47 protein-coding genes, 1 other RNA gene and 1 riboswitch (1 of these 49 running past the window's edge) are annotated in these 57671 nt (G+C 44.2%); of the genes, 29 read left to right on the forward strand and 19 right to left on the reverse strand.

Features of this window, described 5'->3' with window-relative positions; translation table 11 throughout:
• Nucleotides 1-228: hypothetical protein (locus ACED28_RS04145; RefSeq protein ID WP_371709357.1), on the forward strand; the 228-nt coding region annotated here is incomplete at its 5' end.
• An 872-nt stretch (nucleotides 229-1100) separates the two neighbouring features.
• On the forward strand, nucleotides 1101-1682 hold the full coding sequence (locus tag ACED28_RS04150) for a recombinase family protein (RefSeq protein WP_371703308.1): 582 nt from the start codon (nucleotides 1101-1103) through the stop codon (nucleotides 1680-1682).
• Between the two features lie 179 nt (nucleotides 1683-1861).
• Here ACED28_RS04150 and ACED28_RS04155 read toward each other — a convergent pair whose 3' ends face one another.
• Nucleotides 1862-2200, reverse strand: coding sequence for a hypothetical protein (locus ACED28_RS04155; RefSeq protein WP_371709358.1), 339 nt, complete (start codon nucleotides 2198-2200; stop codon nucleotides 1862-1864).
• A 13-nt stretch (nucleotides 2201-2213) separates the two neighbouring features.
• Nucleotides 2214-2972 (reverse strand): PD-(D/E)XK nuclease superfamily protein, encoded by a 759-nt coding sequence (locus tag ACED28_RS04160; protein WP_371709359.1) that lies wholly within the window; start codon nucleotides 2970-2972, stop codon nucleotides 2214-2216.
• Nucleotides 2973-3125: 153 nt separating this feature from the next.
• Here ACED28_RS04160 and ACED28_RS04165 point away from each other — a divergent pair, with 153 nt between their 5' ends.
• The 7 genes from ACED28_RS04165 (at nucleotide 3126) to ACED28_RS04195 (ending at nucleotide 12622) form a co-directional block, all read left to right on the forward strand.
• Nucleotides 3126-3725: a restriction endonuclease subunit S gene (locus ACED28_RS04165; RefSeq protein ID WP_054542199.1), complete on the forward strand. Its 600-nt coding sequence runs from the start codon at nucleotides 3126-3128 to the stop codon at nucleotides 3723-3725.
• Between the two features lie 6 nt (nucleotides 3726-3731).
• Nucleotides 3732-5276 carry a type I restriction-modification system subunit M gene (locus ACED28_RS04170; protein ID WP_371709360.1) on the forward strand — a complete coding sequence of 515 codons (1545 nt, stop codon included), beginning with the start codon at nucleotides 3732-3734 and terminating at the stop codon, nucleotides 5274-5276.
• Entirely contained in the window at nucleotides 5266-6519 is a 1254-nt protein-coding gene (locus tag ACED28_RS04175) for a restriction endonuclease subunit S (RefSeq protein ID WP_371709361.1), read from the forward strand. Before ACED28_RS04170 ends, ACED28_RS04175 begins: the two co-directional genes overlap by 11 nt.
• 80 nt (nucleotides 6520-6599) lie before the next feature.
• Nucleotides 6600-7937 carry an AAA family ATPase gene (locus ACED28_RS04180; protein WP_371709362.1) on the forward strand — a complete coding sequence of 446 codons (1338 nt, stop codon included), beginning with the start codon at nucleotides 6600-6602 and terminating at the stop codon, nucleotides 7935-7937.
• The gene (locus tag ACED28_RS04185; RefSeq protein WP_371709363.1) at nucleotides 7921-8562 is read left to right on the forward strand and encodes a TIGR02646 family protein; all 642 of its coding nucleotides are present in this window, start codon (nucleotides 7921-7923) and stop codon (nucleotides 8560-8562) included. Before ACED28_RS04180 ends, ACED28_RS04185 begins: the two co-directional genes overlap by 17 nt.
• Entirely contained in the window at nucleotides 8562-11846 is a 3285-nt protein-coding gene (locus ACED28_RS04190) for a type I restriction endonuclease subunit R (protein WP_371709364.1), read from the forward strand. The genes ACED28_RS04185 and ACED28_RS04190 overlap by 1 nt, the downstream gene beginning before the upstream one ends.
• Nucleotides 11846-12622: a M48 family metallopeptidase gene (locus ACED28_RS04195; RefSeq protein WP_371703296.1), complete on the forward strand. Its 777-nt coding sequence runs from the start codon at nucleotides 11846-11848 to the stop codon at nucleotides 12620-12622. The genes ACED28_RS04190 and ACED28_RS04195 overlap by 1 nt, the downstream gene beginning before the upstream one ends.
• A gap of 219 nt (nucleotides 12623-12841) precedes the next feature.
• Here ACED28_RS04195 and ACED28_RS04200 read toward each other — a convergent pair whose 3' ends face one another.
• Nucleotides 12842-14839 (reverse strand): hypothetical protein, encoded by a 1998-nt coding sequence (locus ACED28_RS04200; RefSeq protein WP_371709365.1) that lies wholly within the window; start codon nucleotides 14837-14839, stop codon nucleotides 12842-12844.
• A 217-nt stretch (nucleotides 14840-15056) separates the two neighbouring features.
• Here ACED28_RS04200 and ACED28_RS04205 point away from each other — a divergent pair, with 217 nt between their 5' ends.
• Nucleotides 15057-15245, forward strand: a complete 189-nt coding sequence (locus tag ACED28_RS04205) for a hypothetical protein (protein ID WP_371709366.1) — start codon at nucleotides 15057-15059, stop codon at nucleotides 15243-15245.
• 84 nt (nucleotides 15246-15329) lie between these two features.
• On the opposite strand, the gene ACED28_RS04210 is transcribed toward ACED28_RS04205, so the two are convergent.
• From ACED28_RS04210 to smpB, 4 genes are all read right to left on the reverse strand, one after another.
• A complete protein-coding gene (locus ACED28_RS04210; protein ID WP_371703293.1) occupies nucleotides 15330-15599 on the reverse strand; it encodes a helix-turn-helix transcriptional regulator in 270 nt (89 codons plus the stop codon).
• A 303-nt stretch (nucleotides 15600-15902) separates the two neighbouring features.
• Complete coding sequence (locus tag ACED28_RS04215) at nucleotides 15903-17135, reverse strand: integrase domain-containing protein (protein ID WP_371709367.1); 1233 nt, start codon at nucleotides 17133-17135, stop codon at nucleotides 15903-15905.
• Between the two features lie 185 nt (nucleotides 17136-17320).
• Nucleotides 17321-17687: a transfer-messenger RNA gene (gene ssrA / locus ACED28_RS04220) on the reverse strand.
• A 66-nt stretch (nucleotides 17688-17753) separates the two neighbouring features.
• Nucleotides 17754-18239: an SsrA-binding protein SmpB gene (smpB, locus tag ACED28_RS04225; protein ID WP_004735156.1), complete on the reverse strand. Its 486-nt coding sequence runs from the start codon at nucleotides 18237-18239 to the stop codon at nucleotides 17754-17756.
• Between the two features lie 119 nt (nucleotides 18240-18358).
• On the opposite strand from smpB, the gene ACED28_RS04230 reads away from it, so the two are divergent.
• Both ACED28_RS04230 and ACED28_RS04235 read left to right on the forward strand, forming a co-directional pair.
• Complete coding sequence (locus ACED28_RS04230) at nucleotides 18359-18787, forward strand: SRPBCC family protein (protein WP_004735157.1); 429 nt, start codon at nucleotides 18359-18361, stop codon at nucleotides 18785-18787.
• Between the two features lie 3 nt (nucleotides 18788-18790).
• Nucleotides 18791-19102: an RnfH family protein gene (locus ACED28_RS04235; protein ID WP_009848325.1), complete on the forward strand. Its 312-nt coding sequence runs from the start codon at nucleotides 18791-18793 to the stop codon at nucleotides 19100-19102.
• 156 nt (nucleotides 19103-19258) lie between these two features.
• Here the strand turns inward: ACED28_RS04235 and bamE are convergent, their stop codons facing one another.
• From bamE to nadK, 3 genes are all read right to left on the reverse strand, one after another.
• The gene (gene bamE / locus ACED28_RS04240; RefSeq protein ID WP_009848326.1) at nucleotides 19259-19618 is read right to left on the reverse strand and encodes an outer membrane protein assembly factor BamE; all 360 of its coding nucleotides are present in this window, start codon (nucleotides 19616-19618) and stop codon (nucleotides 19259-19261) included.
• 167 nt (nucleotides 19619-19785) lie between these two features.
• Nucleotides 19786-21450, reverse strand: coding sequence for a DNA repair protein RecN (gene recN, locus ACED28_RS04245; RefSeq protein ID WP_102250028.1), 1665 nt, complete (start codon nucleotides 21448-21450; stop codon nucleotides 19786-19788).
• Between the two features lie 294 nt (nucleotides 21451-21744).
• Entirely contained in the window at nucleotides 21745-22629 is an 885-nt protein-coding gene (gene nadK / locus ACED28_RS04250; RefSeq protein WP_009848328.1) for an NAD(+) kinase, read from the reverse strand.
• A gap of 143 nt (nucleotides 22630-22772) precedes the next feature.
• On the opposite strand from nadK, the gene grpE reads away from it, so the two are divergent.
• The 4 genes from grpE to dnaJ all read left to right on the forward strand — a co-directional run bounded on the left by grpE (nucleotide 22773) and on the right by dnaJ (nucleotide 28698).
• Nucleotides 22773-23354, forward strand: coding sequence for a nucleotide exchange factor GrpE (gene grpE, locus ACED28_RS04255; RefSeq protein ID WP_009848329.1), 582 nt, complete (start codon nucleotides 22773-22775; stop codon nucleotides 23352-23354).
• 387 nt (nucleotides 23355-23741) lie between these two features.
• On the forward strand, nucleotides 23742-25016 hold the full coding sequence (locus tag ACED28_RS04260) for a dicarboxylate/amino acid:cation symporter (RefSeq protein ID WP_009848330.1): 1275 nt from the start codon (nucleotides 23742-23744) through the stop codon (nucleotides 25014-25016).
• Between the two features lie 338 nt (nucleotides 25017-25354).
• Complete coding sequence (dnaK, locus tag ACED28_RS04265; RefSeq protein WP_009848331.1) at nucleotides 25355-27268, forward strand: molecular chaperone DnaK; 1914 nt, start codon at nucleotides 25355-25357, stop codon at nucleotides 27266-27268.
• Nucleotides 27269-27552: 284 nt separating this feature from the next.
• Entirely contained in the window at nucleotides 27553-28698 is a 1146-nt protein-coding gene (gene dnaJ / locus ACED28_RS04270; protein ID WP_009848332.1) for a molecular chaperone DnaJ, read from the forward strand.
• Nucleotides 28699-28841: 143 nt separating this feature from the next.
• Here the strand turns inward: dnaJ and ACED28_RS04275 are convergent, their stop codons facing one another.
• Nucleotides 28842-29324, reverse strand: a complete 483-nt coding sequence (locus tag ACED28_RS04275; protein ID WP_371709368.1) for a type IV pilin protein — start codon at nucleotides 29322-29324, stop codon at nucleotides 28842-28844.
• A gap of 51 nt (nucleotides 29325-29375) precedes the next feature.
• Between ACED28_RS04275 and ACED28_RS04280 the strand changes: the two genes are divergently transcribed.
• From ACED28_RS04280 to tadA, 7 genes are all read left to right on the forward strand, one after another.
• Complete coding sequence (locus ACED28_RS04280) at nucleotides 29376-29882, forward strand: GspH/FimT family pseudopilin (RefSeq protein WP_017103932.1); 507 nt, start codon at nucleotides 29376-29378, stop codon at nucleotides 29880-29882.
• Entirely contained in the window at nucleotides 29863-30495 is a 633-nt protein-coding gene (locus ACED28_RS04285) for a PilW family protein (protein ID WP_009848335.1), read from the forward strand. The genes ACED28_RS04280 and ACED28_RS04285 overlap by 20 nt, the downstream gene beginning before the upstream one ends.
• Nucleotides 30492-31802: a hypothetical protein gene (locus ACED28_RS04290; RefSeq protein WP_371709369.1), complete on the forward strand. Its 1311-nt coding sequence runs from the start codon at nucleotides 30492-30494 to the stop codon at nucleotides 31800-31802. The genes ACED28_RS04285 and ACED28_RS04290 overlap by 4 nt, the downstream gene beginning before the upstream one ends.
• Nucleotides 31792-32241 (forward strand): prepilin-type N-terminal cleavage/methylation domain-containing protein, encoded by a 450-nt coding sequence (locus tag ACED28_RS04295; RefSeq protein WP_017101927.1) that lies wholly within the window; start codon nucleotides 31792-31794, stop codon nucleotides 32239-32241. Before ACED28_RS04290 ends, ACED28_RS04295 begins: the two co-directional genes overlap by 11 nt.
• A 297-nt stretch (nucleotides 32242-32538) precedes the next feature.
• Nucleotides 32539-34101 (forward strand): AbgT family transporter, encoded by a 1563-nt coding sequence (locus tag ACED28_RS04300; protein ID WP_012603342.1) that lies wholly within the window; start codon nucleotides 32539-32541, stop codon nucleotides 34099-34101.
• Between the two features lie 236 nt (nucleotides 34102-34337).
• Nucleotides 34338-35627, forward strand: coding sequence for a hemolysin family protein (locus ACED28_RS04305; protein WP_012603343.1), 1290 nt, complete (start codon nucleotides 34338-34340; stop codon nucleotides 35625-35627).
• A gap of 76 nt (nucleotides 35628-35703) precedes the next feature.
• Entirely contained in the window at nucleotides 35704-36342 is a 639-nt protein-coding gene (gene tadA / locus ACED28_RS04310; RefSeq protein WP_065678527.1) for a tRNA adenosine(34) deaminase TadA, read from the forward strand.
• 61 nt (nucleotides 36343-36403) lie between these two features.
• On the opposite strand, the gene ACED28_RS04315 is transcribed toward tadA, so the two are convergent.
• Together ACED28_RS04315 and mltF are read right to left on the reverse strand one after the other, a co-directional pair.
• A complete protein-coding gene (locus tag ACED28_RS04315) occupies nucleotides 36404-36538 on the reverse strand; it encodes a hypothetical protein (protein WP_010438952.1) in 135 nt (44 codons plus the stop codon).
• A gap of 292 nt (nucleotides 36539-36830) precedes the next feature.
• A complete protein-coding gene (gene mltF / locus ACED28_RS04320) occupies nucleotides 36831-38399 on the reverse strand; it encodes a membrane-bound lytic murein transglycosylase MltF (RefSeq protein WP_371709370.1) in 1569 nt (522 codons plus the stop codon).
• Between the two features lie 329 nt (nucleotides 38400-38728).
• On the opposite strand from mltF, the gene purL reads away from it, so the two are divergent.
• Together purL and ACED28_RS04330 are read left to right on the forward strand one after the other, a co-directional pair.
• The gene (gene purL, locus ACED28_RS04325) at nucleotides 38729-42655 is read left to right on the forward strand and encodes a phosphoribosylformylglycinamidine synthase (RefSeq protein ID WP_371709371.1); all 3927 of its coding nucleotides are present in this window, start codon (nucleotides 38729-38731) and stop codon (nucleotides 42653-42655) included.
• A gap of 245 nt (nucleotides 42656-42900) precedes the next feature.
• Nucleotides 42901-43434 carry a DUF3332 domain-containing protein gene (locus ACED28_RS04330; protein WP_371709372.1) on the forward strand — a complete coding sequence of 178 codons (534 nt, stop codon included), beginning with the start codon at nucleotides 42901-42903 and terminating at the stop codon, nucleotides 43432-43434.
• Between the two features lie 98 nt (nucleotides 43435-43532).
• Here ACED28_RS04330 and dapD read toward each other — a convergent pair whose 3' ends face one another.
• The 6 genes from dapD to ACED28_RS04360 all read right to left on the reverse strand — a co-directional run bounded on the left by dapD (nucleotide 43533) and on the right by ACED28_RS04360 (nucleotide 49086).
• Nucleotides 43533-44564: a 2,3,4,5-tetrahydropyridine-2,6-dicarboxylate N-succinyltransferase gene (gene dapD, locus ACED28_RS04335; RefSeq protein WP_371709373.1), complete on the reverse strand. Its 1032-nt coding sequence runs from the start codon at nucleotides 44562-44564 to the stop codon at nucleotides 43533-43535.
• Nucleotides 44565-44828: 264 nt separating this feature from the next.
• Nucleotides 44829-45470, reverse strand: coding sequence for a MarC family protein (locus ACED28_RS04340; protein WP_371709374.1), 642 nt, complete (start codon nucleotides 45468-45470; stop codon nucleotides 44829-44831).
• A gap of 200 nt (nucleotides 45471-45670) precedes the next feature.
• A complete protein-coding gene (locus ACED28_RS04345) occupies nucleotides 45671-46657 on the reverse strand; it encodes a GGGtGRT protein (RefSeq protein ID WP_371709375.1) in 987 nt (328 codons plus the stop codon).
• A gap of 26 nt (nucleotides 46658-46683) precedes the next feature.
• Entirely contained in the window at nucleotides 46684-47376 is a 693-nt protein-coding gene (locus ACED28_RS04350; RefSeq protein WP_009848349.1) for an iron-sulfur cluster assembly scaffold protein, read from the reverse strand.
• 194 nt (nucleotides 47377-47570) lie between these two features.
• Nucleotides 47571-47654, reverse strand: a riboswitch (Fluoride riboswitch).
• Nucleotides 47655-47807: 153 nt separating this feature from the next.
• The gene (locus tag ACED28_RS04355; RefSeq protein ID WP_004735185.1) at nucleotides 47808-48101 is read right to left on the reverse strand and encodes a YebG family protein; all 294 of its coding nucleotides are present in this window, start codon (nucleotides 48099-48101) and stop codon (nucleotides 47808-47810) included.
• A gap of 88 nt (nucleotides 48102-48189) precedes the next feature.
• Nucleotides 48190-49086 carry a LysR family transcriptional regulator gene (locus ACED28_RS04360; protein WP_009848350.1) on the reverse strand — a complete coding sequence of 299 codons (897 nt, stop codon included), beginning with the start codon at nucleotides 49084-49086 and terminating at the stop codon, nucleotides 48190-48192.
• A 161-nt stretch (nucleotides 49087-49247) separates the two neighbouring features.
• Here ACED28_RS04360 and ACED28_RS04365 point away from each other — a divergent pair, with 161 nt between their 5' ends.
• From ACED28_RS04365 to recB, 4 genes are all read left to right on the forward strand, one after another.
• The gene (locus ACED28_RS04365; protein ID WP_017098030.1) at nucleotides 49248-50243 is read left to right on the forward strand and encodes a TDT family transporter; all 996 of its coding nucleotides are present in this window, start codon (nucleotides 49248-49250) and stop codon (nucleotides 50241-50243) included.
• Nucleotides 50244-50370: 127 nt separating this feature from the next.
• Nucleotides 50371-53847 (forward strand): exodeoxyribonuclease V subunit gamma, encoded by a 3477-nt coding sequence (recC, locus tag ACED28_RS04370; RefSeq protein WP_371709376.1) that lies wholly within the window; start codon nucleotides 50371-50373, stop codon nucleotides 53845-53847.
• 6 nt (nucleotides 53848-53853) lie between these two features.
• Nucleotides 53854-54015: a hypothetical protein gene (locus ACED28_RS04375; RefSeq protein ID WP_167851843.1), complete on the forward strand. Its 162-nt coding sequence runs from the start codon at nucleotides 53854-53856 to the stop codon at nucleotides 54013-54015.
• Between the two features lie 260 nt (nucleotides 54016-54275).
• Nucleotides 54276-57671, forward strand: the 5' portion of a protein-coding gene (gene recB / locus ACED28_RS04380; RefSeq protein WP_371709377.1) for an exodeoxyribonuclease V subunit beta. It continues 279 nt past the right edge of the window; 3396 of the gene's 3675 nt are visible here — the first part of the coding sequence; it begins with the start codon at nucleotides 54276-54278; the stop codon falls past the right edge of the window.

Consider the following 57671-nt stretch of genomic DNA (forward strand, 5'->3'; position numbering starts at 1 on the left):
GTCCCAAAACCAGATCTGGTTTTCATGGTGATCTCGACCATGCACTTACAAAAAAATGTAGCAACACCTCTTACCATTCATGGTCAACCTGATTGTCACTATCAATGCTTTGCCCCAAAACCAGAGCTGGTTTTCATGGTGAGTTCGACCATGAACTTACAAAAATGTAGCAATGCTCTTACTATTCATGGGCAATCTGATTGTTCGCGCAGAAAGATTAGAATGTAGGGTTTAGGACGTACTTACTCTACACCTGTTGCAGTTTTGCGCTCAAAACAAAGGATTCATTAGCTTTGGTTAGCCACTATGATGAGCAAGTAATCATCTAGGTCATTGGCAGGAGAGGAACGTGAACCGTTATATCTCACACGAATAGGAGACGCCACATCTTCGCGCTAGACCTCTAGCGTGAAGTTTTAACTAACAGAATAATAGGTAGGAATATTAGAACAACATTACCGCTCAAAACTACTTTGATCAGGTATGCTTCGCACTAGAGGAGTGTGAGTTGACAGTACTTTCGCACTCGTCGAGTGCGGGATGTGGGCAACTAAAATACCATCTTTGGCAGTAACAATGCCATCTCTGGCATCAGAAGTGCCATAGGTGGCAGTCTTTTGAAATGCAGAATTTTGTGGGTTTTCCGCAAAGTAGTGCTGAAAATCAATCACTCCTTATATTAGTTATATAAATTTATAATTGTTATGATAGTTATAATTGTTATATCATGTTTTTCCTCAAAATTAAACACTAGGGCGAGATTAAATATCATTAAAATAACAAAAGTCGGATTTATATACTGAATAATTTGTATTTGTCAGCCCTAACTAACGATAGAGATCCTATATCAAACTAGCATACTCTCTTTGTGCGCCGTCCATACATGCGATCGACCCTCCACACTCTATGTGTGCAAACATTAACCAATACATCTGCAAGTAAAGAAAATATAGCTCCAACCTAATCATATTCTTTGGTATCAAAAAACAACCGTTATACAACACCAGAAAAGGTGTACTTAAAGTGGCATCATAAATATACCTATTTAATTTATGATACCAATGGTATGATGATACCAGACTTTATGATGCGAGAATCAAATGACTGGAAGAATCTTCGCTTACTGTCGTGTATCAACGACGGAACAAACAACCGAAAACCAAATATTAGCTATTCGCAACGCTGGTTATAATGTGATCGACCATCGTGTAATTAGCGAAATTGTCTCTGGCAGTACGAAGGCTACAGACAGAGAACAATTCTCAAATTTAATCGAACATAAAATAGAAGCAGGTGACACCTTAGTCGTTCTAAAACTTGATCGACTTGGTAGAGATAACATCGATGTACAACAGACTATCGGTAAACTGATCCAAAAGGGAATTCGTGTCATTTGCTTAGACCTGCCTGTATCTGACCTCAGTTCACCAGAAGGGAAGCTCATGCTTCAGATGTTTTCAGCGTTTGCAGAGTTTGAAAGGAACCGTATAAAAGAACGGACACAAGAAGGGTTAGCCAGAGCTAAAGCTGAAGGAAAAAGACTAGGTAGACCCAAAGCTACTAAAACAACCAGACGAGTGCTAGAGTGCAAAGAAGCTGGAATGTCGCAGAGTAAAGCTGCTATTCATTTGAGCTTAGGAATAGCGACTATTAAACGTCACTGGAACAAGGCAACAAGTTGAGTCAGGTCTTCTTTAACCGCCTATCATGCCCAGCCGTATACGGTTGAAATTACCCGAGCTTGTAAACATGAAGTTTCTTCTGCCAAATCGACAAATGGCACCTCAGCTCTAAACAACTTCGATATGTTTTGCCGAAGGCAAGCCATCACCATGACGGCTTCTGCCAACGGATACTCTGGCTACTCAGCCATTAGTTTGTCGTACTGATGTGCGTAATACGAATCATCATTACGGCAACTATCACACTGTAAACATTCGGTGTCATCTGCCAATTCGATAGCGTCAAGTAGTTCATCACCATCTAACCCCACACAACAACCATTATGATGACCACCAGGGTCAGTTGAGCCTGTACAGTGCTGCGACAGCCATGGTAATAGAACATGCTTTCGAGCATGACTAAGACTATCAAAGCTCGTATCAATAGCTAACTGTGCAATGCCCCCCACCTTTTGCTCTTCATTGTCAAACGCACCACGCTCTAGTAGAGCAGCCAATAGTTTCTCAGTTACAGTCATAGATTAAATCTCCTTAATTTAAGTTTGGTAAACATTCAGTGATCCCTGCTCGTAAGGTTCTTAAATTGTTTAAATACGGTAGGTAATCACGGCTTTGTACCCCATGCCTTGCGATAAAATTGTGGAAATCACGTTGGCAATCTAGGTACTCGTCAAAGAACTCTCCACACTGTTCATTTTTTCTCATCGCTTGGTTGAAGCGCTTTCGAGAGTATGAATCCAGCATTTTCAGCCCAGGGTGATTAGCTTGAAATAGCTCAGAACCTTGCTCAAACCTTGCCGCAACAAGCTCCAATGCATATTGCTTATTCACATTCGCAAGGAGGCTATCAAAGTCCATCACTATTAATCTCTCACCTGAGTTAAGTGCCTTGTCGTACATAAACTCCAACGCACCACGCTTAATGTTCTTCAACGGATCTTCGTAAACAAATAGAGTGGCTTCAGCATCACTGATCAGTGCGTTCTCATAGACCAGTGGGTACTTTTCATCTGTCGTCCCCGAGTCTTCCTGATACTTACACTCAATGTTCAATGTGTTGAACAAGCGAGTTTTGGTGATCTTGTTACCTTGGAAATCCAAGGTTTCAAATGTCAGAGATATGTTCTCCGCTCTGAACTCCATCTTGGTTTTGTGCTTGGTTGAATAAGCACTGTAGATAGATGGATAAGGAATATCTTTAATCACATTTACGCCAGGGATTTGCTTAAGTACTGCAAAGATCTTTGACTCAAATGCTTCACCATTTTGTACCGCTTTTTGTCTGCTCATGATTTTTGCTCCATTCGTTTACTGCAAATAATCTTATGATCGGTTTGACATTTAGTCAACTTAAAATTTGCAGTTTTTTATTCCTGCATTTTTTCTTGACGTATTTGCTTAAAGTAACCACAATGGATGCAAGTTAAAGTTTGAGGTGTTGGAATGAGACTACGACTATCAGAGGTAGCGGATATTCATGCTGGCTACCCATTTCGCGGGTCAATCAAGCATGACCCAAATGCTTCCGTCCAAGTCGTGCAAGCAAAAGACATCAGTGATCTGGGTGAGTTGCAAAGCGCTGAGTTGGTGAGAACGGAATTAACAGGTAAGAAGCAGCCTATGTGGCTTGAACAAGGCGATGTTCTGTTCATTGCCAAGGGGATGAGAACCTATGCTGCCTACGTTCCTGAACAACTAGAAGACGTAATTAGTTCTCCTAGCCTGTTTCAGATCCGTATCAAGTCATCGCAACGTGATAAGATAAACCCAATGTTCTTAGCTTGGCAGCTCAATCAAAAGCCTGTGCAGCAGTACTTTAGAAAGAGTGCTGAAGGCAGCACACAAACAAACATTAGAAAACCAGTATTGGCCGATGTTGAGCTAGCGATACCAGAGATAGAAAAACAGAACACTATTGCCAAGCTTTATGCAGCAAGCATCAAAGAAAATGCATTGCTTTATAAGCTTATAAATAATCGTCAGCAGCAGCTTAATGCTATAGCTACTGACTTAATCCAGAATTCTGAACAATTTAAGGGCTAGGAAATCATGCCACACACTAAAATCAATCAAGATGACATCAACAAAGCGGTATGGGGAGCGTGTGACACCTTCCGAGGTACGGTTGATCCGTCTATCTACAAAGATTTCATCCTTACTACTTTGTTCCTTAAATACATCTCTGATGTTCACCAAGACAAGTACGATGAACTGAAAGAAGAGTATGGTGACATCCCTGAACTGATCTCAGAAATGATGGAAAGCCAGTCTTTCAAAATCCCTGTAGGTTCAACATTCTGGGATTTGTACGAAGCTCGTCATGAGCCTGGTAATGGTTCTCGTATCGACCAAGCTCTCCATGCTATTGAAGAAGCTAACGGCACTAAGCTAAAGAATGTCTTCCAAGACATTAGCTTCAATACCGATAAACTAGGTGACGAAAAGCAGAAAAACGACATCCTTCGCCATCTGTTGGAAGACTTTGGTAAAGAGACCCTAAACCTACGCCCAAGCCGTGTTGGTTCGCTAGATGTGATTGGTAACGCTTACGAGTACCTCATCAAACACTTCGCTGCTGGCAGCGGTAAATCTGCGGGTGAATTCTATACCCCACCAGAGGTATCTGACCTACTCTCGATTATCCTAGAACCACAACAAGGCGATAGCATCTGTGACCCTGCATGTGGCTCAGGCTCGCTACTGATGAAATGTGGTAAGCAAGTGCAGAACAACTTTGCAGGCTCTAAGCAATACGCCTTGTTTGGTCAGGAAGCGATTGGTTCAACCTGGTCACTAGCGAAGATGAACATGTTCCTACACGGTGAAGATAACCACCGTATTGAGTGGGGCGATACCATCCGTAATCCTAAGCTACAAGACAAAGAAGGCGGACTGCTGCACTTTGATGTAGTAACAGCGAACCCTCCGTTCTCTCTTGATAAATGGGGCTTTGAAGATGCAGGTAATGACCACTTTGGCCGCTTCCGCCGTGGTATTCCGCCAAAGACCAAAGGTGACTATGCGTTTATCTCACACATGATTGAGACACTAAAGCCTGCTTCTCAAGGTAAAAAAGGCGGTCGAATGGGTGTGGTTGTGCCTCATGGCGTGCTATTCCGCGCATCAAGTGAAGGTAAAATCCGTAAGCAATTAATTGATGAAAACTTGCTAGACACCGTAATCGGTCTACCTGAAAAGCTGTTTTTTGGTACAGGTATCCCTGCTGCGATTCTTATCTTCAAAAAGCAGAAAGACGACCCTTCTCATAACAATACGGTACTGTTTATTGATGCCTCTCGTGAGTTCAAATCAGGCAAGAACCAAAACCAGCTAACACCTGAAAATATTCAGAAGATTGTAGATACCTACAAAGCACGTGAAACGACCGATAAATACTCATACCTAGCGTCGCTAGAAGAGATTGCCGAGAATGATTACAACCTCAACATCCCTCGTTATGTGGATACCTTTGAGGAAGAAGAAGAGATTGATTTAGTTGCGGTGCGTAATAAGCGTTTAGATCTGCAAAATGAACTCACAGCTCTAGAAGCGGAAATGGTGGGTTACCTAGAGGAGCTGGGTTATGGAGCCTAATGGCTGGGAGATTTTACCTTTAGATCAAGTCTCACAAATTATTGATTGTAAACATCGAACTCCAAAGTATGTAGAAGAAGGAATCCCTTTGGTTTCACCTGGAACCATAAAATGGGGTGCAATTGACTTACACAGCCCAACTAAACGAGTTACAAATGAAGAATATATGTCCTTAATGGATCATTGTTCTGTTGATATTGGTGATTTGGTTCTTAGCCGAAACCAATCTGTTGGAATAGCTTCATATGTTAATTCAGATGCACCTTTTGTTTTAGGACAAGATACTGTTTTAGTAAAACCAAGAACCTGTGATTCTGATTTCCTTTTTTATAATTTACAGTCAGTTAGCACGCAGAGGGCTGTCTTTAAGTTGGCTGGCGGCTCAACTTTTTCAAGGATTAACTTAGGGGAAATTCGAAAATTAAAATCCATTTACCCCCCAATCACAGAACAACGCAAGATCGCCAAAATCCTTTCAATATGGGATAAAGCGATTACCACCACAGAAAAGCTAATTGAAACCAGCAAGCAGCAGAAAAAAGCCCTGATGCAGCAACTTTTGACGGGTAAGAAACGTTTGCGCTCTTCAACAAAAGATGGGACTGAAACGGGTAAAGCGTTTGAGGGAGAGTGGGAAGAGGTTAAGTTAAGTCATTTATTTGACCGAATGACAGAAAAAAACAAAGGGCAAAGCACTAATGTTGTAACGATCTCTGCGCAGCATGGCCTAATTAGGCAGCAAGAGTTTTTCAAAAAGTCAGTCGCGTCTGAGACACTCGATAATTACTTTATCTTGCGTAAAGGGCAGTTTGCTTATAATAAAAGTTACTCTAATGGTTACCCCATGGGGGCAATTAAGCGGCTAAATAGATATGAAGACGCTGTAGTGACGAGTCTTTATATCTGCTTCGAAATAAAGGATGAGGCCAAGACGTCAAGCTGCTTTATGGAGCAATACTTTGAATCTGGTTTGCTAAACCGTGGGTTAACAAAAGTAGCAGCAGAAGGTGGTCGAGCACATGGATTATTAAATGTGAAGCCTTCTGACTTTATGGGATTGAGTCTAATTGTCCCTACTTTTGACGAACAACAAAAAATCGCCTCAGTCCTTACAGCTGCCGACAAAGAAATTGAAGTATTCAATGCAAAACTTGCTTACCTTAAGCAAGAAAAAAAGGCGTTGATGCAGCAGTTATTGACAGGTAAGCGCCGAGTGAAAATCGATGAGGTTGAAGTCGCTTAATCGAGAGTCCTCCTCTCCATAAGAGGGGATTAGCTACTTTGATTTCGGGTAAGGGATAAATTTAACGGGTTCATAATGACATGAAATTAAAAACATTAACTTTAGAAAACTTCCGTGGCTTCAAACGTTTTGAGTGCGATTTCCAGCCTGGCATTAATGTATTGGTTGGTCTTAATGGTTACGGTAAAACCTCACTGCTAGATGCAATTTCTGTTGCTTATGGCCAGTTCCTGAGTGGTTTTGGTACAAGCACAGACCGAGCTATTCGAGACAATGATATTCACCTTGGTAAAATTGGTTCTCAAGACCAAGGTTTTACCATGGAATATCAATTCCCTGTTCAAGTTTCAGCTCAGGCATATAATAACTACGTTGATGACTTTCCTTCTGAATGGTCTCGTTCTCGTAATACGCTAAAGAGTACTGGAACTAAAGTTTCAGAGTTGATCAACGTTGCAAAGCGTTTACAAAAAATCGTACAAGATGGCGCTCACCCAACACTTCCAGTTATTGCGGTTTACGGTACTGAGCGACTATGGAATCAAAGTTTTGATCCATCAAGTGAGTCACCAAAGTTATCTAAAACAAGCCGATTAGAGGGTTATCGAGATTGGGATAAACCCGCAAGTAGCTACAAAACATTTGCTAGTTGGCTTCACCAAGAAACAATGGCAAGTTTTGAACGTGGAATGCAGCAGCAAGAGCAAAGAATGTCTGGCGGCCCTGTAAAAGGAAACATTCATGCTGACCGTTTAACTTCATTGCAGAAAGCACTCAATATTATTCTTGAGCCTTCTGGCTGGTCAAATGTTCATTACTCAGCCACTGCAAAGCAAGTGGTTGCTACGCACAAAGAACAGGGTAATGTGCCAATTTCACTACTCAGTGATGGCGTGCGGAATATGATAGGCATGATTGCAGATATTGCTCGCAGAGCAATTCAACTCAACCCTCACATGGGAACTCATGCTGTACAGGATAGCCTAGGTATTGTGCTTATTGATGAAGTCGATATGCACTTGCATCCTCAGTGGCAGCGAACAATTCTTGAAAGCTTAAAACGAGCTTTTCCAAAAATTCAATTTATTGTGACCACGCACTCGCCATTAGTGATCAGTGATAGTAAAGGCATCCATGTGAGCTTGCTGAATAATCCAGAGAAAGCGACACCAGTGCCTGAGCTATATGGTCAAGATGCTAACTCGGTTCTTCTCGATATTATGGATACTGATGTTCGAAACGCTGAAGTGAATACGAAAATCGGTGATTTGCTTGATGCTATCCATGATTCAAATATCGAGATGGCAAAACAACTACTAGCGGACTTACAAGCCGACTTGCCAGCGGGTAACTTAGAACTATCTAAAGCAAAACTATTGCTTCGTAAGAAGGAGCTAAGAATTGCGAAAGATAACTAAACGTGCAGGGTATGAGCCGCAACAATTGACGGATTGGAAGCGAGCCAATCCGAATAAGCGATATCCACAGCTTAAAGATGGAGGTGTTCGCCAAGCAATCCGCACGGAAGCACTCGCTGAACAACACTTCTTATGTGGCCATTGTTGTCAGGCTTTATCTGGTGATGGCGATTGTCATAATGAACATGTAGAAGCACAAGACATCAATCAAAATCGAACTTTGGATTTCAGCAATATCATTGCTAGCTGTAACACATTGAACCAATGCGGTGATTCACATAAATCTCAAGCTCTTCCACTCACCCCGTTTATGGATGAATGTGAGACTGACTTAGTCTTTAAACTCAGTGGTCGTGTTTCAGGTAAAAGCCCTGATGCTATTGAAACTATCAGGGTTCTAAATCTGGGTGATAGAGAGAGCAATAATAAATCGCTCATTGCAAAGCGTAAAGCTGCCGTTCACTCTCTACTTTGGCAATACAGCATTGACCCTGATGCAGATCCTGAACTGGAAGATGATGAAATAATCGAAATGATGATTGACGATTTGTCTACTCCAGCCGATGGCAAGCTAGAAGCTTTCTCGCCTGTCGTCGTAAATGTGCTAAAGCAATGGGTTGCATAATGAATAATTCCAATAACGTACCTAACTTCCGTGAAGAACAAAGTGCAAAAATCCCAGCGCTAACCCTACTGGCTAACTTAGGTTACACGTTTATCCCACCAAGCGAGTGCTTGGTGAAACGAGGCAACCGAACCGTGGTTATCTTGCCTGATGTGTTACGTGATGTGCTTAAACACAAAACCTACAACTTCATTGGCAAGCAGCACAAGCTATCAGAAGCAGCCATCGATAAAATTATTCATGAGCTGGCGAACCCAGCCATGAATGAAGGCTTAAAGGCCGCGAATGAGAAGCTGTACAACGCCCTCACTTATGGCATCAGTGTCACCGAGTTTATCGACGGTAAGAAAGCGAACCCGACCATCGACATCATTGATTGGGAAGCACCAAAAAACAATAAGTACCACTTCACCGAAGAGCTAGAAGTAGAAAATGCTTATGGGACAGGTAAGCGTATCCCTGATGTAGTGTGTTTTGTAAATGGCCTTCCTTGGGTAGTGATAGAAGCGAAACGCCCTGATTCCTCTTCTGAAGGGAAACCAACTGTATCGGAAGGTATCTCGCAGAACATCCGTAACCAAAAGGTAGATGAAATCCCTCATCTGTTCGCTTATAGCCAACTATTGGTCTCTGTGAATGGTCACGAAGGTCTATACGCTACCTGCGGAACGCCTGAAAAATTCTGGGCGAAATGGAAAGAAGAAGAGATCACTGAGGCAACCTTTGCACGTTTAAAGAACGCGCCATTAGCACAAGACAAACTCGACCTTATATTCAACCACCGTTCTGCCAAAGTACGTGATGAGTACCTGTCTTTGATTGCGGGTGGCGATCTTGTGGTTACCGAGCAAGACCGTTTATTAGTCTCACTCTTACGTCATGACCGCCTGTTGGAGATGACTCAGCTTTTTACACTGTTTGATAAAAAGGCTGGCAAAATTGTCGCTCGTTATCAGCAAGTCTTCGGCATTAAAGCGTTAATTGAACGTGTCACCTCTTTTGATGAGCAAGGCGCACGTAACGGTGGTGTGATCTGGCATACAACAGGCTCAGGTAAGTCGTTCACTATGGTCTTCTTATCCAAAGCCCTTATTTGGCTTAAAGAGTTAGCCAAATGCCGTGTCGTTGTAGTGACTGACCGTGTTGACCTTGAAGACCAACTTGCCCGTACTTTCGCTTCAGGCGGTGCATTATCGGATAAAGATAAAAAATCGGCTATGGCGACGACAGGTCGCCGTTTAGCAGATCAAATCGGTAAAGGTAACGAGCGTATTATCTTCTCCATAATCAATAAGTTTGGTACGGCTATCGAGCTACCAGAGTGCTACAACGACAGTCCAGATATTATTGTATTGGTTGATGAAGGCCACCGTAGCCAAAACGGTGAGAATAACATTCGAATGCAACAAGCTCTTCCGAAAGCCGCTTATATTGGTTTTACGGGAACACCTTTGTTGCAAGACGATAAAACCGAAAATAAGTTTGGTAAGATCATTCACTCATACACAATGCAACAAGCGGTAGAAGATAAAACGGTGACGCCTTTATTGTATGAAGAACGTATTCCTGATCTCAGCACTAATGACAAAGCCATTGATGCGTGGTTTGACCGTATCACCGATAAGCTGTCTGAAAAACAGCGAACAGACTTGAAGAAAAAGTTTGCTCAGAAAGGTCAAATCTATCAAACCGAAGGTCGATTGGAACTCATCGCCCATGATATTTCCGATCACTTCCAAAACTTCAAACGTCAAGGCTTAAAAGGTCAACTTGCCTGTGACTCAAAAGCCTCTGCTATTCAATATAAGAAGCTTTTAGACCAAATAGGTAAAGTGACTTCCGTTGTCGCAATGTCTGCGCCTGATACTCGTGAAGGCCACGATACTGTCGATGGTGAAAGCAAAGACATAGTGCAAAATTGGTGGAAGGAAAACGTCCTTAATTCTGATTTTGGTCAAGACGAAAAAGCCTATACCCAGCACATCATTGATGAATTTAGTAAAGACGATGGCCCTGACATCATGATCGTGGTGGATAAGCTTCTGACAGGTTTTGATGAACCCAAGAATACCGTGCTTTACATCGATAAGCCGATGAAGCAACACAACTTGATTCAGGCGATTGCCCGTGTAAACCGTCTCCACCAGAAAAAACAATTTGGTTACTTGATTGATTATCGTGGCATTTTGAAAGAGCTGGATGCGTCTATTGCCAGTTATCAAGAGCTTGAAGAGCGTATCAAAGGCGGATTTGATATTGATGACTTGCAAGGTCTCTATAGCCGCATGGACACTGAATATAAGAAGCTGCCAGGTTTCTATAGCGATTTATGGGCAACGTTTGAAGGTGTACAGAACAAGCAAGATGGACAAGCGCTTCGTCAAGTACTAGCACCCAAGATTGACACGATTGATGGCCAGCTGACCGACACCAATTTGAAAAAACGTGAGGACTTTTATGCATCACTCACAACGTTTGCTAACTGCCTGAAAGTAGCTTTGCAATCAGCTACATATTTTGAAGATAAGAGTTTTGATGATAAGCGTGAGCTGTACAAAAAGACGTTGAAATCGATGTCTGAGTTACGTCGCCAAGTATGTGAAGATGCGGAAGAAACGGTTGACTACGATGAGTATGCTGAAAATATCCGAACCATGCTGGATAAGCACATTGGCGGTGTAGAGATCCAAGAATCTCAAGGCGTCTACTTAGTCGGTAACATGGGTAAAGATGTAAAGCTTGAAGAAATGACCGACGATGAGGCTCGTAACAAGAAAGATGCTATCACTGGTCGTGTGACTAAGATGATTGATCAGGATCTCGCAGATGACCCGTATGCTCAGGAGTATTTTTCTAAGTTGCTAAAACAAGCCATCGAACAAGCGAAAGAGATGTTTGATGCCCCAGTAAAGCAATACCTGTTGTTTGCTGATTTTGAAGAACAAGTAAAAGAGCGAAATGTCGAAGGTATGCCTATTGACCGCTTCTCCGAACTTGACCCAAAAATCAAACGTCACGTCCAAGCTTACTACGGGTTATTCTTGAAAAACCTAGCCGATAGCAATGCTCTAAGTGAAGATGAACGCTTCGATTATGCAATGCAAATCGATAAAGTGGTGACGGCATCTGTTGCTGAGTTTTCAATTAACCCACAAGAGATTGAAAATCACATTCGTCGTAAGCTGCTACCTGTGCTGTTTAAAGCCGTCGGCATGGACACTGCGAAGGTGATTATTGCCGATATTATCCAAATCACTCGTCTGGGTGTGGCAGGTCATCATTAATGACTTCGGTAAGTTCTAATGAAGGCAGCAAAGAGGAATACAGCTTCATCTATGGTGATGAGGCTGTTACCTACGAAGTCGTTCGAAAACCCCTCGCAGAAGGCCAAAAGCGAAAGATAACCATTAAAGTTCACCCTAACTGTGAAGTGGCAATTACCGCACCAGAAGATACCGAACGTGATGATATTCATGAAGCGGTAATGAAGCGTGCTAAGTGGATCTATGACGCACTCAAGGAGTTTCGTGCTCACTTAGAGTTTGTTCAGCCCAAGCATTATGTCAGCGGTGAAATGCAGTTTTACTTAGGGCGCAGATATGTACTTAAAATTGTGGAAGACATTGAGGCTTTACCTTCGGTAAAAATGAACCGAGGTAAGCTCTTAGTAACCTTAACTCGTTTTAATGACGACAAGACGGCTATGGTTCGAGCTTTGGTTCGTAATTGGTATAAGGTTCGTGCCGAACGTATCTTTCATGAGCGCCTTGCAGAGCTGATTCCACAAACAACATGGGTTGAAGGCATACCCAGCTTTCGTGTTTTTCCCATGGCGAAGCAATGGGGTAGCTGTTCAGCAAAAGGTAACTTGATGCTCAACCCTCACTTAATCAAAGCGCCAAAAGAGTGTATTGACTATGTGATCCTACATGAGCTTTGCCATATCGCAGAGCACAACCATAGTGAGCGTTTCTGGCGCTTGTTGACCAGCGTAATGCCGCATTGGAAAGAAGTGAAAAGCCGTTTGGACGGGATGGCCGAGCTTTATTTGAATGAGTAAGTAGAGTGTTGAACCGTCACAGGCAGGGATGTTAGCCTAAGTTTAGACTACTGATTCTCAGGTTACGGGGGTAGCCTAGCTGTGAGTGCCCTTTTTCAGACTACGAGTGTAGGCTAGTTTGGGGGTCTATTTCCAAACTAGTGGCAAACATCGGTACACTTTTTTCTGTCAGCTGTAATTCTTATCTGACTTAAGAATTCTTAAAGTTGCTAAGAATCGCTAAGAAACAGGAACCTTGGGCAACTCTAACTTCTGACGGATGTAGGTTCGATATTGCCTGGCTCTAGGGTCTAGTGACACTCTGGCTCGCCTAGTTGTCGGACTAAATTTACCAAGTTTGAATCCTAAGATCTCCAACGTTTCCCTTACGAATTGAGTTGCCTTCTTCTGCGAGTCTACTTTTCTTCTTCTAAGCCTATCGCTGTCAAAGACAATTGCTAAGGTCTCTCGTTTTGACAAGACTTTCTTGGAGATTGAGAGCATATCATCCTGATTTAAAAACACTTTAGGTTTTATTTCATCGAATTGGTTGTCTAGAAATAAAACTGAATGAAGAAACTTTGCAATATCTACATTTAACTCATTGAGTTCATCATCTAGTTTAAGTTCATCATCATCTCGAACTAAGGGTAGAAGTGAGAAAACACGCCTATTGAACTGGAAGTGAAAGTGAACATCTTCTTCAGTCAATGCTTCAAGACGATAGTATTGTCTTATAGTAGAGTGAATGATGGCAGGTTCAAGCTCGCTACTGATACAGCTGTTTCTATGAGCAAATGAGATTGCACCTTGCTGTATGTCTCTAGCTTCAAGCACTGCTTTAACTAAGCTTTTAAAGTATTCACGAGACTCTTGGTGGATTTGGTGCGTAGCGCCGAGTAGATCTGAGGCCATATGGCTTTCTACGGTAGTTTTGAATCCAAGGTGCTTCAATGTAAAGAAGAGGCTTGTATCTAGTGATGAATTTAGCCGTTTATTTCGAGAATTAAAGAGCCTCATCCATCGAAACCAATCTTGACCTTTGAATGCCAGTGGAGAGTCCTCTGTTACGACATCTTTATTACTATTTGTTGCAAAAACGATTTCCCGAGCGCTGCGAAACCGCCTAGAAAAATTGACCAGTTCTAGCGGGCATAGTGTTTTGTCTGCGATAACAGTAACTCTATTAGTAAAGTTAGAAGTTATTGAAAAACCAGACGCTAAACAGGGTGATACAAGAATTGCGCGGTACTTGTGAATATGAAGATTAGGGTTTGAAAGTAGTTCTTTCTGCTCTGCTAGGCCCTTGTTGTCGGCATGAAGGACTAAGATACCTTTCTTCAGAGCTGATTCTTCACAATAAAGGTTCTGTTCATTTACGAAACCTAAAGCTTTTACTGTACGCTTTAGTGTATTGACAGAATCAAACAAGAAAGCCTTGTCTATCAGAAGTCTTTGACTTATCTCATTTGCTAGATAGGTGGCTTTATCTTTTACGATTGCATGAATGTTTGTATAAGGGTTCTCGGTGCAATAGAGCACTGTTAGCTTTCCTCTTATCCCTTGAATAAAGCCCAAACTAATATCAGATAAGTCCGCATCTCCGATGATAACATTTTCCGCATTTTCGATTGCGTAGCATAATGAATCAAATACCTTGTTACGTTGCATCTGCGAGTTGTCTTCAGAGCAAACGACAGTTTGGAATACTTTTTCAAACTCATCGATGATCAGCGTGTCGCAGTTAGCTAACTTATCTAGGAACATATCTTTGTAGATACTGTTAATGACAACACCAAAAGCCTGACAGTTTTCGACCTCGTTCAGCTTATTTGAGGTGTAAGATGTAGCTTGGTGGTCATGGCAAAACTGCTCGACTAGAGCTATCAAGTGAGATACGTACACAACTCGTTCTTTTTCGCTTGCATGTTGTGCAAGCGGGCCGAATAAATGTTTTGTCTTTCCTGTACCCGTAGCGGCCTTAATCGCCAGCGTTGAACACTCTCGTAGCTCATGCTTAAGGTCTATTGAATCTAGCTTTGTGAAATGCTTGCGACTGAACGACTCCGATATAGATGCATTTTTGTCAACAGTTTCCTGACGATTTGATATTTCTTCTTTTAAAGCAATAAGTAAATCGTTAAAAATAATGTGGTTGCACGCGATGTACTTGCACACGATATCTTTTGGTTCCATTGAGATTAGAGGAAACTGATGGCTTAAGTTTTTAGCTATCATTTGAAGGTATTCTTGGCGTGGAGCCAACTCGTAAAGTGCTAACAAATACTCGGTACTTCTACGTTTTGGACATAGAGTTTTTTTTGATTTGGTGTCGAGAACGGGCAGCCGAGTAGTGAAAAAGTTCTTCTGTAGAATATAGATAGCTGTGCTCAAGTGTCTTTGGGAGTCAATGACTACACGAGTAACACTACCGACGGAGTCATGGTAATAGTTTATGACTTTGTCCAACTCACTGTGCTTTGATAAAGCGATTATTCTAGAGTCCATCGACGGGTATTGGATCTCTTTGTTAGATAACAGCGTTATCTTGTTGGTGTTTGCAGCGTTTAAGAGTAGGTGCTCAGATGCCAAGCCTGTTGCGATAGTTGTCATGTCTCAACTTCTTATATCTATCGATGAATAAAAGAAGTGGGATCTTTTGTTATTTATATATACAGAAGAAAAATCCCACTTTTTGACAGCATGCGATGCATGCTAAGAAAGCGAGTTATGCAGCTAGCGCTGTATAATAGGTTTCTTCAAAAAGTGACTGGCGTCTTTCGAGTAATTCAGAGACAACAGCTCTTAGATCTTTATCTAATGCCATCGCTGCGATGACAGTATCAATTTCATGGGATAGGAAGCCGACAGAATTTGCGCCGAGTGAAATCGATGGCGGAAATGATCCGTCATTAATTTTACGGTGTAGTGTAGCTTTAGAGAATGGAATACGTGCTAGAACGTCATGTTTACGTTCGATCTTGAAGTTATTGCTCATAGAAAACCTGTGTTTATATGCTTATTAATCAAGCTGTTGTTGAAAGTTAGGTTTTTGAAACTATGAGTACTAGTGCTCAGCGAAATGCTATTAAATGAGCGATAAAAAAGTATGTAATAAGTTGCTATCGATAAAGTAGCAAACTTCAGGTTTAATTTAGTTTCACTTTCTCCTTTTAAGTCAGTCTGTTGATACAGAGTGAGTCTCTGAACTACGCAGAGAGACTAGATCGAATATCTTAAGTCTGTAAAGAAAAGCCATGAAAATTACATGGCTATTGTGATTCGTGTCACGTAGTGGTGTTCAGTCACCCAATATAGGTTTTGCGATAGTATTAGCACTTTTGGCTGCATCATGGATGAAATTACTCCACCATTCCATGATCTTCCTTCTCTCTTCCAGGTATTGTGCGTTGTTGTAGATATCTCGGATCGTATTTTTATCAACATGTGCTAAAGATAGTTCGATTGCATCACGATTAAACCCTTGCTCATTAAGGGCAGTGCTGCCTATGGATCGCATACCGTGACTGACTAATTTTCCCGTCATTCCAGCACGTTTTAAAGCTGTATTAACGCTTTGGGTGTTAATGTGTCCGCTTTTGCTTGTGTCACTGGCAAAGATATATCGTTTGCCTTTGGTAATTGGTTCCATGAACTTAAGGAGCTGTATGCTTGCGTCAGACAGTGGAATCTTATGAACCCTGCGGCTCTTCATTTTTTGCTCAGGGATGATCCAGAGCCTACTTTCGAAGTCAATTTCGTGCCACTGAGCTTGAGCACTTTCTGATGGCCTAGTTAATGTATGGAGCTGAAATTCAAAGGCGCATCTGGTTACCATTTTGATGTTTGCATTTGACATTGCATTCATCAGTAAAGGTAGCTCGTCGGGAGTAAGTGTTTTCATGTGTTCAACGCTGGGTTTCTTGAACGCTTCTCTAATTCCTTGTATTGGGTTCGAATGTATAAAGCCACTATTGACGGCGAAGGCCATAACATCGTTTAAACGTTGGCAGACTCGCTTTACTGTTTCGAGAGAGCCTTTTTGTTCTATAGGTCGTAGCTGTTTGATGACAGTTGGAGCAAGTAGGTCACGAATCGGCAACTGACCGAGATTCGGAAATATGTGTAGCTCTAGAGAGCGCCATATATCTTGTGCGTAACCTGGTGTAATGGAGTGACTTTTAACGTCAAACCATTCTTTAGCGACATGGCGCAGTGTTGTTTCGACCGCTAATTGTTCCGCTGCTGCTTGATTGTTTCGATGAGTCTGAGGGTCTATTTTTTCAGCAACGAGCTGGCGGAACTCTCTTGTTTTCTCTCGTGCTGACGCTAGAGTGATATCGGGATAGATGCCAAGACCGATATTCTTTCGTTTCTTGGTTACAGGGTGTATGTAGTTAAATATCCAGGATTTTGTGCCATTCGGTTTGATACGCAAAAATAAGCCATTACCATCGCCAAGACTATACTCTTTGTCCTTGGGCTTTGCTTTACTTACTTGGGTGGCTGATAACGGTTTGATTATTCGGGCCATTTCTATCTCTTCCTTGCTTAATGTAACACTAGGTATGGTGCTTTAATCAGCGTGTTACATTGAATGTTACTTCATGGAAGAGATTAGATGAAATTCAGTGAGACGCCTTGATACTGATCAATTAAGACTTTTCAAGGGTTTAAAACCAAAAACGGGACGTCCTGAGACGTCCCGATACACGTGTTTGGTGGAGCTGGCGGGAGTTGAACCCGCGTCCAAAAATCATTCATCATTGGTACTACATGCTTAGTCGATCTTTAATTTCACCAGCAACCTGCGAACCGACACGCTAGTTAAAGGCTAACCTGAATTGTTATTCGCGCTTTTCCTCTCAGGTGGGAGAATCCGCGCTAGCTAGTTTGGGTTTGATCTCTTATTGGTCCCCGTCTTACGAGCGGAAGCTAGGGTAAGAGAGCTCTGAGCAGGTTATTAAGCTGCTAGTGCGTAGTTTTCGTCGTTTGCGACTATTTTTTTGCGGCTTTTAACGTGGCCAACCGCCCCACGGCATGCACCTCAGACTTCAAAATTCCTGTCGAATCCTAAATCAGCCCCAAGTGTTATTTGCATAGTACCAGAAAAGCATTGCCTGTCTAGCACTGTGCGTTTAAGTGCTTAAAATTAACGCAAATTACTCTTCATAATTCGTGCTTTATCTCTCGCCCAGTCTTTTTCTTTCATATCAGTACGTTTATCGTGCAGCTTTTTACCTTTCGCTACACCAACTTTAATCTTCGCCCAAGAGCGAGACCAGTAAAGTGCGGTTGCGACAAGTGTCATGCCTTCACGGTTAATACGACCGATAAGGTTGTCGAGCTCTTTTCTCGACATAAGTAGTTTACGGATACGTGTTGGGTTCGCCACGATATGAGTACTCGCCTGAGTGAGCGGAGTGATCGTCATACCACTGATGAATGCTTCGCCGTCTCGGATGTAGACGTAGCTTTCTGCGATATTGGTTTTGCCTTCACGTAGGGATTTTACTTCCCAGCCTTGTAGCTCAAGCCCCGCTTCTATCTCATCATCGATGAAATATTCGTGGCGAGCTTTCTTATTAAGCGCAATAGTATTACTACCGGCTTTTGATTTTGATTTATTCTTTGCCATAATGGCCTCATTATACGGATTGCACCCTAGTTGGGGAATCCTTTTTATTTGCGCTCTGGCCCAATACAATTAAAATTGCAGTTTGTGTTAATGTAACGCTGTCTTTAACAGGAGTCTATATGCCAAAGGTTACTCGTTCAGCATTAGTGTCGTTTAGTGCCGACCAGATGTTCAGCTTGGTCAATGATGTTGCTCGTTATCACGAGTTTTTGCCAGGGTGTTCTGGTTCACGTGTGATCGAATCTTCAGATTCAACGATGGTGGCTTCGGTTGATGTCTCTAAAGCGGGTATCAGTAAAACATTTACCACATCGAACCGCTTAGCGGATGGCGCTGAGATCTTGATGGAGCTGGTGGACGGCCCGTTTAAAAAGCTACAGGGCGGTTGGTATTTTACTCCGCTCGATGAGCAAGCGTGTAAGGTTGAGCTTAAGTTAGAGTTTGAATTCTCTAGCCGAATGATTGAAATGGCATTTGGTAAGGTTTTCAATGAGCTGACGAGTAATATGGTCAGTGCTTTTACTCAACGCGCGAAACAGGTCTACTAAGCCATGACTATTGAATCGGATATGATCCACGTTGAGGTTGTGTTTGCACTTCCGCATGAACAGCGTGTGTTTACTTTAGTAGTAAACAAGCACGCGACCGTTGAAGAGATCATTGCGCAGTCTGGCGTTTTGGAATTGTACCCAGAGATCGACTTAGCAAAAAACAAGGTTGGCGTATTCAGCCGCAACGTTAAGCTAGATGCGACGGTTCGCGATAAAGATCGTATCGAAATCTACCGAGCACTGTTAGCCGATCCAAAAGAGATCCGCCGTAAGCGTGCTGAGCAAGCGAAAGCAGCCGCAGCTAAATCGTAGTGCTAAAAAAATTCGACTAAGAAGAGAGCTCGCAATGTTGGCGAGCTTTTTTGTGCCTGTTGGTTAGACACGCAGCTAATTTGTTAGCAGATATTAAAAAGCCTGCTCGTGTGAAGTGAGCAGGCTTTTGCGATTCATACCTTGTCGACTGGAAAGCTAGCGAAGGCTTTCGAAGAACTCATCACTGGCTTCAAAATCACCATTGATCGTTACTAGAGTGCCAGTGGCATCAAAGTTCACGACAAGGTTTTTCTGGATAGGGTCGTTATGGCCTTTTTGGTGGTGGTAAATGTAGTACCACGTATCTGGATAGCCATTTTCGATAAGCATAGGTGAGCCCATAACGTAACGAACTTGTGTTTTTGTCATGCCAAACTTGAGCTGGTCGACAGCTTCTTGTTCAACATAGTTACCCTGATTGATGTCAATTCGATAAACCAACTTCTCTAGTAGAGAGCAACCGGTCAACATTGTTAGTGCAAGTGGAACTGCAACTAACCACTTTTTAATTCGCATAGTTTGAGATCTTTCTTCGCTAAAATACTGCCTGATAATAAACAAGCTCCAGCAAGAAGTAAAAAGCTCCTTGCGCTTTGAGCTTGTTATGACTGGCAATTTTGAATTAAGTTGCAAAATTGCCAAGAATTTTCGGTAAATTATCAGAAAGTTGCTGAATATGTAACCTATGCTGCGATTAATAACTCTTTTGCGTTGGCAAGCGTCGATTCGGTAATTTGGCTGCCACCAAGCAGTCGAGCAAGCTCTGAAACGCGTTGTTGTTCATCAAGCGTGTGCATTTGAGTCTCGGTTTTACCTGATTTCGTGTTCTTCGCAACAAACAGCTGTTGGTGACCGCAACCGGCAACTTGAGGTAAATGTGTCACACACATCACTTGCGTAGATTCGCCCAGTTTTCGAAGCATTTTTCCGACAACCGCAGCGGTTGGTCCACTGATACCCACATCGACTTCATCGAAAATCAGGCTTGGTGTATCCACTTTTTGCGCTGTGATCACCTGAATCGCTAGTGAGATTCGTGATAACTCGCCACCAGAAGCCACTTTAGCAATGGGCTGCATTGGTTGACCTGGGTTGGTCGAAACAATGAAGGTCACGTTATCCATACCTAATGGAGAAGAGTGTGTGTTGGTGTTGTTTACTTCAATGGCAAACTGCGCTTTTTCCATGCTCAGTTCATGCATGCTTTGCGTGATCAGCTTGTTGAGTTCTTTTGCGTAACGAGTTCGAGATTTATGAAGCTTCTCTGATTTAGCCACGAACGACTGGTACTGGTTTTCTACCTCGTTTGCCAATTCTTCCAACTTTTCATCAGAGCAATCAAGCGCTTCAACTTGTTGTAATAAGTCTTGATGGTGCTTATAAAGCTCTTCTGGCAACACGTGATGTTTACGAGACATCGACATTACTTTTGAGAAGCGCTCTTCAACGTAAGCCATACGACCTGGATCGACATCAATGCTATCTAGGTATGTTCTTAACTCGTTATTGGTTTCTTCTATCTGAATAATGGCTTCAGACAATAAGTTTGGTAACTCAGCCAATCTTTCATCTAGCTCCGCTAACTGAATTAAGGAGTTATTGGCCGATTGCAGAATACCAAGCGCATTAACTTCTTCGCCTTCATAAATAAGCTCGATAGCTTGTTGGCAGGTTGTGGCCAGTTCTCCGCTATTGGAGAGGCGCTTATGCTCTTGTTCGAGGTCTTCATATTCTTCCTCCCCAATAGACAGCTCATTTAACTCTTTGATTTGGTATTCAAGAAGTTGTTTTTGAGCTTGGTTTTGCTGGCTATTTTCACGTAACTCTTTCAAGTGGTTATCGGCTTGTCGCCAGGCTTGGTAAGCATTACGTGTCGATTTCAATAAGTTCAAGTGACCTGCGTATTGATCAAGCATGGCCATTTGGTAATCGCTTTTCATCAACTGATGGTGCGCGTGCTGACCATGAATGTTGATCAACAGCTGTCCAAGCGATTTTAATTGTGAAAGAGGCACGGGACTGCCGTTGATGAATGCGCGAGAGCGACCTTCTTTAGAGATGGTTCTGCGTAGGATGCATTCACCGCCATCAAGCAGTTCATTGTCTTCTAACCAGCGGGTAGCATGCAGATTGTTCTCAAGTAAAAAAGCGGCACTGACTTCGGTTTTTTCTTCACCTTGTCGAACCATTCCTGCATCAGATCTTCCTCCAAGACACAAGCCTAAAGCGTCGATAGCGATAGATTTACCCGCACCAGTTTCTCCGGTGATTGTTGTCATGCCTTTAGAGAGTTCTAGCTGTAAAGACTTAACAATAGCGAAATTATTAACACTTAGATGAGCCAGCATTTTTATTTACCTGTATAACTGAATAATACTGTATATAAGTCCAGTATATACTGTTTCTTTATACAGTAAAGTCGGTGGGTGAAATTTTTTTGCGACAGATCTCAGAATTGAGGTTGTCTGTAGATCACTGAAACCGCAGTAGATTCCCAATTCAGTTGTTCCTCCCTGTCGGGAGTGGAGGTATAAGGAATTGCAGAGAAGCTAGAGCCGACGGGCTTTCTATGGGCAATAAAAAAGGCTGACGAATGTCGTCAGCCTTTCAAATTTTCGGTTACCACTGGCGCTTTTATTCTTTTAGAACAACTTACTCGACCAGCCTAGTTTGTTACGCAGAACATGGTAGTAGTTGTAGTCTTTAGGGTGGATCAGCTTGAGCACATTCGGACTTTGGTAAATGTGGATCTCATCGCCAGGAGAAACTGGTAGCGAGATTTGGCCATCGCAGCTGACTTCCTGTGTACCGCGGTTATCTGGCGATACGATCAGCTTGATACGACGTTTTCCATCCACCACAAGTGGTCGGCTTGAAAGGGTGTGCGGGAACATCGGTACTAATGAAATTGCATTTAAGCTTGATGACAGGATAGGACCACCACCAGAAAGCGAATAGGCGGTTGAACCTGTCGGTGTTGATACGATCAAGCCATCAGAACGCTGTGAGAAGGCGAAGCTGTCATCGATATACACTTCGAACTCGATCATATGTGCGACTTGACCGGGGTGAAGTACTGCTTCGTTGAGTGCGGCGTTGTGGCTTTTTATTTGGCCATGACGATGAATTTCAGTTTCAAGTAAGAAGCGCTCTTCTTCCATGAATTCACCCTTGAGTACATCAGTAAGCGCACTTTGGAAGTTTTCAGGATTAAGATCGGTAAGGAAACCTAGGTTACCTCGGTTTACGCCAATCACTGAAATATCGAAACGTGACAAGATTCTAGCGGCACCGAGCATATTTCCGTCACCACCCACCACAATGGCGAGATCGGCGCGTTTACCTAATTCAATTAGGCTAGAAAAATGTTCTTGTGGGATATCGTCTAAAATTGTAGCGAGTCTGTCATCCACAAACACTTGATAACCCTCAGTACTTAACCACTGATAGAGCTCTCTATGAGTCTGAATTGCTTGCTGATCTCGAGGTTTACCAATAATGGCGATGACTTCAAATGGCTTTTTCATAACGTTTCCAAACGAATTAGGCTTGAATCAAAATTCTTCATCCCCATAATAAAGGCAAGTTGAACGTCTATGCGAGTGTTTTATATCAATTTGGGGTGCAAACACACCTGTCACTTGCATTGAAAACGAATTCTGGAGAGATCATGAGCAACGAAGAAAACAAAGTAACGGAAGAAGAGCTAGATCAAATCATTGCTGAAGCTGAGAAAGTTGAAGAAGCTGAGCTAAATGAAGAGTCTGTTGATGAGCAAGAAGCAAAAATCGCTCAACTAGAAGCTGCACTACTTTCTAGCGAATCTAAAGTGAAAGAGCAGCAAGATTCTGTTCTTCGCGCAAAAGCTGAAGTTGAAAACATGCGTCGCCGTAGCGAGCAAGAAATTGATAAGGCGCGTAAATTCGCTTTGAACAAGTTTGCTGAAGGTCTACTTCCTGTCATCGACAACCTAGAGCGTGCAATGCAAGCGGCAGATGCTGAAAACGAAGTGGTTAAGCCACTGTTTGAAGGTGTTGAGCTAACGCACAAAACGTTCGTAGACACAGTTGCTAAGTTTGGTCTTAAAGAGATCAACCCTGAAGGTGAAGTGTTCAACCCTGAATTCCACCAAGCGATGTCTATCCAAGAAAGTCCAGATCACGAATCAAACACGGTTATGTTCGTAATGCAAAAAGGTTACGAGTTAAACGGTCGTGTGGTTCGCCCTGCGATGGTTATGGTTGCTAAGTAATGACGTGTTACGCTGCCAAGTGATTGAGTCGCGCATTGACTGAGTAGTCGCGGCGACAAAATAAATCACTGGTTTACGTAAAATGGAAAGAGAGGCATATGCCTCTCTTTTTTTGTGCCTATAACTTGAGATCCCACGTAAATAGTCACCAAAACCGCATTAAGAATGTTGTTCCTTTTATATTACCCAGAACAATGATTTAGAGTTTTATCTTATGAAACTGGTTGTTAATGAAGAAATGTTTTGATGTCACACTTGTAATGTTTTTGTAAATAAATACTTTTAATTGTTATCTTTGTATGTAAAATCCACTGCGATATAGCGATTTAACTCGCATATATAACTATAAAAGTACAAATTTCAAACACAACAAACTGGAGAAGAACGATGGATAAATCGCTCTCAAGTAAGATTTTTGTAGGCTTGTTTGCCGGCCTACTTATTGGTACTGCTATTCAGTACCTATTCAACGGTATTGCAGTATTTGATACTTACCTGCTAGGTCTAGCAGAAGGTGTCGGTGGTATGTTTGTCTCTTTGATCAAACTATTGGTTGTTCCACTGGTATACGTATCTATCGTTTGCGGAATTGTTGAATTGAAAGACATCCGTTCTTTCGGTCGCCTAGGTGGTAAAACTTTTGCTCTTTACATTATCAACACCATCATCGCGATTTCTGCAGCCTTAACTGTTGGCCTTATTTTCCAACCGGGTGCTGGTGCAGATTTAGCCGGAACGATCTCTGAGACAGTTCAACTAACAACAACTGAAACTCCAGATATCTTCTCTCTTGTTGTGAACATCGTTCCTAGCAACCCAGTTCAGGCGTTTGCAAGCGGCGACATGCTACAGATCATCTTCATGGCAATTTTGACTGGTCTTGCTATTCAGGCTCTTGATTCACGTGGCGGTCCAGCGATCAAAACGTTCAAGATGGCTAACGAAATCATGATGAAGCTTATCGGCCTAGTAATGAGCTTGGCGCCATTTGGTGTATTCGCTCTGATGATTCAACTAGGTGCGACACTGAACGCCGAGACACTTATGTCTGTAGCTGGCTATGTAGCGCTTGTTGTTGCGATGCTAGTGTTCTGGATTTTCTTCTTCTACCCAATGATGGTTGGTATCGCGACAGGTATTACGCCTAAGCAATTCCTACGTGCAACTCGTGAGCAAATCCTTTTCTCACTATCGACGGCAAGTTCGAACGCGACTATCCCAGTAACAATGCGCACTCTAACTGAAAAGCTTGGTGTATCAAGATCTGTGGCAGGCTTCGGTGTACCACTGGGTGCGACAATGAACATGTCTGGTGTCTCTATCTACATCGCACTAGCGACAATGTTCGTAGCAAACGCATTCGGTCAACCAATCAACACGGCTGACATCTTTACTCTGGGTCTAACTATCTTGCTACTGTCTATCGGTGCTGGTGGTGTTCCTGGTGGTGGTGTTGTAATGGTAGGTGTTCTATTGCACCAACTAGGTTTACCACCAGAAGGTCTAGCTATCATTGCTGCGGTAGACCGTATCAACGATATGTTCTGTACTTCTTCTAACGTAGTAGGTGATACAGCGGTTAACACTATCGTTGCTAAGTCTGAAGGCGAAATCGGCGTTGAAACAAACGAAGAAGCTGAGCTAAAGAAAGCAGAAGCGTAATCAGAGATTTTCCTCTATAGATGAAATCTAAGTGGAAAGCCTGAATAGACAAACGGAGCCTAAGTGGCTCCGTTTTTTATTGGGTGATAAACCCAGTTACTGGGCTCATGTGAAGGTAATGATATGTATTCGTGTCTAACCATTCCTTTTATCAAAATAAATGTGAAAAAATCCAGTATCCCCCTTGAAAAGGATTCGTGAGCCCTTATCTATGGTGCATACGAAAGCAAAATACATTTGCATTTAAATTTTGTGTATTAGGGTTGAATCCCTGATTACTACCCCCCACATAGTGGGTATAGCAAAAAACTAAATAGAATTTATTCGGAGAAAGCCTGATGGGTCGAATCATTGGTATTGATTTAGGTACTACTAACTCTTGTGTTGCTGTTCTTGACGGTGACAAACCACGCGTATTAGAAAATGCTGAAGGCGAACGCACAACAGCATCGGTAATCGCATACACTGAAGGCGAGACGCTAGTTGGTCAACCTGCGAAACGTCAAGCTGTTACTAACCCTCAAAACACGCTATACGCGATTAAGCGTCTAATCGGTCGTCGTTTTGAAGATGAAGAAGTTCAACGCGATATCGAAATCATGCCTTTTAACATTGTTAAAGCTGATAACGGTGATGCATGGGTTGAAGCGCAAGGCCAAAAAATGGCTGCTCCTCAAGTATCTGCTGAAGTTCTTAAGAAAATGAAGAAAACAGCTGAAGACTTCCTAGGCGAAGAAGTAACTGGCGCAGTAGTAACTGTTCCTGCTTACTTCAACGATGCTCAACGTCAAGCAACGAAAGATGCTGGCCGTATCGCTGGTCTAGATGTTAAACGTATCATCAACGAACCTACTGCTGCTGCTCTGGCTTACGGCCTAGACAAGCAAGGTGGTGATCGCACTATCGCTGTATACGACCTTGGTGGTGGTACATTCGATATCTCTATCATCGAAATCGATGAAGTAGAAGGCGAGAAGACTTTCGAAGTACTTTCAACTAACGGTGATACTCACCTTGGTGGTGAAGATTTCGATAACCGCATGATCAACTACCTAGTAGATGAGTTCAAGAAAGAGCAAGGTATCGACCTTAAAGCTGATCCACTAGCAATGCAGCGTGTTAAAGAAGCAGCAGAAAAAGCGAAAATCGAGCTTTCTTCTACTACTCAAACTGACGTAAACCTACCTTACGTTACTGCTGATGCGACTGGTCCTAAGCACATGAACATCAAAGTGACTCGCGCGAAGCTTGAGTCTCTAGTTGAAGACCTAGTTCAACGTTCTCTTGAGCCACTAAAAGTTGCTCTAGCAGATGCTGACCTATCTGTAGGCGAAATCACTGACGTTATCCTAGTAGGTGGTCAGACTCGTATGCCTATGGTTCAAGCTAAAGTAACTGAATTCTTCGGTAAAGAGCCACGTAAAGACGTGAACCCTGACGAAGCTGTTGCAATGGGTGCTGCTGTTCAAGGTGGTGTACTAGCTGGTGAAGTTAAAGACGTTCTTCTTCTAGACGTTACTCCTCTATCTTTCGGTATCGAAACGATGGGCGGCGTAATGACTAAGCTTATCGAGAAAAACACAACTATCCCTACTAAAGCGGATCAAGTGTTCTCTACAGCTGAAGACAACCAAAGCGCAGTAACTATCCACGTTCTTCAAGGTGAGCGTAAGCAAGCGACTTACAACAAGTCTCTTGGTCAGTTCAACCTAGAAGGTATCCAACCAGCACCACGTGGCATGCCACAAGTTGAAGTAACATTCGACCTAGATGCTGATGGTATCCTGAACGTATCTGCTAAAGATAAAGCGACAGGTAAAGAGCAGAAGATCACTATCCAAGCATCAGGCGGTTTGTCTGAGGAAGAGATCGAAGCAATGGTTCAAGAAGCAGAAGCTAACAAAGAAGCTGACAAGAAGTTCGAAGAGCTAGTAACTGCACGTAACCAAGCTGATCAAATGATTCACGGCACTAAGAAGCAAGTAGAAGAAGCTGGTGAAGCTCTACCTGCAGACGAGAAAGCTAAAATCGAAGCAGCTATCGAAGCTCTAGAATCAGTTAAGTCTGGTGACGACAAAGAAGCTATCGACGCTAAAGTTCAAGAACTTATGCAAGCAGCTCAAAAGCTAATGGAAATTGCTCAACAGAAAGCTCAAGCTGAACAAGCTGGTGCTGACGCTGGTGAACAACCTAAGCAAGACGACGATGTGGTAGACGCTGAGTTCGAAGAAGTTAAAGAAGACAAGAAGTAATTTCGTTGCAGAGTAGCCTGATTTCGTTGTCGGAAGTGCTTACCTACTAACGTAGGCTCCACGCTTCCTCCTAGAACTCAAGCTATCTGCTTAGAAATTTGTCTCAAAGACTTATTATTGCGGGCGTCAGAGGTAACTCTCACGCCCGTAAATTTGTATTTAGACTTGTCGATCTAGATAATAGCTTTATTCGGCGTTTCAGCCGGCAGAACTTTTATCTAGATTGATACACAGACTGCTGAAGTGATCATTCGGCAGTAGCAATTATTTTGGTGACCTAGAACATGTCAAAACGTGATTTTTACGAAGTATTAGGCGTAAGCCGCGATGCATCAGAGCGCGATATTAAAAAAGCGTACAAACGCTTAGCGATGAAATTCCACCCAGACCGTAACCAGGGTGATGACAGCGCAGCAGACAAATTTAAAGAAGTAAAAGTAGCGTACGAGATCCTAACCGATGCTCAAAAGAAAGCAGCTTACGACCAATACGGCCACGCAGCTTTTGAACAAGGTGGCATGGGTGGCGGCGGTTACGGCGGCGGTGGCCAAGGTGACTTCGGCGATATCTTCGGTGACGTATTTGGCGATATCTTCGGCGGCGGTCGTCGTGGTGGTGGTCAAGCGCGTGCACAACGTGGTTCTGATTTGCGTTACAACATGGAGCTTTCTCTAGAAGAAGCCGTTCGTGGTGTATCTAAAGAGATTGAAGTACCAACACTTGTTGAATGTGACATTTGTGATGGTAGCGGCGCGAAAGCGGGTTCTTCTGCACAAACGTGTGGTACTTGTCATGGCCACGGCCAGGTACAAATGCGCCAAGGTTTCTTTGCGGTTCAACAGACTTGTCCTACTTGTAATGGTAAAGGCAAGATCATCAAAGACCCATGTAACTCATGTCATGGTCAAGGTCGCAAACAGAAGACGAAAACGCTTAACGTTAAGATCCCAGCAGGTGTTGATACTGGTGATCGCATTCGTCTATCTGGCGAAGGCGAAGCAGGGGAGCACGGCGCTCCAGCTGGCGACTTGTACGTACAAGTACACGTAAAAGAGCACAATATCTTTGAGCGTGACGGCAACAACCTTTACTGTGAAGTGCCAGTAAGCTTCTCTATGGCTGCTTTAGGGGGTGAAGTTGAAGTTCCAACACTCGATGGCCGTGTAAACCTTAAAGTGCCAGAAGAGACACAAACGGGCCGTATGTTCCGTATGCGTGGCAAAGGCGTGAAAGGCGTTCGTGGCGGCGGTGTGGGTGACCTAATCGTTAAGCTAGTGGTTGAAACACCGGTTAAGCTAAGCTCTCGTCAAAAAGAACTACTGCGTGAATTTGAAGAAACATGTTGTGGTGAAGCTGCAAGCAAGCACAAGCCAAAATCTGAAGGTTTCTTCAGCGGCGTGAAAAACTTCTTTGATGACCTAACTAAGTAATCAGTTCAGTGATTTGGTAGCTTAAGTTACTAATAAAAAATAAAACCTGCTCATGTAGCAGGTTTTTTTGTGTCTGAAGATAGTGTTTTCAAAGTGATGTTATACCTTTGGCTTCAGATTTTACGCGGTTCCTGATTTCTACATTACTTCCAACACGCGTGAGGCTCTGAAACACCTGAGTGATGTAGCTCCAGAATATCAGTCGGTGAGTCTAAGCAGTCATCATTTGTCTGTGGTGCGTGTGGTTCAGCTTGAATGGAGTATGAGGTACTGCTAGCCGAAATTGTTAGTGTATACCTGCTTGTATCGGTATCGCAAAACGAGCACGTCCCTCCAGAAACTATGTTTCCAGCAGCCGTGGCATAATTTCCGGCGTAAGCACTCTCAAGTTCAAGTTGAATTTTTGCCATATCTCCTATCGCTGTCATTCGATGCGATTTTAAAACATGGCTTGTGTAGCTTGGATAAGCTATTGCACTGAGTACTCCTACAATGGCAACAGCGATCAATAATTCGATCAGTGTCATTCCTTTCATACTTAAATTGTTGTTGTTACATCTTTTTATTCGAATCTTCACGAGTAGTTTCCTTTCATAACCCTGTCCATTTTTCTCGGGTGGTAGCATCGGTGCAAGATTAAATATGCTTACGCACCTGATTACATAGGAATTTGGGAAATGACTCGCGGGTTTACTTTATTAGAGCTGTTAATAACGGTGTCGATACTGTCGATATTGGTAGCGACGGCTGCTCCGAGTTTTAGTTCAGTCACCCAAACAGTCAAGATACAGCGCGTTGCTGGGGAGTTGAATGGTTTCTTAGTACAGGCAAAGTCTGAGTCTGTGAAAAGAAATCAAAAACTCTGGGTACATTTCTCGACGGCTAAAAATGAAGAGCAATCTACGGGGGAGTGGACAGTATGGTTGAAGCCTACGGAAGATCTGTCTGGTGATACATTGCTGATGTTGTCGGGAGAACCGTTTCGAGATTTATCGTTTTCTCATAACTATACAGGCTCAAAAATCAGCTTTGAAAGTGTAAGAGGAAGGCCTGCCAGAGGTACGATTTACTTGGCTCCTAAAAGTGCTTCAACCGACCGGCTTTTGATTAAACTATCTAGCCCTCCGGGGCGAATTAAAGTGTGCGGCGAATCAGGCGATCAGTATGGTTACTATGCTTGCTAAGGCCCGCAGTAGAAGCTTGCGAAAGCAAAAGGGCGCATCTCTCATTGAACTGATGGTCACCTCCGTTATTGGTGTATTCGCGATTGCTATTATCGGCAGCGTATTTATGACGGGGCACAGAATAGCCAAAGATAAAGGCATTGAGCTATTGCTGCTGCAAAACCTTACGAGCACGATGCAGGTAATGAAAGAAGATATTCAACGAGCAGGCTACGATGGTTCAAATGGAGAGTCCCTGAAGCTATTAGATGCCGTTAATACGATTCATGTTAGCGGTGGTGTTGAGGTGGGGTTCGTCTATTTGAAAGAGGGATCAACTGACGGAAAAAATTACAGGAATATCGTGTATAAAAAGGAGGGGACTCGATTGAAAGTTTGTGAAAAGGGCGTTCTTACTCCAGGGAACATTTTAGCCCATGATCAAGTTACCTCATGCTACTCACTTTTCGACGATAGCATTATTTCCGTCGACGATTTATCAATATCCTCACAAGTGTTGAGCAAAAATGGGGTGAGCACTACGCTCACTGATTTGAATATTGTTGCGTCAATTCCGAGTGCTGGGATCTCTAAAGGCGTCGCTATAACCGTTAAGCAAAGGAATTGGCAATGACCTCGGTAAAGCAGCAAGCTGGAGTGGCTACGTTGTTAATCACATCTGTTTTAGTGTTGAGTGCTTTAATTGTTACTTTGGGCACCTATCGCAGTGTTTTTCATCAAATTAAGGTCGCGCAGAATGAAGTTCAAGTCCGCAAAGCTCATTGGAACGCCGAGGCTGGGTTGGAGTGTGGTTTTACCTATATAGCTGAAAATGATCTCACGGCAATTCCCAATGATTTAATGAATCACTGTCAGCAGTCGAAAGTCCTTACGTTGAAATCAGATAACCTAACACCGAATATATTGGTGTCGAGTGCTCACTATTTATCTCTGAACAAAGAGATAAGTTTTAACAATTCGTCGGGGCTAGGGGCGATGCAAACCAATTCGAGTTTGGAGTTTATTTCTGATCACAATATCGATATTACCCCAGATATTAGTCTTACTGCGGTCGGTGGTATTAACGAATGTGTGTCTGCTCGGTTCTTAGATAGTGTGATCTATAAAAACCAAGGCGGCGGGCGTTTGAAGACAATCACACCTACGGGCGGTATCCCTCCTTTTCCTACCTTTGAGTCTTGCCAACCGACAACCGATATTAACCGCAATGCAACCATTGATTCAGTTGGGTCATTGCCTTCAAATGCTTTTCAATCAGATTTCAAATTTGACCCAGCCATCGATACTTTCTCTAATTACTTTGGGGTATCTAAAACGCCAGAAAATATTGACCAGATTAAGCGTGATTATCATGTGATTGACCTCATTGACAGGACTGTATCTCCCCCCAAGCACATTGATTTATTCAACGGGAAGTATCAAGGTAATAAGTGTAGCCAAGCGATTAATAACGCCTTTACTAGTGGCAAAGATAAGGTGTGGGTGATCGGTGATTGCGTGGTCTATCATCCACCAATTAATGTGGTAGAACCTATCCCCGGTGTTATTACTCCACGTTCATTAGTGATTCAAGATGGCATCGTTGCGAACGGTAATGCAAGTGTGTTTGATGGTTCCTTTTATCACCTAAATGATATGAGCATATACGACGAACCAGCCTCCCCTGATGTTGATACGGACCTATTGAGCGGCTTATGGGCGAAAGTTCCAAATACGATACCTATCGCCGGCTTAGTGCAGAACAATTCGGTTTATATTGGATTTGCTTCTTTTTTTCCCAAGGGAGGGATGTTCTTTGATTCAGTTGGCGGGTTATCGACAATTCAAGGTTCGATTAACTTAGATTACACAGGCGAATACAACCCCCATAGTGTTCCTTTGAAAGCCAAATGGAAAAAGGGATCATGGAATGACTTATAAACATTCCGGTTTTAGCTTGATAGAGGTCCTGATCTCTTTTCTATTGATCGGTATCGCTTCGCTAGGGTTGGTTAAGCTACAGGTCTATGCAGAACAAAAATCGGATTACGCGTTGCACAGTGTAGAAGCGCTTCATTTTGCTGAAAGGCAGATGGAGTATTATCGAACTCGTGTATCGGATGTGGGGGGAGCTGTAGGGTTAATCCTTTTTACGGATCTCAATCAAGCGGACTACTGTCGCAATGCGACAAGTTCGGATCCTTTATCTGGTTTGTCGGGCTCTGGGTATACGATGAGCTGTGAGGTGACAAATGCCAGTGGTGCCTTGTCTCACGCTTTGAAAAACATTACGGTGACTGTTGCATGGCGAGATCGCATGAACCGTGCGCAAAGCATTCGCCTCGAAACTATGCTCTCCAAATACAGTGAGTTTGATTGATCTATTAAGCAAACGTTTACTGCATGCCAAGCCCTACGCTTCTCCTTTACTGATAGTTTTCACTCCTCGGACATTGTTTACGTGCCAGTTAAAACTCTGTATATGGAATGGTGTTTTTTGTGTTTTTATATTGTTGCTGTTGTACAGTATTTTTGCAAAATATGTCTCCATTTATGGAAAATGATGTGGAACCTTGTGCTTTTTAACAGCGACTTTAATAGAATATGTGCTGTACCAATAGGCCATGGTCAAAACTTATATTAGGCCTAAACAAACAACATCACATATGGAGTTACAATGAGTAACCAAGCCGTAAAAAAAGCACCATCGACTGAGAAGATCAGTGGTATGGACCGCTTTCTAAACTTCATTGAACGCGCCGGCAACAAAATTCCAGATCCAGCAATTCTGTTCTTCTGGGCTCTAGTTATTGTATGGGTAGCATCTGCACTTTTATCGAATCTTTCATTCGACTTAATCAACCCTCAAACGGGTGCTGCTCTTGAAGTAAACAACCTACTTACTGGTGAAGCGCTTGCTAGCTTCCTAGCGAATATGGTTACCACGTTCACAGGCTTCGCACCGCTAGGCATCGTACTTGTTGCTATGCTAGGTGTTGGCGTTGCTGACTCTTCAGGCTTCATTACGACTGGCCTTAAGAAGATGCTTAACTTCACGCCAGCTAAGCTACTAACGCCAATGCTAATTCTTGTTGCTATCGTGTCTCACACAGCAGCAGATGCAGGTTACGTTCTAGTAATCCCTCTTGGCGGTATCATCTTCCACGCAGCGGGTCGTCACCCTCTAGCGGGTATTGCAGCAGCGTTTGCTGGTGTATCAGGTGGTTTCTCAGCGAACTTCATTCCTTCAGGTATTGATCCGCTACTCGCAGGTTTCACTCAAACAGCGGCAAACGTTCTTGACCCTGCATACGTGATCAACCCTCTAGCGAACATCTTCTTTACTGGTTTGTCTTCAATTCTAATTGTGGCAATTGGTTGGTACGTTACAGAGAAAATCATCGAGCCTCGTCTTGCTAATACGCCTGTCGATGAAGATGCAGAACAAGCACCTGATCTAGGTACGTTTACAGCCATTGAATCTAAAGCATTCAAATTCGCTGGTTGGGCAATGGTTGCCGGTATTGGTCTGCTTATCGCGGCTCTAATGCCTGAAAACTCAGCACTTCGTTCACCAGAAGGCGAACTAACGGCGTTCTCAGCACCAGTAATGAAGTCTATCGTTCCTCTGATCTTCATCCTGTTTATTATTCCGGGTATCGTCTACGGCCGTGTAGCGGGTACCTTCAAGAATAGTAATGATGTTATCAAAGCAATGTCTGAGACGATGGCAACGATGGGCGCATACATTGTAATGTCGTTCTTCTGTGCTCAGTTCCTATCAGCATTTGCTCAATCAAACATCGGTACTATGCTGGCGCTTTACGGTGCTGAAGGCTTGAAAGCAATGGATCTTCCTGGTGAAGCAACGGTTGTTGGTATGATTCTACTAACGGCTTCAGTTAACCTTCTTGTAGGTTCAGCTTCAGCTAAGTGGGCACTGATTGGTCCTATCTTAGTTCCTATGTTAATGGTTGTAGGTATCTCTCCTGAGCTATCTCAAGCGGCTTACCGTGTAGGTGATTCAGTGTCTAACATCATCTCTCCACTGATGGTGTTCTTCCCACTGGTTGTTGTTTACTGTCAACGTTACGTTAAGTCGACAGGTATCGGTACTCTAGCTTCTCTAATGATGCCATTCTCGATTGCTATGCTAATCGGTTGGTCTATCTTCTTGCTAGGTTACTGGGCTCTTGGTATCCCGCTAGGTATCCAAGCTCCTTACACTTACACAATGTAAGATAAGTAATAGAAGCAAAAGTTAGTAAGATAAAATCATCGAAGCCCGCACCGAAATATGCGGGCTTTTTTTTGCTATTTTTTTCTGTTTTTTTTATCCAAGATTTTTATAGCCAAGACTTTTTATATCCCAAATTTTCTATATCCCAAACTTTTTATATTCAAAATAAAGGCACTCAGCTTATACTCCGGATTACGGCTAATTGTTGGCCGGTAAATTTAGGAAATCCAAGCCACATGAAGATTCTGCTTTTAGTAGGGTTAATTGTTTTAAATGGTCTGTTTGCCATGTCAGAGATTGCACTGGTAGCAGCAAAGAATAGTCGGCTGAAACGCTTAGCCGAAAAACATCGCTCCGCTCAGGTTGCTCTTGAGCTCAAAGAAAATCCAACCCGCTTCCTTTCAACCATTCAAATCGGTATTACGGTAATCGGCCTACTCAGCGGTATTGTGGGTGAGGCGACGCTTTCTGCTCCACTGGCCGTTCAACTTGAACTGTGGGGACTCGATCCAACACAAGCGAATATCCTGTCTACCACGGTAGTCGTTGTGGGTATTACTTACTTCGCGATTGTTGTAGGTGAGCTAGTGCCAAAACGTTTTGCTCAATCTCAAGCTGAAAACATTGCTGTGCTAGTCGCGCTGCCTATCTTCTGGTTATCTAAAATTGCGACGCCGTTTGTGTTTGCGTTGTCTGCTTCTACGGAAGGTATTCTCAAGTTAATGGGACGTGGTGGCGAAGAAGACAGTGTGACGGAAGATGATATTCATGCACTCGTGAAAGAAGGCTCGGAATCTGGTGTGATTGAACGTGGCGAGCAAGAGATGATTCGCAATATCTTACAGCTTGATGACCGTTTGGTGAGCTCGTTGATGACGCCACGTCGAGACGTCGACTTTCTGGATATTAGCCAACCGGTTGAGCAGATATTTAAAAAGCTGCGCAGTTCAAAGCATAGTGTGTTTCCATTGTGCCAAGACCACCTAAATAAAGTGGTCGGTACGGTGTCAGCCAAAGCCTTATTGAATCAGGCGGGCAATTTAAACATTCAAGTGATCATGGGGCTATCTCGCTCTCCGATCTATGTTCCTGAATCGATGAAGGCTTTACGTCTACTTGGCTATTTTAAAGAGTCGGGTACAGAGATGGCATTCATTGTTGATGAATATGGCGATGTTCAAGGCCTTGTGACTCATTACGATATCCTAGAGGCGATTGCTGGTGAGTTATCGAACAACCCTAAAGATCTTTGGACAGAGCAAGTGGAAGATGGATTGCTGGTGGATGGGTTGATTCCTATCAGTGAACTGAAAAACCGCTTAGAGCTGTCGGATTTTGAGGGTGAAAGCGAGAGCTTCCAAACGTTGAATGGCCTAGTGACTTGGTTAATAGGGCGCTTACCTGATGCAGGTGAAGTTGTTCAATACCAGCAGTGGCAGTTTGAAGTTATCTCTGTTGAGAACAATCGCATTGTGAGTATCAAAGCGACGCAAATAGCCGATGACATAGAAGGCGCCAATAGCTAGCGATCCGCCTAATCAGTAAGCGGCGATTGTTCATTGCCTCTTATCTCTTTATTGTTCATTATCACGAAGATTAGGTATGCTTCACCGCATACCTATTTTCGTTTTTATCCTTTGTTTTCTGGAGCTCCCTTTGTCAGACCATCAATTCAGCCCTCAAGATGAAATCTTCATGCGACGCGCCATCGAGGTAGCTAAGCAAGCAGAAAAAGAGGGAGAGGTTCCCGTTGGTGCTGTTCTAGTGAAAGATGGGGAGGTTATCTCTGAAGGATGGAACCGCTCGATTGGCTGCCACGATGCAACCGCACATGCAGAAATCGAAACCTTGCGTAAAGCAGGTCAAGCCTTGGAAAACTATCGCTTACTTGATACCACCTTGTATGTCACCTTAGAACCGTGCCCAATGTGCGCGGGTGCCTTATTACACAGCCGAGTAAAGCGCATTGTGTTTGGTGCTCCAGACTTAAAAGCGGGTGCGGCGGGTACGGTATTGAATCTCTTTGAAAGCCAAGCCTCATACCACTATGCCGATGTTGAGCATGGTTTGTTAGAGGAAGAGTGTCGTGAACAATTACAGGCGTTTTTTAAGCGCCGTAGAAAAGAGATCAAAGAGAAGCGAAAGCTTGAGCGTTTGCAGGAAGAGCAGCGTTTAGAATCCGATAAGGCAAGTAACAATAATAAGGTCAGTAACAAGAACAAGGTCTGTAACAAAAAATAGCAGCGATCTTTCGGCACTCTCAATCATAAGAGTGCCAAGCAAACTTAGTTGGTCATTACTTTTACTCAGCAATCATCTGCATGAAAGCACGGTTGCGCCAAATGATCTTCTTCTTATTATTTGAAAGCATACGCTTACGACGGTTGGCAGCAACGGTCTTATCAAGGCGTTTCGATTTCAGTTTGTTCTTCATCATTTCAACGATTTCCTATTTGTCGTCTGGCTTTGTAAGTATGACTTCAGTTTTAATTATAGTGGTTATTTGTTTATAAGCTCCGCCACGAACTTAGCGTTAGCTTTCTGAACCACTATCGTGATGGCTAAGAGTTGAATGCAACAGAGCATTATGTCGCTTATGGTGTGACGTTATAAAGTTCGATTGTTACTGCAATATGACACACTGGATATCGCAGGCGTTTTGTTTGTTTTGGTCATTTATCGTGATGCAATAAAAAAGAGCAATGCTAAATGGCATTGCTCTTTTTCTTTTATTTGGAAGACTCAGCGTCGTTCACTGCGGATTCAGTTTCACTGATTGTTGATTCAGCATCTGATACCTCTAGAGGTGGGATAACGACCAAACCTTCAAGGCTCGCTTCTTCCTCTTTATTACGCTTATTTACATGGCCAATAATGCTCTGATAATAACGGCGAATGTTCTCAACGTAATTCCTTGCTTCATCACCACGCGCATACCCGTAACGAGTTTTGCTGTAGTACTTCTTCTGTCTTAGCAGAGGAAGCCTGTCTTTCACATCACCCCAAGCATCAGGATCACCGCCTTGTGCTTTGGTTAAGCGACGAGCATCCATCATGTGCCCGTAACCTACGTTATATGAGGCAAGCGCAAACCAGATCTTTTCATGCTGAGTGATTGAGTCGGGCACTCGATTCACGATACGACGCAGGTATTCAACACCGCCTTGTACCGACTGTTTCGGATCGAGACGATTGGTTACACCAACGCTCTTCGCGGTTGGTAGCGTCAACATCATCATGCCTCGAACACCGGTTGGAGAGCGTGCGACAGGATTCCAGTGTGACTCTTGGTATGCTAAAGCGGCAATCAAGCGCCAGTCAAATTCTTGAGAATATTTCTGAAATAGCGGCGACCATTTTGGCAGCTTGCTATCCAATGCGCGGATAAATGCACGAGTATCAACGTAATCAAAAGTGCCGATATGGCCGATGTATTTTTCTTCCAGTGAAGCCAGTTCACCAGACTGTTTTAGGTTACCAAAGAACTCAATCAGTAATGCATAAAGGCTTTCATCTTCAGACTTCTGTAAATACCAAGAGATAGGTTGGTCTTCTGTCAGCTCAAATGCCAAAGCGACGTCTGGGTACAAACGCTGTGCGAGTGACAACTCAATCGAGTCTGCTACCGTAAACAAGCGTTCACCAGTCGACACTTCTTTTAGCAGGTCATTGATGTCAGCATTACCTATTGCATCGTAGATAAAGTCATCGTGCTTGTTCTGGATCTGTTTTAGCGTTGGCTCAAAATGTGAGTCCTTCACTACCACCAAAGATGGCGTCAATGTTTCGGTAGATGCCGGCTCTTCTGATTCAGTTTGTGCTTTTACGAAATCAGCCTGACGCTTATTCTCGAACTTGATCAGTTGTTGAAGGTTTCTTGGGCGCCACTGTCCTTTTTTATACACCACTTGCTGGCTTACATAGTAATAGGCGGGCGCGGCGCGATAAGCGCGTGTCAGGTTATTGTTTTGCGTTAACCCTGTCGCGATAAGATCGATCTCGCCTTTCTTTAAGGCTGGAAAGAGGCCGGATAAACGGTAAGCGGGTTTAATCTCAAGCTGTACACCAAGCTCCTGCGCAAATTCACGAGCTAACTCGTAATCTAAACCTGCAGGGCCATCGGGACCAATGTAATAAGAGAGCTGGTTATTTAGGGTGCCGACGCGAAGAACGCCTCGCTCTCGTATCTGCTCAAGGACACTTTTAGGTTCTGACTCAATCTGGCATCCAGCCAACCCAATTAGGGCAATGGCGAGCAGAAGGAACTTAGACGAAAAGATGAGCGTAAATTTAGGCATCAAAATGAAATCTCGAAAAGTGGAAGCCCCTTTATACCAAACCCCGCAAGGCTGGCAAAGCAGGTTTATTTAAACAGTTGTAAAAGTGCTGATAAATGCAGCAAAAGTACCATTTACGCATAAAGATAAAAAAAATCACGCAAACGGTTGCTTTTGGTGTTACGTCACAAAAAGAAATGCTTTATAATGCGCTCGCATTGAAGAGGTGGAATCGGCATAGGTTTGGCAACCTTCGGGAATAGCTTCGAAGAAAACAGTTAGGTTGTTCCTATAACCCACTGAATTTATTCCAATACTACCTTAATCAACTGCATAAGAGACCTAAGCACATGAGAATTTTGCGTGGCTCCCCAGCTCTATCTGAGTTTCGTGTTAACAAGCTTTTAGAGCTTTGTCGTGAATTAAGCTTACCTGTAACAGGTATTTACGCTGAGTTTGCCCACTTTGCTGATCTAACGGCAGACCTAGATGAGTCTGAAGTTGAGAAGCTAGAAAAGCTACTGACTTACGGTCCAACGATTGAAGAGCATGAACCTGAAGGTTTACTGCTGCTTGCAACGCCACGCCCGGGTACTATCTCGCCTTGGTCTTCAAAATCAACAGATATCGCACACAACTGTGGACTGGCTAAAGTGTCACGTCTAGAGCGCGGTACTGCTTTCTACATTGAAACCTCTGCTGAACTTTCTGAGCTTCAACTTGTTGAGCTGAAAGCAATCCTGCACGACCGTATGATGGAAGTGGTTTTCACTGACTTCGAATCGGCAGCGGCACTATTTACCGTGGCTGAGCCTGCTCCTTATGCGGAAGTTGACCTATTAACTGGCGGACGTAAAGCGCTTGAAAAAGCAAACGTTACCCTAGGTCTTGCACTTGCAGAAGATGAGATTGATTACCTTCTTGAAAGCTTCACCGAGAAGCTAGGTCGTAACCCGACTGACATCGAACTAATGATGTTTGCACAAGCGAACTCAGAGCACTGTCGTCACAAGATCTTCAACGCTGATTGGACTATCGATGGCGTTAAGCAAGAAAAATCATTGTTCAAGATGATTAAGAACACCTTTGAAACGACACCAGAGCACGTTCTGTCTGCTTATAAAGATAACGCAGCGGTAATGACAGGTTCTGAAGTGGGTCGTTTCTTCCCAGATCCAGAAACTCGCCAGTACAACTACCACCAAGAAAAAACACATATCTTGATGAAAGTTGAAACGCACAACCACCCTACAGCAATCTCTCCATGGCCGGGTGCATCAACAGGTTCAGGCGGTGAAATCCGCGATGAAGGCGCAACTGGTATTGGCGGTAAGCCAAAAGCGGGTCTGGTTGCTTTCTCTGTATCTAACTTGAAAATTCCGAACTTCGTTCAACCTTGGGAAACAGACTTTGGCAAGCCGAGCCGTATCGTTACTGCTTTGGATATCATGCTTGAAGGCCCTCTTGGTGGCGCAGCATTCAACAACGAATTTGGTCGTCCAAACCTATTAGGTTACTTCCGTACTTACGAAGAGAAAGTAAACTCTCACGCAGGTGAAGAAGTACGTGGTTACCACAAGCCAATCATGCTGGCTGGTGGTCTAGGTAACATTCGTGATGATCATGTTCAGAAGAAAGAGATCCCAGTAGGTGCAAGCCTAATCGTTCTTGGCGGTCCAGCAATGAATATCGGTCTTGGTGGCGGTGCTGCATCTTCAATGGATTCTGGTTCTTCTTCTGAAGACTTAGATTTTGCTTCTGTACAACGTGAAAACCCAGAGATGGAGCGTCGTTGTCAGGAAGTTATCGACCGTTGTTGGCAGCTTGGTGATGCGAACCCAATCGCATTTATCCACGATGTGGGCGCGGGCGGTATCTCGAATGCACTTCCTGAGCTAGTAGACGACGGCGAGCGTGGCGGTATCTTTAACCTACGTGACGTGCCAAACGATGAGCCGGGCATGAGCCCACTTGAGATCTGGTGTAACGAATCTCAAGAGCGTTATGTAATGGCGGTTGCTGATAAAGACATGGCAACGTTCGACGCGATTTGTAAACGTGAACGCGCACCTTATGCGGTAGTTGGTAAAGCAACGGAAGAACGAGATCTGAAACTAGAAGATTCACATTTCGATAACACGCCAATCGATATGCCTATGGACATCCTATTAGGTAAAACGCCTAAGATGCACCGTGACGCGAAAACGCTAAAAGCGAACAACCCCGCGATTGATCGTTCTGGTATCGAACTAAACGAAGCGGTTGACCGTATTCTTCGCCTACCAACAGTGGCAGAGAAAACATTCCTTATCACCATCGGTGACCGCTCGGTAACAGGCCTTGTAGCTCGTGACCAAATGGTTGGCCCATGGCAGGTTCCAGTTGCTAACTGCGCAGTAACTGCAGCAAGTTACGACTCTTACCACGGTGAGGCTATGTCTCTTGGTGAGCGTACGCCAGTAGCACTTCTAGACTTTGGCGCGTCAGCTCGTCTAGCGGTTGGTGAAGCAATCACTAACATCGCAGCGACCAACATCGGCGATATCAAACACATTAAATTGTCAGCTAACTGGATGTCTCCAGCAGGTCACCCAGGTGAAGATGCAGGTCTTTACGAAGCGGTTAAAGCCGTGGGTGAAGAGCTATGTCCGGCACTGGGTCTAACTATCCCTGTGGGTAAAGACTCAATGTCGATGAAGACTAAGTGGGAAGAGAACGGCGAGCAGAAAGAAGTAACGTCTCCGCTATCTCTTGTTATCACTGCGTTTGCACGTGTTGAAGACGTTCGTAAGACGATAACTCCTCAGCTTCGTACTGACAAGGGTAATACAAGCCTAGTTCTTATCGACTTAGGTAACGGCCAAAACCGCATGGGCGCAACGGCATTAGCGCAAGTTTACAAGCAGCTTGGTGACAAGCCAGCAGACGTAGACAATGCAGCACAACTAAAAGGTTTCTACGAAGGCGTTCAAACGCTTGTAGCAAACGACCAAGTTGTGGCGTACCACGATAAAGGCGATGGCGGTCTATTCGTAACGCTAGCTGAAATGGCGTTCGCAGGTCACTGTGGTGTTAATGCTGATATTGCAGCGCTTTTATCTGCATCAGAGAACAGCGAAGATACGCTTGCGGCACTCTTCAACGAAGAGCTAGGTGCAGTTATCCAAGTTCGTAACGACGACCTAGACGCAGTTCTTTCTACTCTTGCAGCAAATGGCCTAGAAGCATGTTCACATGTGATTGGCAGCGTTGTTGGTGAAGGGGAAGCATCAGACGAAGTAGTGATAAAGTCAGGCGCAGACGTTGTAATCCAACGTAACCGTACTGAACTACGTACTATCTGGGCTGAGACGACGCACAAGATGCAAGGTCTACGTGATAACCCAATCTGTGCAGACCAAGAGCACGAAGCGAAGAAAGACAACTCAGACCCAGGTCTGAACGTGAAACTAAGCTTTGACGTAAATGAAGACATTGCTGCTCCTTACATCAACACGGGCGCTAAGCCTAAAATGGCGATTCTACGTGAGCAGGGTGTTAACTCTCACGTTGAAATGGCAGCAGCATTCGACCGCGCAGGTTTCGAAGCGACTGATATTCACATGAGCGACATCCTAACGGGTCAAGCGGTACTAGAAGAATACAACGGCCTTGTTGCTTGTGGTGGTTTCTCTTACGGTGATGTACTGGGCGCTGGTGAAGGTTGGGCTAAGTCGGTTCTGTTTAACGACTCTACTCGTGACCAATTTGAAAACTTCTTCAAGCGTGAAGATACTTTCTCTCTAGGTGTGTGTAACGGTTGTCAGATGTTGTCTAACCTGCGCGAGCTAATCCCTGGTGCTGAGTACTGGCCACGTTTCGTTCGCAACGAATCTGAGCGTTTTGAAGCACGTTTCAGCCTCGTTGAAGTTCAGAAGTCAGATTCTGTGTTCTTCAATGGTATGGAAGGTTCTCGTATGCCAATCGCGGTTTCTCATGGTGAAGGCCGCGTAGAAGTTCGTGACAACGACCACCTAAACGCGATTGAAAACTCAGGTACAGTTGCCCTACGTTACGTTGACAACAACGGTAACCAAACGCAGCAATACCCGAATAACCCGAACGGTTCGCCAAACGCTATCACAGGTCTAACGACTACTGATGGTCGTGTGACTATCATGATGCCTCACCCAGAGCGTGTATTCCGTACGGTTGCTAACTCTTGGTCTCCAGAAGGTTGGGGCGAGAATGGCGCTTGGATGCGTATGTTCCAAAACGCACGTAAGAATGTGGGTTAATCTGGTTCACAAAACCGAATAGTTTTAAAAACTAATAAAAGCGCAGACCGAAAGGTCTGCGCTTTTTTATTGGCAACTCTTTAGAAACCAGAGCGAAACAATTAACGTTTGCTGTTCTAAAAAACTCCACTACGCTAAATGTTATGGAATCAATTTGTTAGGCCATGAATTTCTGTACGTGAACAGGAAGACTGCTGTTTGGCTATGCAAAAACCGAATCAATCATTGTGGCATAAGAGGGATCTATGAAAACAACAATCACAAAAGCAGTTGCAGTGGCAGCGATTGTCATGTCGTTAGCTGGGTGTGTCGGTAGTAATGCCGTTACTGGGAAATTAATGAAGTTCAACGTTGAGGTTGTAGATAACCGTTACGCTCGTGCTGGGGTCAACTTCTTGCTTGCTCCCGTTTACGCTTTAACATTCGCAGCCGATTACATCGTGTTTAACTCGATCGAATTCTGGGCGGGGAAAAACCCACTCACAGGCGCGCCTCATATCTTCGATAGTAAAGTCGATACCATGATTGATGTGAACGACAGCCTAGACGATTCACTAAAAGAAGCCCCACTTGGCTTTAATAATCGTCAGATCGAATGGGGTGAGATGAAACAAATCGATGAGAATACCATTCGTATGGATATTACTTACAATGATGGTCAAAAAGCGGTGCTGTTAGGCGTACGCGATGGTGATAAGGTCAGTTACTACATGGATGGTACGTTAGTATCAGAAACCTCTATTCAAGCGCTTGAGCAGTTAGCTGCCGAGAAAGTGTAACGCTTTCCGTTTTATATAGATAAAAGAAAAGCCGCTGGATTTACCTCCAGCGGCTTCGTGTTTTTTAGTATCTAGTAATTTAGCATCTAGTGCGTAGATTAGTTGTTGCTGTGTAGCTCGCTGTTCAGTTCAACAGCAGACTTGTTCGCTAGACATTCAATTTGGCCAGTAATCGAGTTACGACGGAACAGAAGGTCAGAAACGCCAGCAAGGTCACGAGCTTTAATGATTTCTACTTCGTTGCCTTCTTTATCTAACATGCGAACCTTAGTACCCGCAGTCACGTAAAGACCTGACTCAACCGTACAACGGTCGCCCATTGGGAAACCAAGACCCGCATTTGCGCCTAGTAGGCAGTTTTCGCCGATAGAGATAACCATAGTACCGCCACCCGACAGAGTACCCATGATAGAAGCGCCGCCGCCGATGTCTGAACCGTTACCCACAACAACACCCGCAGAGATACGGCCTTCAACCATACTCACGCCAGTAGTACCCGCATTGAAGTTGATGAAACCTTCGTGCATTACTGTTGTGCCTTCGCCTACGTGTGCGCCAAGACGAACACGAGAAGTGTCAGCAATACGAATACCTGTTGGTACCACGTAATCCACCATTTTAGGGAACTTGTCTACGCAATCTACAGACAGAGCGCGACCCGCTAGGCGAGCTTCTATTTGACGCTCAGCCAGCTCAGGAAGATCGATAGGGCCTTCGTTAGTCCATGCGATGTTGTGCAGTAGACCGAAGATACCGTCTAGTACCGTACCGTGTGGTTGAACTAGGCGGTTAGAGATCAGTTGCAACTTAAGGAAGCCTTCAGCAACTGATGCTGGCTTCTCGTCAGTCGCAAGAACAACAAGAACAAGAGGTTGCTCAGATGCTGCTGCTTTTTCTGCGAAAGATGCGTTTGCTGCATCGTTGTTTGCTGCGAATGCTTTCGCTAGTTCTGCGCTTTGTGCAGCAGAGATTTCGATAGCTTGGTTGCCTTCAGTGTAACCTGCAACTTCACCAACAGCCGCAACAAGAGCGTCGCTTGGGTTTAGAAGTGGGTTAGGGAAGAACGCTTCAATGATTTTATTGTCGCGGTTTTTGGTTGCCGTACCGAAGGCTAGTGAAAAGTAAGCCATGTTGAATCTCCATGTGTTGAGTCTTGATTTTGCTATTTCATAACAGCGGCTCGAATAACAAGCGCTGCCGTTAGCAAAGTTAATTTAATTGCGTTCATCATAAAGAGAGCGCCCTCGTTATGAAAGGGCGCATCGGGATAAAGTCTGTAAAATGATATTGCTTGTCTTTCTGGAGATAGTTTTCTGCAATGAGAAAATGATGCAATTCAACAAAATTTGATATCAAAGTTAGATAACCAACGTTCTTTAAATGAACAACACTCTTTAGATAAATAGCGCTTTATAAGCCTGCTCAATCCCTTCAATCAACATCTGCATACCGATAACGGCGAGTATTAAACCCATCATTCGGGTTATCACGTTCAATGCACTTGGTCCGACAGCTTTAACAAATCGCTCGCCGAATACAAATAAGACATAGGTTAGGGTACATAGTAGGCCGAAAGCGACGATGGTTATGATGGTTTCATAGACCCCCTCGGTACTGGCAAAGTTCATCGCAGTGGCAATGGTGCCGGGGCCAGCGAGAATTGGCATTGCAAGTGGTGAGACGGCGATACTTAGAGCTGCGTCTTTCTGGGCGTCTGAGTTCACTTTCTCTTTTGCTTTGGCGTGTGTTGAATCACCTTGCAGCATGTGGAAGCCAATCAAAAAGACCAAAATGCCACCTGTGATGCGAAGTGCGTAAAGTGTGATACCAAATAGTTCAAAGATCAGTTTGCCAGAGAGTGCAAAAGTACTGACGATGATGAATGCGATAAACACTGAACGGAAAGCGATCGATTTGACGGTTTCCCTGTCATTGTCACCGGTTAATCCAAGAAAAATTGGCGTATTAGCTATTGGGTTCATGATGGCAAAAAAGCCCATGAACACGGTAATGGTATGAATGATGAGCTCTTTCATATTATTCCTTTGAAAAGATGCAGTTAAATACAAATAATTATTAGAAATAGATAGTAGAGCAAGTGTGAATAAAAAACAGCCAGCATAAGGCTGGCTGTTTGGTTTTAGTGATAGGTGTAGAGTTTTGGTCGTCTGTTATTGCTTGTTTCTCAGTTAACGGACTCTATTCTATGGATAGATCGTGGCGCTCAACGTTGTCGTTATGCGTGTTGAGATTCGCTTACTGCTACAGCCAATGCAACCGTCGCACCGACCATAGGGTTGTTACCCATACCGATGAAGCCCATCATTGCCACGTGAGCAGGGACAGAAGAGCTACCTGCGAACTGAGCATCAGCGTGCATTCTGCCCATAGTATCTGTCATGCCGTAAGACGCAGGGCCTGCTGCCACGTTATCTGGGTGCAATGTTCTACCTGTACCGCCGCCTGAAGCAACTGAGAAGTAAGGTAAACCTTGGCGAGTACGTTCTGCTTTGTAGATACCTGCAACAGGGTGTTGGAAGCGCGTTGGGTTAGTTGAGTTACCCGTAATACTCACATCCACTTCTTCTCTGTGCATGATTGCCACGCCTTCACGTACATCATCAGCGCCGTAACACAAAATCTCTCCGCGAGGGCCTTGTGAGAAGCGGCGGCGTTCTGTTTCAACAAGCTCACCTGTTTGGTAATCGTATTGAGTGCGAACATAGGTAAAACCATTGATGCGAGAAATTAAGTAAGCCGCATCTTTACCTAGGCCATTGAGTATTACCTTTAATGGGTTGTGACGTGATTTGTTGACGTTGAGTGCGATTTTAATCGCACCTTCTGCAGCAGCAAAAGATTCATGGCCCGCAAGGAAAGCAAAGCAGTGACTCTCTTCATTGAGAAGACGTGCAGCTAATGCACCGTGGCCAATACCGACCTGGCGTTGCTCAGCAACACTGCCGGGTTTGGTGAATGCTTGAAGGCCTTCACCAATGATATTCGCTGCTTGTTCTGCGCTGGTGGCTTTGCGAAATAGCGCCAGTGCTGAACCAAGGATATAGGCATCGGCAGCGCTTTCGAAAGCAATAGGTTGGGTATCCATCACTAGCGCTTTTGGGTCGACATTGTGTGATAGACAGTATTGGTTCGCTTGCTCTAAAGAGTCGAAGTTCATTTCTGCCAATACGCGAGTTACCGATTCATTAAATTGAGTGTTCATCCTATCTTTCCTCTAAATTGGCAAAATTAGTGTTGGCGTGGGTTAATGGTGGTAACGGCTTCATCGAAGCGACCATAAGTCCCCGTCGCAAGGTCAGCAGCTTCATTAGCTGGCATGCCTTGGTTAATCGCCTTCATCATTTTGCCGAGGTTGAGATATTCGTAGCCAATCACTTCGCTGTGATCATCAAGTGCAAGCTTGGTCACGTAGCCTTCTGCAAGCTCTAGGTAACGAACGCCTTTTGCTGAGGTTGAATAGCTGGTGCCTACTTGGCTACGTTGTGTTTGACCTAAGTCTTCCAATGCGGCGCCAATTTCTAGGCCGCCTTCAGAGAATGCGGATTGAGTTCGACCGTAAACGAATTGCAGAAAGATTTCACGCATGGCTACGTTAATAGCGTCACACACCAAGTCAGTATTCAGAGCTTCAAGAATGGTTCTTCCTGTGAGGATTTCGGCTGCCATCGCGGCTGATTGAGTCATGCCTGAACAACCAATCGTTTCGATTAGCGCTTCTTCGATGATGCCGTTTTTTACGTTCAGCGTTAGTTTTGCTGCACCTTGTTGTGGTGCACAAGTGCCTACGCCATGGCTTAAACCAGAAATAGCGATGACATCTTTTGGGCTAACCATGGCGCCTTCAACTGGAATTGGCGCTGAAGTGTGCAGATCACCCCTTTGAATAGGGCACATTGATTGAATTTCTGAAGAGTAGTGCATAATGTTTTCTCACAGTTAGAGCCATTTAAGACCTAGAGTGTTGAGAAAACAGGACGTGTTGGAAGAGGTGCGGCTAATTCACTACAGATCTTGAGTATCGATCATCCAAAGGTGTCATGAAGCTCGGTCTTAATAGACTAAGTCCATTCCAAAATGGAGGAGTAGCGATACATCCAACAGTATTACCTGTTTTCGATTCTGTAGGAGTCATTAGCACGGTTCAAAAGAACGGGCGGTTGAAGCAAAAGCTTAGGTGGAACCCCATCACCTGATGGCTATAGATTAGATCTTAATCACACTTTTGTGCAAGCGAATGTTTAGAGCGATTTCGACTATAAACAGAGTTCATTATATTTCGATAAGTATAAAAAAACGCCAATAACGAGCTCTGATTAGAGACATTATTGACGTTTTTAGAAAACTTCAGTTAATTAAGCGGCATCTTCTTCTGCGTCTTCAACAGCTTCAAGCTTCTTTTCTTTTTTCGGAGCTGGTTTACGCTTAGCACCTAATGCGTAAAGAACTTCTTCTTTGTTCTTCGCTAGGTACATTGCAAGCTCTTCTTGCTTGCCTTCATCTTCAACTAAATCGCTTTTGCTTAATAGTTCAAAAAGCTCATCAGCCATATCCAGCATTTTGTCGTATGCGTCAGCTTCGGCTTTAGAGGTAAAAGTCATTTTCTCTTCTCCGTTGCGTTCGACCACGTACTTGACGATAACAGCCATGGTTAATCCTCTAAGTTTGATAAATTTTACTGGCTTTTTATACAGTTTCTGATGTTAAAAGTCCAGTTGGAGCCCTAACAATGCGGCCTCAATCTTGATGTGTAGCCCAGTCTTCACAATAACTCATGAAAGATTTCAGTAGCGGGCTTTGATATTTGTCTTTATGGACCAGCATCCAGAATCGACGTTTCATGTCGAGTGGGACATCGAGTGCTTTCACTCGGCCTGAGTCAATTGCTCGTTGCGCAGCCAGCCGTGATAAACACGCGAATCCAAGATTGGCAGAAACAGAATTGATGATCGCCTCAGTCGTGTTGAGCTCAAAGGATTCATACCAATGTTCGATGCGTGGTGCGACGGCACGCAGGAAAAACTCGCGAGTGCCTGAACCAGACTCACGTAAAATCCAATGACTATCTTCTAAATCGCTTAAAATCACTTTTTCTTTTGAATTGAGAGGGTGTTGATTACTAACAATGATACACATTTCATCGCTACTGAACTGGCTAGAGATCAACTCCGGATGGAGTGTTTTTCCTTCAATTAACGCGATATCCAGTTCATAATCCACCAACTTTTGGCAGATCAGCGCACTGTTTGAAATGAATAAGCTCTGATCTTGATGCTGAGTTAGCTCGCGAAAGCCAGACAGAATAAACGGTGCGACCTGATTACCAATTGTGTCACTCGCACCGACCTTTAGATTGCCACTTAAAGGCTGGTCGTCACGGAACAAAACATCAATACCAGCAGCACGATGTAATATCTCATCCGCCAAAGGAAGAAGCTTTTGTCCTTCTTGATTGAGAATTAATCGGTTATTAACCCGGTCAAATAGAGAGTGACCGAGTTGTTTCTCCATTTCGCCTAGCGCCATGCTGACCGCGGCCTTAGACAGAAACAGAGCCTCAGAGGCTGCGGTCAATGTCGAATGCTGGGTAATAGTGACAAACACTTTGAGTTGTTTGATTGAAATATTAGCCATCAGGTTCCTAGTTTTACGCTGCTGGTGGAAAGGTATCGTTCAGTATTAATGAACATTTGTTATATATAATTGGATATTGTTTAACGAAGCGCAAGCGTATTATGGCTTCAACAAGCTGATGAGTTCACAAGTTTAGTGAATTAAGTTTAAGAGAGGCTGACATGATTCAACGTATTAAATATAGATTAACAGGAGCTCCAACTCCCATGGCAGGGTTAGCACTCGCAATTGCAAGTTTAGGCTGGTGTTGGGATGGTGTTTTAGTCGCACAAGGTATTTTGCACACACCGGGTTTGGTGCAGTGGGTCAGTGCTGGTATTGCGGCGGTATTGCTTCTTGTTTTAGCTGTGAAATTTTTGATTCACGGCCACTTATTACGTGAAGACCTTGCTCACCCTGTTGTCGGCAGTGTTGTACCCACATTCGCAATGGGTTGTATGGTGGTGTCTGCTTCGTTGGCTCCGATCTCTCAATTCTTACAAGAAGCTGTGTGGCTCGCTTCGGTAGCGTTACATGTTGTGTTCTTGGTGAGCTTCTTATACCACAGAGCTAAAAACTTTGAGATTCACCACATGGTGCCAAGTTGGTTTGTGCCACCAATCGGTATTATCGTGGCAGACGTTTCTTTTTCAGGTAACCCGATCTTAGAACCCGTTGCTCACGCGACTTTAGTCTTTGGTTTATTGGTTTATGCCGTAATGCTACCTCTTATGATCTACCGTTTGATCTTCTCTCATGAAGTACCTGACGCAGCAAAACCAACCATTGCGATTATGGCGGCACCAGCAAGTCTATCTTTAGCAGGCTACCTAACGGTGACGGCAAATCCTTCGCCAGTGATCATTGGGTTACTCTTTGGCATTGCAGTGTTGATGACGTTTATTATTTACATCGCGTTTTTCAAACTACTTCGTCTGCCATTCAGCCCGGGTTATGCGGCGTTTACATTCCCAATCGTGATTGGTGCAACGGCGCTATTCAAATTGGCGGCTTGGATGCAAACTGTTGGTGTGGAAACTCACTATGTGGATCAAGTCTTCAACCTAGCCTATCTAGAATTGATTGTGGCAACGTTTGTAGTGGGTTATGTGGCGGTTCGTTATTACATGAATTACAAACCTCACCGTGTTCTAAGTGCGGTAGGCAGTAGATTGTAAGAATCAATAGTTCAAAAGATAAACGGACCTTAAGTTTTCAGTATTTCATAAGCTTATATTCCTAATCCAAACTCGGCACTTATGCTAATCTGGCTTTATATTGTGGCAAGATTAGCGTGAGTGCACTTTGTTTACTGTTTACCATTCCAATAAAGTCGATACTTTAAAAATCCTTCTCGTTCACTTAATCAAAAGTGATCCTTTAGCCAATCCTTTCGAAAAAGAGCAGATCTTGGTTCAGAGCCCAGGTATGTCTCAATGGCTTAAGATGGAACTCGCCAAAGAGTTTGGTGTAGCAGCAAATATCGATTTCCCACTTCCAGCAACCTTCATTTGGGATATGTTTACCCAAGTGCTTCCTGATGTACCTAAACGCAGTGCTTTTAACAAAGAAGCGATGACGTGGAAGTTGATGAGTTTACTACCCGCTAAGCTTGACCACCCTGATTTCTTGCCTCTGCAACGTTATCTTGAAAATGATGAAGATGACTCTAAGTTGTATCAATTGGCAGAGAAAATTGCCGATATCTTCGATGGTTACTTGGTGTATCGACCAGAGTGGATGGCGATGTGGGAAGCGGGAGAGCCCGTTGCTGAATTGGTCGATGATGAAGGGCAGCAAGAGCACCCTTGGCAACCGATTTTGTGGCAAGCACTCTATGAGCAAACCTTGTCTCAAGGCCAATCTAAATATCACCGTGGCAACTTGTATCACGACTTTATTGAAGCGCTAGCCAAGCAACAAGGTCAACTGCAACATCTGCCTAAACGCTTATTTGTGTTTGGTATTTCTTCGCTGCCTCCTCGTTACATGGATGCGTTGAAAGCACTTGGCGAGCAGATTGATGTGCACTTGATGTTTACCAACCCTTGCCAACATTACTGGGGCGATATTCGCGACCGTAAATATTTGGCAAGAGTTGAAGCCCAGCGTCGCAAGCAGTTTGCGTTGGTTGATGGTTTACCTCAACTAGAAGGCGAAGTATCACCATTGAAAGATGGCATTGAAGCCAACGTTGAAGACGAACTGCATACCAGCCAAGCCGTGGGTAATAGTTTACTTGCGTCTATGGGAAAGCTGGGCAGAGATAACCTGTTCTTGCTATCTCAATCAGACAACGAAGAGCATGAGTTCTTTATTGATGTTGAGAGGGATAACCTGCTGCATCAATTGCAAGCTGATATTCTTCAGTTAGAAGATCATCAAGACGACCACATCTTAGATTCCAGCAACCATAAACAGGTGGTTGAGCTTGGCGATCGCTCTCTGACCGTACATGCGTGTCACAGCCCAATGCGTGAGGTTGAAGTCCTTCATGATCAGTTGTTGGCGATGTTTGATGCCAACCCGACTCTGAAACCACGCGATATCATCGTGATGGTGTCTGACATTAATGCTTATAGCCCAGCGATTCAGGCGGTATTTGGTAATGCTCCAGGTGAGCGTTATATCCCTTACTCGATCTCTGATAGAACCGCAGACCAAGAAAGCCCAATTCTGACCGCCTTCATGCAGTTAGTCGCGCTACCAAACACGCGCTGTTTAGCCTCTGAGTTGCTAGAGCTGTTAGAAATTCCTGCGATGATGGCACGCTTTGGTATTGACGAGTTTCAATTCGAGCAAGCCAAGCAATGGGTTGAAGAAGCAGGTATCCGTTGGGGGGTTGATGCTTCAACGGCGACAGAATTTGATCTACCTGCGACCGAGCAAAACACTTGGCTATTCGGCATTCAGCGCATGTTATTAGGATATGCGATGTCGGATTCTGCGGGTTTATTTGAAACTGAACACTCCCCGATTGCCGCTTATAACGAAGTTCAAGGCATTAGCGCCGAACTTGCAGGTAAGTTAGCTCACTTTATCGATCGTATTGCCCATTACCGTCAACGCCTAACTGAAACACAATCTATCGATATGTGGCGTGAAACCTTGCTGCAAATGATTGATGATTTCTTTGCTGTTGAGTTAGAAGGTGAGGTGGTGCTTAAGTCGATTCGCGATGCACTTTCGCAACTGAATGAACAGCTTGATGATGCCTTGTATGAACAAGAGTTGTCGCCAAGCATTATCTATCAGTACCTCAATAATAAGTTATCTGGCGCGCGTATTAGCCAGCGTTTCTTAGCGGGCCAAGTTAACTTTTGTACCTTAATGCCGATGCGTTCTATTCCGTTCAAAACCGTCTGTTTGTTAGGCATGAATGATGGTGTTTACCCTCGCTCAATGCCGCCAGAAGGTTTTGATCTAATGAACGGACGCACACGACCGGGCGATCGTTCTCGTCGTGATGATGACCGCTATCTATTCTTAGAGGCGATGCTGTCGGCGCAAGAATGCTTGTACATCAGCTATGTCGGCCGTTCAATTCAAGATAATACCGAGCGAGTGCCATCGGTGCTCGTTTCAGAGTTGATAGAGTACTGTCAGCAGAATTACTGCTTGAGTGACGACCAAGCGTTACCAAGTGATGATTCAGGCATCAATCTGACTCAAGCGATCAGCTTTGAACACACCATGACACCGTTCAGCCCCGCAGCTTTTACTCAAGGTGATGCGAGCCATGTGCTGAGTTACGCCAAAGAGTGGCTTCCTGCGGCTAACCGTTCCGGTGAACGCAGTGGTGAATTCAATCGTGCATTGGATGATTATTTGTTGGATGCGACGTACCCGTTAGAACTCGACTTGGTTGAGTTACAGCGTTTTTGGCGTTTGCCAGTGCAGTACTTCTTTAATCGCCGCCTAAAAGTGGTATTTGAGCCGCCACTTCCTGTGATGGAAGACAATGAGCCATTTGTACTTAATGGTTTAGAGAGTTTCCAACTTAAAGATGCATTACTGCAAGTGCTGCTAGGCCACCCTGAAGGCGCAGACGAAGCCGTTCGATTGTTTGTCTCTGAGCAAAAAGCACAGGGCAGATTACCGGTTGGCGCCTTTGGTGATATCGAATTTGAAACCAACCGTGTTCAAGCGGAAGACTTAGCCAAAGAAATTCGATTTGTGAGCGGATCACCGCAACAAGATCTCGAAGTGAATATCGAACTTGATGTGTTAGGCGAAGGTAAACCTGTTCGTTTGATGGGATGGTTAACTCAAAACTATCAATCGGGTTTAGTGCGTTTCCGCAGCGGTAAAGTACGCTCTCAAGATTATTTGGCAGCGTGGATTGATCATCTATGTTGTGCAGTCATGGGACACGGAAAAACGACCCATATTATTGGCTACGACAGAAAAGAGGGCGTGGTTCACCAAACGCTACAGCCTATCGGCGATGCGCAGCAAGCGAAAAGTATATTAGCTGAGTTAGTACGACTGTTTTATCAAGGCATGACTGCACCATTGCCTTATTTCCCGAAAACCGCATTGGCTGGCGTTGAAGCGGGCTTTAGCCGTGGTAAGTGGGTCGATGACGAAGAAAAGTCGCTCAAGAAAATGGCCGATACCTTTAATGACAGCTTCGCCTTTACGGGTGAGGGGAGAGATACTTACATCTCACGTATTTGGTCTAAGTGGGACGATGAGCTGGCTGTTGAGTCGCGTATGTATTCAACGCTTGTGTTACAGGCGGCAAGGTTGGCTGCTGCCGATCTGGAAGATCAGGAGTAAGTGGTTGTGATCGACAAGATCAATAGCGAGTGCGCTGAATTAATGAAAAACGAAAGAGAGTCGCTGGTCAGCATTTGGGATGCCTGCTTTCAAGATGAAGGGAATCAAGGTGAAGAAAAGCAAGGTACAGGAAATAAAGTGGCCGCCAGTAAATCATTATTAGTGTAGGGCGTTCGCTGTACGGCCACAGGTCAGAGGGACCATTATTCTGTGGTTCAAAGTAACGCCGTAAAGTACAAAACTCGTACGCGCCCCTGAACTCGTGGGCGCATAGTAGCGAGGCGATCTGAATTGATCCGTGAGAGAGATCGCACTAACTATTAACAAATTAGCGTAGGACGTAAATTGAATGACGTTTTCCACGCTAGGTCACATTTATAGCAATAGTCACATTTTTAACAGACTCATCTATCAAAAGGCAGTAAGGCATGACGACCACAAGCAGTGTTCAGGTAATCGCTCCAAAAACACTCGATACCATGACGTTTCCACTTCATGGCGCGCGTTTAATTGAAGCATCGGCGGGTACGGGTAAAACATTTACCATTGCTGGCTTGTATTTGCGCCTACTGCTCGGGCACGGTACGGCCGCTCCACAAGGTGATCTGACTGAAGCCACTCGACACCATGAGCCGCTAACCGTAGACCAAATCTTGGTTGTGACCTTTACTGAAGCGGCAACGGCAGAGCTACGAGATCGTATCCGTGCTCGAATCCATGATGCACGTATCGCGTTTGCACGTGGGCAAAGTGACGACCCAGTGATTGCGCCTTTGTTACAAGCCATCGAAGATCATGCTGGTGCTGCGAAAACCTTACTCAATGCCGAAAGACAAATGGATGAGGCGGCGGTATACACCATTCACGGCTTCTGTCAGCGTATGCTGACTCAAAATGCCTTTGAGTCTGGAAGCCGTTTTGATAATGAATTTGTGACCGATGAAAGTCACCTGAAAGCGCAAGTGGTAGCTGACTATTGGCGTAAGCAGTTTTACCCGCTGCCAATTCAACTGGCGGGTGAAGTGCGAAATATTTGGGGCTCTCCCGCTTCGTTATTGGCTGACGTAAATCGCTACCTGACGGGTTCTCCACTAAAGCTAACTGTGGAAGCAATGTCGGGTGACTTGCAAACTCTGCACAATCAAAACCTAGCTAAAGTGAAGCAACTTAAGGCGTTGTGGTGTGAATCTGAAGCGGACTTTTTGGCTTTGATTTCAGGTTCAGATGTGAACAAGCGCAGCTACACTAAGAAGTCTTTGCCGACTTGGTTAGAAGCGGTAACAGCATGGGCGCAGAGCGACACTCACGATTACCAGTTTCCAGATAAACTAGAGAAGTTCTCTCAAGCTACTCTGATTGAAAAAACACCGAAAGGCACGGCACCTCAGCACACCGTTTTCGAAGCGATTGAGAACTTCTTAAATTCTCCAGCAGACCTGAAAGCCCCCTTGCAGGCACATGCGATTACTCATTGTCGAACCATGTTAGCCAAAGCTAAACAGCAGAAGCAGTGGTTATCGTTTGATGATTTGCTGACTCAGTTATCCGCGTCCATTGATGTGGATGAGCAATCACTGCTGGTGGAGAGAATCCGCACCTTATACCCAGTGGCGATGATCGATGAATTCCAAGATACCGATCCGCTGCAATACAGTATCTTTAGCCGAATCTACCTAGATAACCCGCAATGCGGCCTGTTTATGATCGGCGACCCGAAGCAGGCTATCTATGGCTTCCGTGGCGCGGATATCTTTACCTATATCAAGGCGAGAAACCAAGTTAGTGCTCACTACACTTTAGGGACTAACTGGCGTTCGAGTGCTGATATGGTCAGTGCAGTAAACCAAGTGTTTATGAATTCGGACAGTCCGTTTATCTACGACCAAGACATTCCATTTTTTCCCGTCGCAGCCAGCCCATCGGCCGACAAACGCCAATGGGTGATGAACGGAGAAACCCAGCATGCACTGACCTTTTGGCTACAAGAAGCGGAAGACAAGCCCTTACCGAAAGGCGAATATCACAAAGCAATGGCTGAGGCGACGGCGAGTCAAATTCAAACCATTTTGACCGCTTCTCAAAACGAGCAAGCTTATTTTGATAACGGTAAAAAACAACATGCCGTGAATGCAGGTGATATTGCTGTCTTGGTTCGAACTGGTAGTGAAGGTCGCCTAATTAAAAATGCGTTGTCGGAACAAGGCATTGCGAGCGTGTATTTGTCTAACCGAGATAGCGTGTTCACCAGCTTGGTCGCACAAGACATTCAACGCCTACTGCAAGCGGTGCTGACGCCTGAAAATGACCGTGCATTGCGTGCGAGTTTAGCGTCAGAGTTGTTTGCTTTGGATGCCGCATCATTGGATGAACTCAACAACGATGAAGTGGTTTGGGAAAATGTCGTTAACGAATTCCGAGAATATCGTAAGTTGTGGCTGCAACGTGGCGTATTACCAATGCTTCGCAGCGTGATCAGTAAAAGGCACCTCGCGGAACGCTTACTAGAAGAAGAAAATGGTGAGCGCTCACTCACTGATTTGATGCACATTGGCGAACTGTTGCAACAAGCTAGGCAGGAGCTCGACAGTGACTATGGCTTGTTACGTTGGCTAGCAGAAGCGATATCAGATGCGCAAAATGGTTTAGGTGGCAGTGAAGACGACATTCAACGCCTTGAATCAGAGAGAAACTTAGTTCAAATCGTCACTATTCATAAATCGAAAGGTTTGGAATATGACCTAGTATTCCTGCCGTTCGTGGCGAGTTATCGTGAAGCGAGTGAAGGTAAGTTCTACGACCATGAATCAGATACCACAGTGCTTGATATTACGGGTAGCGACAGTGCCTTAGCGCAAGCCGACAAAGAGCGATTGGCGGAAGACTTACGTTTGATTTACGTGGCGCTTACTCGTGCCGTTTACGGTTGTTTCATTGGTATGGCTCCTTTACGTAAAGGGCGTTCAACCAAAGAGCCGACCGGCGTTCACTTAAGTGCCATGGGCTACTTGGTTCAAAATGGACAAGAGCAAGGCATCGCTGAGTTACATCAAGCTCTGTCAGCGATTGAGGGTAAGAATTCAAGCGTATTGCTGTCTGAAACGCCTACCGCTCACGAACAAGTTTTTGTGCAAACAGAGCAAGTGAGTGACGACTTACAGGCTAGTGAACTTAAAGCTTCAATTGACCGAGCTTGGCGAATCACCAGTTACTCGGGGCTTGTAAAACAAGGCAGTCACGGCGCAAACCATGATGCGACGATTGAGGTGTCAGGTTTTGATATTGATTCGGCTGATGAACAAGACGAGTCGGAATTGATTGAACCTGAACGTTCTATATTCACGTTCCCTCGTGGCGCTCGCCCTGGTACTTTCTTGCACACCTTATTTGAGGATGTTGAATTTACTGAGCCAGCAACCAGCGAACATAACACGCAAGTAATTACTCACTTATTAGAGTCAGAGCAATACGAGTTAGAGTGGCTACCTGTGCTTCAACAGCTTGTTGATACGGTGCTAAACACCGCTTTAGATGGAAAGAACTTAAAGCTGAGCGAGAAAGGCTCAACTCAACGATTAGTCGAAATGGAGTTCTTGTTGCCGATCGAAGTGTTGGCCGCATCTGAGCTGAATGAAACCATTCAATATCATGATCCGTTATCGGCTAAAGCGGGCGACTTAGGTTTCCAAACAGTACAAGGCATGCTGAAAGGCTTCATCGATTTAGTGTTCGAGCACCAAGGTAAATACTATGTGCTCGACTGGAAATCGAATCATTTAGGTGATGATGTTGCCGTCTACCATGGTGAGGCATTGAAATCGGCGATG

The organism is Vibrio sp. 1F253 (genome assembly GCF_041439295.1).
GTDB lineage: Bacteria > Pseudomonadota > Gammaproteobacteria > Enterobacterales > Vibrionaceae > Vibrio > Vibrio tasmaniensis_A.

What these genes read in the sequence shown, in the direction of transcription:
- ACED28_RS04150 (WP_371703308.1), top strand. Translation starts at nt 1,101, where the DNA reads ATGACTGGAAGAATCTTCGCTTACTGTCGTGTATCAACGACGGAACAA.
- ACED28_RS04155 (WP_371709358.1), bottom strand. Translation starts at nt 2,200, where the DNA reads ATGACTGTAACTGAGAAACTATTGGCTGCTCTACTAGAGCGTGGTGCG.
- ACED28_RS04160 (WP_371709359.1), bottom strand. Translation starts at nt 2,972, where the DNA reads ATGAGCAGACAAAAAGCGGTACAAAATGGTGAAGCATTTGAGTCAAAG.
- ACED28_RS04165 (WP_054542199.1), top strand. Translation starts at nt 3,126, where the DNA reads ATGAGACTACGACTATCAGAGGTAGCGGATATTCATGCTGGCTACCCA.
- ACED28_RS04170 (WP_371709360.1), top strand. Translation starts at nt 3,732, where the DNA reads ATGCCACACACTAAAATCAATCAAGATGACATCAACAAAGCGGTATGG.
- ACED28_RS04175 (WP_371709361.1), top strand. Translation starts at nt 5,266, where the DNA reads ATGGAGCCTAATGGCTGGGAGATTTTACCTTTAGATCAAGTCTCACAA.
- ACED28_RS04180 (WP_371709362.1), top strand. Translation starts at nt 6,600, where the DNA reads ATGAAATTAAAAACATTAACTTTAGAAAACTTCCGTGGCTTCAAACGT.
- ACED28_RS04190 (WP_371709364.1), top strand. Translation starts at nt 8,562, where the DNA reads ATGAATAATTCCAATAACGTACCTAACTTCCGTGAAGAACAAAGTGCA.
- ACED28_RS04195 (WP_371703296.1), top strand. Translation starts at nt 11,846, where the DNA reads ATGACTTCGGTAAGTTCTAATGAAGGCAGCAAAGAGGAATACAGCTTC.
- ACED28_RS04200 (WP_371709365.1), bottom strand. Translation starts at nt 14,839, where the DNA reads ATGATAGCTAAAAACTTAAGCCATCAGTTTCCTCTAATCTCAATGGAA.
- ACED28_RS04205 (WP_371709366.1), top strand. Translation starts at nt 15,057, where the DNA reads ATGACTTTGTCCAACTCACTGTGCTTTGATAAAGCGATTATTCTAGAG.
- ACED28_RS04210 (WP_371703293.1), bottom strand. Translation starts at nt 15,599, where the DNA reads ATGAGCAATAACTTCAAGATCGAACGTAAACATGACGTTCTAGCACGT.
- ACED28_RS04215 (WP_371709367.1), bottom strand. Translation starts at nt 17,135, where the DNA reads ATGGCCCGAATAATCAAACCGTTATCAGCCACCCAAGTAAGTAAAGCA.
- smpB (WP_004735156.1), bottom strand. Translation starts at nt 18,239, where the DNA reads ATGGCAAAGAATAAATCAAAATCAAAAGCCGGTAGTAATACTATTGCG.
- ACED28_RS04230 (WP_004735157.1), top strand. Translation starts at nt 18,359, where the DNA reads ATGCCAAAGGTTACTCGTTCAGCATTAGTGTCGTTTAGTGCCGACCAG.
- ACED28_RS04235 (WP_009848325.1), top strand. Translation starts at nt 18,791, where the DNA reads ATGACTATTGAATCGGATATGATCCACGTTGAGGTTGTGTTTGCACTT.
- bamE (WP_009848326.1), bottom strand. Translation starts at nt 19,618, where the DNA reads ATGCGAATTAAAAAGTGGTTAGTTGCAGTTCCACTTGCACTAACAATG.
- recN (WP_102250028.1), bottom strand. Translation starts at nt 21,450, where the DNA reads ATGCTGGCTCATCTAAGTGTTAATAATTTCGCTATTGTTAAGTCTTTA.
- nadK (WP_009848328.1), bottom strand. Translation starts at nt 22,629, where the DNA reads ATGAAAAAGCCATTTGAAGTCATCGCCATTATTGGTAAACCTCGAGAT.
- grpE (WP_009848329.1), top strand. Translation starts at nt 22,773, where the DNA reads ATGAGCAACGAAGAAAACAAAGTAACGGAAGAAGAGCTAGATCAAATC.
- ACED28_RS04260 (WP_009848330.1), top strand. Translation starts at nt 23,742, where the DNA reads ATGGATAAATCGCTCTCAAGTAAGATTTTTGTAGGCTTGTTTGCCGGC.
- dnaK (WP_009848331.1), top strand. Translation starts at nt 25,355, where the DNA reads ATGGGTCGAATCATTGGTATTGATTTAGGTACTACTAACTCTTGTGTT.
- dnaJ (WP_009848332.1), top strand. Translation starts at nt 27,553, where the DNA reads ATGTCAAAACGTGATTTTTACGAAGTATTAGGCGTAAGCCGCGATGCA.
- ACED28_RS04275 (WP_371709368.1), bottom strand. Translation starts at nt 29,324, where the DNA reads ATGCTACCACCCGAGAAAAATGGACAGGGTTATGAAAGGAAACTACTC.
- ACED28_RS04280 (WP_017103932.1), top strand. Translation starts at nt 29,376, where the DNA reads ATGACTCGCGGGTTTACTTTATTAGAGCTGTTAATAACGGTGTCGATA.
- ACED28_RS04285 (WP_009848335.1), top strand. Translation starts at nt 29,863, where the DNA reads ATGGTTACTATGCTTGCTAAGGCCCGCAGTAGAAGCTTGCGAAAGCAA.
- ACED28_RS04290 (WP_371709369.1), top strand. Translation starts at nt 30,492, where the DNA reads ATGACCTCGGTAAAGCAGCAAGCTGGAGTGGCTACGTTGTTAATCACA.
- ACED28_RS04295 (WP_017101927.1), top strand. Translation starts at nt 31,792, where the DNA reads ATGACTTATAAACATTCCGGTTTTAGCTTGATAGAGGTCCTGATCTCT.
- ACED28_RS04300 (WP_012603342.1), top strand. Translation starts at nt 32,539, where the DNA reads ATGAGTAACCAAGCCGTAAAAAAAGCACCATCGACTGAGAAGATCAGT.
- ACED28_RS04305 (WP_012603343.1), top strand. Translation starts at nt 34,338, where the DNA reads ATGAAGATTCTGCTTTTAGTAGGGTTAATTGTTTTAAATGGTCTGTTT.
- tadA (WP_065678527.1), top strand. Translation starts at nt 35,704, where the DNA reads ATGCTTCACCGCATACCTATTTTCGTTTTTATCCTTTGTTTTCTGGAG.
- ACED28_RS04315 (WP_010438952.1), bottom strand. Translation starts at nt 36,538, where the DNA reads ATGATGAAGAACAAACTGAAATCGAAACGCCTTGATAAGACCGTTGCT.
- mltF (WP_371709370.1), bottom strand. Translation starts at nt 38,399, where the DNA reads ATGCCTAAATTTACGCTCATCTTTTCGTCTAAGTTCCTTCTGCTCGCC.
- purL (WP_371709371.1), top strand. Translation starts at nt 38,729, where the DNA reads ATGAGAATTTTGCGTGGCTCCCCAGCTCTATCTGAGTTTCGTGTTAAC.
- ACED28_RS04330 (WP_371709372.1), top strand. Translation starts at nt 42,901, where the DNA reads ATGAAAACAACAATCACAAAAGCAGTTGCAGTGGCAGCGATTGTCATG.
- dapD (WP_371709373.1), bottom strand. Translation starts at nt 44,564, where the DNA reads ATGGCTTACTTTTCACTAGCCTTCGGTACGGCAACCAAAAACCGCGAC.
- ACED28_RS04340 (WP_371709374.1), bottom strand. Translation starts at nt 45,470, where the DNA reads ATGAAAGAGCTCATCATTCATACCATTACCGTGTTCATGGGCTTTTTT.
- ACED28_RS04345 (WP_371709375.1), bottom strand. Translation starts at nt 46,657, where the DNA reads ATGAACACTCAATTTAATGAATCGGTAACTCGCGTATTGGCAGAAATG.
- ACED28_RS04350 (WP_009848349.1), bottom strand. Translation starts at nt 47,376, where the DNA reads ATGCACTACTCTTCAGAAATTCAATCAATGTGCCCTATTCAAAGGGGT.
- ACED28_RS04355 (WP_004735185.1), bottom strand. Translation starts at nt 48,101, where the DNA reads ATGGCTGTTATCGTCAAGTACGTGGTCGAACGCAACGGAGAAGAGAAA.
- ACED28_RS04360 (WP_009848350.1), bottom strand. Translation starts at nt 49,086, where the DNA reads ATGGCTAATATTTCAATCAAACAACTCAAAGTGTTTGTCACTATTACC.
- ACED28_RS04365 (WP_017098030.1), top strand. Translation starts at nt 49,248, where the DNA reads ATGATTCAACGTATTAAATATAGATTAACAGGAGCTCCAACTCCCATG.